Origin of the sequence: Anaeromicropila populeti (assembly GCF_900112775.1) — a bacterium.
Taxonomy (GTDB): domain Bacteria; phylum Bacillota; class Clostridia; order Lachnospirales; family Lachnospiraceae; genus Anaeromicropila_A; species Anaeromicropila_A populeti.
Window position 1 is genome coordinate 100,680 of the sequence record NZ_FOYZ01000008.1, and the last position, 57,671, is coordinate 158,350.

General features: G+C 36.1%; 64 protein-coding genes (2 of these 64 cut by a window edge). 6 read left to right on the plus strand and 58 right to left on the minus strand.

Going from position 1 to position 57,671, the window contains the following annotated elements:
- The 15 genes from BM305_RS11210 to BM305_RS11280 all read right to left on the minus strand — a co-directional run.
- Nucleotides 1-648, minus strand: partial view of an FAD-dependent oxidoreductase gene (locus BM305_RS11210; RefSeq protein WP_092560830.1) — the 5' portion only. It extends 582 nt beyond the left edge of the window; 648 of the gene's 1,230 nt are visible here — the first part of the coding sequence; it begins with the start codon at nucleotides 646-648; its stop codon lies beyond the left edge, outside the window.
- Between the two features lie 37 nt (nucleotides 649-685).
- The gene (locus BM305_RS11215; RefSeq protein WP_092560832.1) at nucleotides 686-946 is read right to left on the minus strand and encodes a EutN/CcmL family microcompartment protein; all 261 of its coding nucleotides are present in this window, start codon (nucleotides 944-946) and stop codon (nucleotides 686-688) included.
- Nucleotides 947-991: 45 nt separating this feature from the next.
- Entirely contained in the window at nucleotides 992-1,642 is a 651-nt protein-coding gene (locus BM305_RS11220) for a phosphate propanoyltransferase (RefSeq protein WP_092560834.1), read from the minus strand.
- A gap of 28 nt (nucleotides 1,643-1,670) precedes the next feature.
- Nucleotides 1,671-1,988: a BMC domain-containing protein gene (locus BM305_RS11225; protein WP_092560836.1), complete on the minus strand. Its 318-nt coding sequence runs from the start codon at nucleotides 1,986-1,988 to the stop codon at nucleotides 1,671-1,673.
- Nucleotides 1,989-2,012: 24 nt separating this feature from the next.
- Nucleotides 2,013-2,297, minus strand: coding sequence for a BMC domain-containing protein (locus BM305_RS11230; RefSeq protein ID WP_092560838.1), 285 nt, complete (start codon nucleotides 2,295-2,297; stop codon nucleotides 2,013-2,015).
- Between the two features lie 27 nt (nucleotides 2,298-2,324).
- Entirely contained in the window at nucleotides 2,325-2,627 is a 303-nt protein-coding gene (locus BM305_RS11235; RefSeq protein WP_092560840.1) for a BMC domain-containing protein, read from the minus strand.
- A 23-nt stretch (nucleotides 2,628-2,650) separates the two neighbouring features.
- On the minus strand, nucleotides 2,651-2,935 hold the full coding sequence (locus tag BM305_RS11240; protein ID WP_092560842.1) for a BMC domain-containing protein: 285 nt from the start codon (nucleotides 2,933-2,935) through the stop codon (nucleotides 2,651-2,653).
- Between the two features lie 12 nt (nucleotides 2,936-2,947).
- Entirely contained in the window at nucleotides 2,948-4,411 is a 1,464-nt protein-coding gene (locus tag BM305_RS11245; RefSeq protein WP_242940520.1) for an aldehyde dehydrogenase family protein, read from the minus strand.
- Nucleotides 4,411-5,196, minus strand: coding sequence for a class II aldolase/adducin family protein (locus BM305_RS11250; RefSeq protein ID WP_092560844.1), 786 nt, complete (start codon nucleotides 5,194-5,196; stop codon nucleotides 4,411-4,413). Before BM305_RS11250 ends, BM305_RS11245 begins: the two co-directional genes overlap by 1 nt.
- On the minus strand, nucleotides 5,178-6,047 hold the full coding sequence (locus BM305_RS11255) for a beta-keto acid cleavage family enzyme (RefSeq protein ID WP_092560846.1): 870 nt from the start codon (nucleotides 6,045-6,047) through the stop codon (nucleotides 5,178-5,180). The genes BM305_RS11250 and BM305_RS11255 overlap by 19 nt, the downstream gene beginning before the upstream one ends.
- 19 nt (nucleotides 6,048-6,066) lie before the next feature.
- Nucleotides 6,067-6,774, minus strand: a complete 708-nt coding sequence (locus tag BM305_RS11260) for a FadR/GntR family transcriptional regulator (protein WP_177214695.1) — start codon at nucleotides 6,772-6,774, stop codon at nucleotides 6,067-6,069.
- A gap of 95 nt (nucleotides 6,775-6,869) precedes the next feature.
- Nucleotides 6,870-8,147: a TRAP transporter large permease gene (locus BM305_RS11265; RefSeq protein WP_092560850.1), complete on the minus strand. Its 1,278-nt coding sequence runs from the start codon at nucleotides 8,145-8,147 to the stop codon at nucleotides 6,870-6,872.
- Complete coding sequence (locus BM305_RS11270; RefSeq protein ID WP_092560853.1) at nucleotides 8,144-8,638, minus strand: TRAP transporter small permease; 495 nt, start codon at nucleotides 8,636-8,638, stop codon at nucleotides 8,144-8,146. The genes BM305_RS11265 and BM305_RS11270 overlap by 4 nt, the downstream gene beginning before the upstream one ends.
- Before the next feature lie 79 nt (nucleotides 8,639-8,717).
- On the minus strand, nucleotides 8,718-9,764 hold the full coding sequence (locus tag BM305_RS11275) for a TRAP transporter substrate-binding protein (protein WP_092560855.1): 1,047 nt from the start codon (nucleotides 9,762-9,764) through the stop codon (nucleotides 8,718-8,720).
- 58 nt (nucleotides 9,765-9,822) lie between these two features.
- On the minus strand, nucleotides 9,823-10,500 hold the full coding sequence (locus tag BM305_RS11280; RefSeq protein WP_092560857.1) for an aspartate/glutamate racemase family protein: 678 nt from the start codon (nucleotides 10,498-10,500) through the stop codon (nucleotides 9,823-9,825).
- Nucleotides 10,501-10,802: 302 nt separating this feature from the next.
- Here BM305_RS11280 and BM305_RS11285 point away from each other — a divergent pair, with 302 nt between their 5' ends.
- The gene (locus BM305_RS11285) at nucleotides 10,803-11,096 is read left to right on the plus strand and encodes a hypothetical protein (protein WP_092560859.1); all 294 of its coding nucleotides are present in this window, start codon (nucleotides 10,803-10,805) and stop codon (nucleotides 11,094-11,096) included.
- A gap of 209 nt (nucleotides 11,097-11,305) precedes the next feature.
- Here BM305_RS11285 and BM305_RS11290 read toward each other — a convergent pair whose 3' ends face one another.
- The 26 genes from BM305_RS11290 to BM305_RS11410 all read right to left on the minus strand — a co-directional run bounded on the left by BM305_RS11290 (nucleotide 11,306) and on the right by BM305_RS11410 (nucleotide 38,769).
- Nucleotides 11,306-11,506 carry a hypothetical protein gene (locus tag BM305_RS11290; RefSeq protein WP_092560861.1) on the minus strand — a complete coding sequence of 67 codons (201 nt, stop codon included), beginning with the start codon at nucleotides 11,504-11,506 and terminating at the stop codon, nucleotides 11,306-11,308.
- A complete protein-coding gene (locus tag BM305_RS11295) occupies nucleotides 11,491-11,760 on the minus strand; it encodes an HNH endonuclease signature motif containing protein (RefSeq protein WP_092560863.1) in 270 nt (89 codons plus the stop codon). Before BM305_RS11295 ends, BM305_RS11290 begins: the two co-directional genes overlap by 16 nt.
- Nucleotides 11,744-12,763, minus strand: a complete 1,020-nt coding sequence (locus BM305_RS11300) for an AAA family ATPase (protein ID WP_092560865.1) — start codon at nucleotides 12,761-12,763, stop codon at nucleotides 11,744-11,746. The genes BM305_RS11295 and BM305_RS11300 overlap by 17 nt, the downstream gene beginning before the upstream one ends.
- A 295-nt stretch (nucleotides 12,764-13,058) precedes the next feature.
- Nucleotides 13,059-14,489, minus strand: a complete 1,431-nt coding sequence (locus BM305_RS11305; protein ID WP_092560867.1) for a four-carbon acid sugar kinase family protein — start codon at nucleotides 14,487-14,489, stop codon at nucleotides 13,059-13,061.
- 15 nt (nucleotides 14,490-14,504) lie between these two features.
- Nucleotides 14,505-14,858 carry a cupin domain-containing protein gene (locus BM305_RS11310; RefSeq protein ID WP_092560869.1) on the minus strand — a complete coding sequence of 118 codons (354 nt, stop codon included), beginning with the start codon at nucleotides 14,856-14,858 and terminating at the stop codon, nucleotides 14,505-14,507.
- Nucleotides 14,859-14,949: 91 nt separating this feature from the next.
- Nucleotides 14,950-15,861: a sensor histidine kinase gene (locus BM305_RS11315; RefSeq protein ID WP_092560871.1), complete on the minus strand. Its 912-nt coding sequence runs from the start codon at nucleotides 15,859-15,861 to the stop codon at nucleotides 14,950-14,952.
- Nucleotides 15,862-16,626, minus strand: a complete 765-nt coding sequence (locus BM305_RS11320) for an ABC transporter permease subunit (protein WP_092560873.1) — start codon at nucleotides 16,624-16,626, stop codon at nucleotides 15,862-15,864. It lies immediately after the preceding gene.
- 1 nt (nucleotide 16,627) lies between these two features.
- A complete protein-coding gene (locus tag BM305_RS11325; protein ID WP_092560875.1) occupies nucleotides 16,628-17,542 on the minus strand; it encodes an ABC transporter ATP-binding protein in 915 nt (304 codons plus the stop codon).
- 78 nt (nucleotides 17,543-17,620) lie between these two features.
- Complete coding sequence (locus tag BM305_RS11330) at nucleotides 17,621-18,328, minus strand: response regulator transcription factor (protein ID WP_092560877.1); 708 nt, start codon at nucleotides 18,326-18,328, stop codon at nucleotides 17,621-17,623.
- A 258-nt stretch (nucleotides 18,329-18,586) separates the two neighbouring features.
- A complete protein-coding gene (trpB, locus tag BM305_RS11335) occupies nucleotides 18,587-19,834 on the minus strand; it encodes a tryptophan synthase subunit beta (protein WP_092560879.1) in 1,248 nt (415 codons plus the stop codon).
- Nucleotides 19,835-19,838: 4 nt separating this feature from the next.
- A complete protein-coding gene (locus BM305_RS11340) occupies nucleotides 19,839-20,360 on the minus strand; it encodes a permease (RefSeq protein WP_092560881.1) in 522 nt (173 codons plus the stop codon).
- Between the two features lie 49 nt (nucleotides 20,361-20,409).
- Nucleotides 20,410-20,895, minus strand: a complete 486-nt coding sequence (locus tag BM305_RS11345) for a permease (RefSeq protein ID WP_092560882.1) — start codon at nucleotides 20,893-20,895, stop codon at nucleotides 20,410-20,412.
- A gap of 1 nt (nucleotide 20,896) precedes the next feature.
- Nucleotides 20,897-21,946, minus strand: coding sequence for a histidinol-phosphate transaminase (gene hisC, locus BM305_RS11350; RefSeq protein WP_092560884.1), 1,050 nt, complete (start codon nucleotides 21,944-21,946; stop codon nucleotides 20,897-20,899).
- Nucleotides 21,947-21,978: 32 nt separating this feature from the next.
- Nucleotides 21,979-22,800: an MBL fold metallo-hydrolase gene (locus BM305_RS11355; RefSeq protein ID WP_092560886.1), complete on the minus strand. Its 822-nt coding sequence runs from the start codon at nucleotides 22,798-22,800 to the stop codon at nucleotides 21,979-21,981.
- Nucleotides 22,801-22,813: 13 nt separating this feature from the next.
- Nucleotides 22,814-23,815 carry an ATP phosphoribosyltransferase regulatory subunit gene (locus tag BM305_RS11360; protein ID WP_092560888.1) on the minus strand — a complete coding sequence of 334 codons (1,002 nt, stop codon included), beginning with the start codon at nucleotides 23,813-23,815 and terminating at the stop codon, nucleotides 22,814-22,816.
- A 15-nt stretch (nucleotides 23,816-23,830) separates the two neighbouring features.
- Complete coding sequence (locus BM305_RS19125) at nucleotides 23,831-23,974, minus strand: cyclic lactone autoinducer peptide (protein ID WP_177214696.1); 144 nt, start codon at nucleotides 23,972-23,974, stop codon at nucleotides 23,831-23,833.
- Complete coding sequence (locus BM305_RS11365) at nucleotides 23,958-24,545, minus strand: accessory gene regulator B family protein (protein ID WP_092560890.1); 588 nt, start codon at nucleotides 24,543-24,545, stop codon at nucleotides 23,958-23,960. Before BM305_RS11365 ends, BM305_RS19125 begins: the two co-directional genes overlap by 17 nt.
- A 90-nt stretch (nucleotides 24,546-24,635) precedes the next feature.
- Nucleotides 24,636-25,934 (minus strand): sensor histidine kinase, encoded by a 1,299-nt coding sequence (locus BM305_RS11370; protein WP_092560892.1) that lies wholly within the window; start codon nucleotides 25,932-25,934, stop codon nucleotides 24,636-24,638.
- Between the two features lie 4 nt (nucleotides 25,935-25,938).
- A complete protein-coding gene (locus BM305_RS11375) occupies nucleotides 25,939-26,643 on the minus strand; it encodes a LytR/AlgR family response regulator transcription factor (RefSeq protein ID WP_092560894.1) in 705 nt (234 codons plus the stop codon).
- A gap of 158 nt (nucleotides 26,644-26,801) precedes the next feature.
- Nucleotides 26,802-27,971 carry a CobW family GTP-binding protein gene (locus BM305_RS11380; protein ID WP_092560896.1) on the minus strand — a complete coding sequence of 390 codons (1,170 nt, stop codon included), beginning with the start codon at nucleotides 27,969-27,971 and terminating at the stop codon, nucleotides 26,802-26,804.
- Nucleotides 27,972-28,145: 174 nt separating this feature from the next.
- Entirely contained in the window at nucleotides 28,146-30,035 is a 1,890-nt protein-coding gene (locus BM305_RS11385; protein ID WP_092560898.1) for an autotransporter outer membrane beta-barrel domain-containing protein, read from the minus strand.
- A gap of 184 nt (nucleotides 30,036-30,219) precedes the next feature.
- Nucleotides 30,220-34,629, minus strand: a complete 4,410-nt coding sequence (locus BM305_RS11390; RefSeq protein ID WP_092560900.1) for a coiled-coil domain-containing protein — start codon at nucleotides 34,627-34,629, stop codon at nucleotides 30,220-30,222.
- A complete protein-coding gene (locus BM305_RS11395; protein ID WP_092560902.1) occupies nucleotides 34,622-35,338 on the minus strand; it encodes a DUF6063 family protein in 717 nt (238 codons plus the stop codon). Before BM305_RS11395 ends, BM305_RS11390 begins: the two co-directional genes overlap by 8 nt.
- Before the next feature lie 30 nt (nucleotides 35,339-35,368).
- Nucleotides 35,369-36,970 carry a hypothetical protein gene (locus tag BM305_RS11400; RefSeq protein ID WP_092560904.1) on the minus strand — a complete coding sequence of 534 codons (1,602 nt, stop codon included), beginning with the start codon at nucleotides 36,968-36,970 and terminating at the stop codon, nucleotides 35,369-35,371.
- Between the two features lie 20 nt (nucleotides 36,971-36,990).
- Complete coding sequence (locus BM305_RS11405; protein WP_092560906.1) at nucleotides 36,991-38,001, minus strand: Wadjet anti-phage system protein JetD domain-containing protein; 1,011 nt, start codon at nucleotides 37,999-38,001, stop codon at nucleotides 36,991-36,993.
- Nucleotides 38,002-38,769, minus strand: coding sequence for a CPBP family intramembrane glutamic endopeptidase (locus BM305_RS11410; RefSeq protein WP_242940527.1), 768 nt, complete (start codon nucleotides 38,767-38,769; stop codon nucleotides 38,002-38,004).
- Between the two features lie 153 nt (nucleotides 38,770-38,922).
- Here BM305_RS11410 and BM305_RS11415 point away from each other — a divergent pair, with 153 nt between their 5' ends.
- The gene (locus BM305_RS11415) at nucleotides 38,923-40,347 is read left to right on the plus strand and encodes a Na+/H+ antiporter NhaC family protein (protein WP_092560910.1); all 1,425 of its coding nucleotides are present in this window, start codon (nucleotides 38,923-38,925) and stop codon (nucleotides 40,345-40,347) included.
- Nucleotides 40,348-40,377: 30 nt separating this feature from the next.
- On the opposite strand, the gene BM305_RS11420 is transcribed toward BM305_RS11415, so the two are convergent.
- The 5 genes from BM305_RS11420 to BM305_RS11435 all read right to left on the minus strand — a co-directional run bounded on the left by BM305_RS11420 (nucleotide 40,378) and on the right by BM305_RS11435 (nucleotide 42,711).
- On the minus strand, nucleotides 40,378-40,779 hold the full coding sequence (locus BM305_RS11420; RefSeq protein ID WP_092560912.1) for an arsenate reductase ArsC: 402 nt from the start codon (nucleotides 40,777-40,779) through the stop codon (nucleotides 40,378-40,380).
- On the minus strand, nucleotides 40,772-40,930 hold the full coding sequence (locus tag BM305_RS19130; protein ID WP_177214684.1) for a hypothetical protein: 159 nt from the start codon (nucleotides 40,928-40,930) through the stop codon (nucleotides 40,772-40,774). The genes BM305_RS11420 and BM305_RS19130 overlap by 8 nt, the downstream gene beginning before the upstream one ends.
- Before the next feature lie 11 nt (nucleotides 40,931-40,941).
- Entirely contained in the window at nucleotides 40,942-41,292 is a 351-nt protein-coding gene (locus BM305_RS11425; RefSeq protein ID WP_092560914.1) for a thioredoxin family protein, read from the minus strand.
- Nucleotides 41,293-41,310: 18 nt separating this feature from the next.
- The gene (locus tag BM305_RS11430) at nucleotides 41,311-42,324 is read right to left on the minus strand and encodes a permease (RefSeq protein WP_092560916.1); all 1,014 of its coding nucleotides are present in this window, start codon (nucleotides 42,322-42,324) and stop codon (nucleotides 41,311-41,313) included.
- Between the two features lie 75 nt (nucleotides 42,325-42,399).
- A complete protein-coding gene (locus BM305_RS11435; protein ID WP_092560918.1) occupies nucleotides 42,400-42,711 on the minus strand; it encodes an ArsR/SmtB family transcription factor in 312 nt (103 codons plus the stop codon).
- 155 nt (nucleotides 42,712-42,866) lie between these two features.
- Between BM305_RS11435 and BM305_RS11440 the strand changes: the two genes are divergently transcribed.
- A complete protein-coding gene (locus BM305_RS11440; protein WP_242940521.1) occupies nucleotides 42,867-43,208 on the plus strand; it encodes a four-helix bundle copper-binding protein in 342 nt (113 codons plus the stop codon).
- A 55-nt stretch (nucleotides 43,209-43,263) separates the two neighbouring features.
- On the opposite strand, the gene BM305_RS11445 is transcribed toward BM305_RS11440, so the two are convergent.
- The 4 genes from BM305_RS11445 to BM305_RS11460 are packed head-to-tail and all read right to left on the minus strand — an operon-like array spanning nucleotide 43,264 to nucleotide 46,459.
- Nucleotides 43,264-43,506, minus strand: a complete 243-nt coding sequence (locus BM305_RS11445) for a hypothetical protein (protein ID WP_092560920.1) — start codon at nucleotides 43,504-43,506, stop codon at nucleotides 43,264-43,266.
- A complete protein-coding gene (locus tag BM305_RS11450) occupies nucleotides 43,499-44,524 on the minus strand; it encodes an ATP-binding cassette domain-containing protein (protein ID WP_092560922.1) in 1,026 nt (341 codons plus the stop codon). Before BM305_RS11450 ends, BM305_RS11445 begins: the two co-directional genes overlap by 8 nt.
- A gap of 1 nt (nucleotide 44,525) precedes the next feature.
- Nucleotides 44,526-45,218 carry a GTP-binding protein gene (locus tag BM305_RS11455; protein ID WP_092560924.1) on the minus strand — a complete coding sequence of 231 codons (693 nt, stop codon included), beginning with the start codon at nucleotides 45,216-45,218 and terminating at the stop codon, nucleotides 44,526-44,528.
- A complete protein-coding gene (locus BM305_RS11460; RefSeq protein WP_092560926.1) occupies nucleotides 45,215-46,459 on the minus strand; it encodes an ABC transporter substrate-binding protein in 1,245 nt (414 codons plus the stop codon). The genes BM305_RS11455 and BM305_RS11460 overlap by 4 nt, the downstream gene beginning before the upstream one ends.
- 149 nt (nucleotides 46,460-46,608) lie before the next feature.
- Between BM305_RS11460 and BM305_RS11465 the strand changes: the two genes are divergently transcribed.
- On the plus strand, nucleotides 46,609-47,268 hold the full coding sequence (locus BM305_RS11465) for a Crp/Fnr family transcriptional regulator (RefSeq protein WP_092560928.1): 660 nt from the start codon (nucleotides 46,609-46,611) through the stop codon (nucleotides 47,266-47,268).
- A gap of 13 nt (nucleotides 47,269-47,281) precedes the next feature.
- Here BM305_RS11465 and BM305_RS11470 read toward each other — a convergent pair whose 3' ends face one another.
- From BM305_RS11470 to BM305_RS11480, 3 genes are all read right to left on the minus strand, one after another.
- Entirely contained in the window at nucleotides 47,282-47,983 is a 702-nt protein-coding gene (locus tag BM305_RS11470) for a DUF421 domain-containing protein (protein WP_092560930.1), read from the minus strand.
- A 10-nt stretch (nucleotides 47,984-47,993) separates the two neighbouring features.
- Nucleotides 47,994-48,368 carry a DUF4363 family protein gene (locus BM305_RS11475; RefSeq protein ID WP_177214697.1) on the minus strand — a complete coding sequence of 125 codons (375 nt, stop codon included), beginning with the start codon at nucleotides 48,366-48,368 and terminating at the stop codon, nucleotides 47,994-47,996.
- A gap of 103 nt (nucleotides 48,369-48,471) precedes the next feature.
- The gene (locus BM305_RS11480) at nucleotides 48,472-49,335 is read right to left on the minus strand and encodes an AraC family transcriptional regulator (RefSeq protein ID WP_177214698.1); all 864 of its coding nucleotides are present in this window, start codon (nucleotides 49,333-49,335) and stop codon (nucleotides 48,472-48,474) included.
- Nucleotides 49,336-49,458: 123 nt separating this feature from the next.
- Between BM305_RS11480 and BM305_RS11485 the strand changes: the two genes are divergently transcribed.
- Nucleotides 49,459-50,949 (plus strand): glycoside hydrolase family 43 protein, encoded by a 1,491-nt coding sequence (locus tag BM305_RS11485; RefSeq protein WP_092560936.1) that lies wholly within the window; start codon nucleotides 49,459-49,461, stop codon nucleotides 50,947-50,949.
- A 60-nt stretch (nucleotides 50,950-51,009) separates the two neighbouring features.
- On the opposite strand, the gene BM305_RS11490 is transcribed toward BM305_RS11485, so the two are convergent.
- The 4 genes from BM305_RS11490 to BM305_RS11505 form a co-directional block, all read right to left on the minus strand.
- Complete coding sequence (locus BM305_RS11490) at nucleotides 51,010-51,552, minus strand: beta-class carbonic anhydrase (RefSeq protein ID WP_092560938.1); 543 nt, start codon at nucleotides 51,550-51,552, stop codon at nucleotides 51,010-51,012.
- A gap of 11 nt (nucleotides 51,553-51,563) precedes the next feature.
- Complete coding sequence (gene purC / locus BM305_RS11495; RefSeq protein ID WP_092560940.1) at nucleotides 51,564-52,289, minus strand: phosphoribosylaminoimidazolesuccinocarboxamide synthase; 726 nt, start codon at nucleotides 52,287-52,289, stop codon at nucleotides 51,564-51,566.
- 466 nt (nucleotides 52,290-52,755) lie between these two features.
- Entirely contained in the window at nucleotides 52,756-55,197 is a 2,442-nt protein-coding gene (locus BM305_RS11500) for a nucleoside hydrolase-like domain-containing protein (protein WP_092560942.1), read from the minus strand.
- A gap of 251 nt (nucleotides 55,198-55,448) precedes the next feature.
- Entirely contained in the window at nucleotides 55,449-56,351 is a 903-nt protein-coding gene (locus tag BM305_RS11505; RefSeq protein ID WP_092560944.1) for a nucleoside hydrolase, read from the minus strand.
- 222 nt (nucleotides 56,352-56,573) lie between these two features.
- Between BM305_RS11505 and BM305_RS11510 the strand changes: the two genes are divergently transcribed.
- A complete protein-coding gene (locus tag BM305_RS11510) occupies nucleotides 56,574-57,605 on the plus strand; it encodes a LacI family DNA-binding transcriptional regulator (protein WP_092560946.1) in 1,032 nt (343 codons plus the stop codon).
- Between the two features lie 2 nt (nucleotides 57,606-57,607).
- On the opposite strand, the gene BM305_RS11515 is transcribed toward BM305_RS11510, so the two are convergent.
- A protein-coding gene (locus tag BM305_RS11515; protein ID WP_092560948.1) for a YibE/F family protein crosses the window boundary here: on the minus strand, nucleotides 57,608-57,671 show its 3' end. 1,100 nt of this gene lie beyond the right edge of the window; only the last 64 of its 1,164 coding nucleotides appear in the window; its start codon lies off the right edge, out of view; it ends in the stop codon at nucleotides 57,608-57,610.

A 57,671-nucleotide genomic window follows, 5' to 3' on the forward strand; every position in this document is an offset into this window, starting at 1 on the left:
AAAACGCTGAACCGTTTCTCCCATGGAAAAAAGCACGCCTTCCTCCATTAGTTCATTTTGTATTTTATCGCTAACCTCTGCATCAAAATCCGGAAGAAGTTTATTTTCTTTTTCAACAATCCGTACATTTCTCTTTAATTTCAAAAATGCTTTTGCCAGTTCAAGTCCCCCATAGCTGCCACCTAAAATACAGATATCTTTCACGTATGGTGTTTTTGTATATTCTTTCAGAAAAATCAAGTCTTCTACACTTTTAAATACCTGAACACCAACCTTATCTGCTCCTGGTACATTTGGAATAAGATTACGTGAGCCTGTTGCAATGATTAATTTATCATAACAATCTGTAAATGTACGGTCATTACTTAAATCATAAACAGTCAGCTGTTTGGCAGCAACGTCTATTTTAAGTACTTCATGATTTAAGTGAGCCTCAATACCTTCTTCCTTTAATTCACTTTCTTTTGAGCATACGGCTTCTTCTAAAACTTGTATACTCTCATTTAGATAATGTGGCAGTCCGCAATTTCCGCAAGTATAAAAACTTCCTTTTTCGTATATACATATCTTTACGGCAGGACTGCCTGCTGCTATTTTGTGTGCCGCTGACACTCCAGCTGCTATACTGCCTATGATAACTATTTTCATACTGATTGCCTCACATTTTCACAATTATTAACTGATGCTACTTTCCTAGAATTGGAGGAGAATCTACAATGCCAACAATAAATGCATCTATAGGTGCTTTCCTTTCAATTGCATGCTGTGTTGTTTCATCCGTTGTAACAAGTACCATTTCTCCAATTCCTGCTCCAATTGTATCACCCGCTACAAGCATCCGTTCCTCACCACCATACAGTGGTTGTACCATCAAAAGCTTATACCCAACAAGACTTTGCATTTTTCGGGTTGATACAACCGTTCCAACTACGGTTCCAAGAATCATTTTTCACTCCATTCCTGCACAGATTCCTGTACAATTAAAGTATGCCTATTTTAAAATAGTAACCAGCTGTCCCTGACTAAGCATAAATGCATTCCCATCATCGGTATCCACATGAAAATCCAAACGATACCTGTCGCTGACACGAATTACAACTCCATCCATAATCCCTGGCTTTTGACCTTCAACCTGTACCCTTACCCGCTGACCATCTTTTACTCCAAACCGTCTGGCATCCGCACTGGTCATATGAATATGGCGGTCTGCCACAATAACACCTTCATTTAGAACCAGTAATCCTTCTGGTCCACGAAGGGTAATCCCTGGCGTTCCCTCCACATCGCCTGACGAACGTAACACAGCTTCTATCCCTAGCATTCTTGCATCCGTTATGGACACCTCCACCTGGCTTTTGTTTCTTTCAGGACCAAGAATACGAACCTTTTTAATAGAGCCTTTGCGGCCAATCAGATCCAGTGTTTCTTCACAGGCAAATTGTCCTGGCTGGCTTAACTGTTTCCTTGGAGTCAGCTGATAATTTCTTCCAAAAAAATAATCTACATGCTCTCTGGTCAGATGAATATGACGGACTGATATTCCTGTTGGTACCACATTACTGCCTGCTTTTTTTATTTCCAGTAAAACAGCTTCCGTAACCATTTGAATCAGTTGTTCCTGCGTAATGTCATAATACACCATGATTTCCTCCGCTTATCAGTGCCTCCAATTAAATTTTTGGCATACACTCTCCCACACTTCCATGAGGCCGTGGTATGACATGTACACTTACTACCTGTCCAATTCGGGAGGCTGCTTCACTGCCTGCTTCTGTTGCTGCCTTTACAGCTCCTACATCCCCCTGTACAAATATGGTTACAAGACCTGCTCCGATTTTTTCCTGTCCCACCAATGAAACGTCGGCTGCCTTAAGCATAGCATCGGCTGCCTCATAACTGGCAGTTAAACCATAGGTTTCTACCATACCAAGTGCCTGCAATTTAATCGGTTTTGCTGGTTCTAGTTCTTTTTTTTCACTTGCTGCCATTTTCTTCACTCCTTTTGCTGGTTTTTATTTTCCCGCTGCTCCCTTTTTAGGCAAGATACCTACAATATCTGCATGGGGACGAGGTATTACATGTACACAAACCAGTTCTCCAATTCGGGATGCTGCTTCTGCGCCTGCCTCTGTTGCTGCCTTTACAGCTCCCACTTCCCCCGTTACAACTACCGTTGTAAGTCCTGCTCCAATGGTATCGGAACCAACAAACTCAACGTCTGCCGACTTCAGCATAGCATCTGTTGCTTCAATATTTCCTACTAATCCTTTTGTTTCAATGAATCCTATCGCTTTCATCCTGCTACCTCCATCTTTTGCCTGTTCCTAACCTAACTTTGGCATACACTCTCCCACACTTCCATGGGGACGTGGTATTACATGTACACTTACTACCTGTCCAATTCGGGAAGCTGCTTCACTTCCAGCCTCTGTAGCTGCCTTTACAGCTCCTACATCCCCTTCTACAAAAACCGTAACTAGCCCTGCTCCAATTCTTTCCTGTCCAACTAATGATACATCTGCTGCTTTAAGCATAGCGTCTGCTGCTTCATAACTAGCTGTTAACCCGTAGGTTTCCACCATTCCAAGTGCCTGTAATTTTCTGGATTCTATTTTAACATCTGACATATGTGATGTCTCCTTTCTTCTACTTACGCTGCTGGTCCTTTTGGCGGCATAATTTTTTCTAAATCTGGGTGGGGACGTGGTATCACATGAACTCCAACAAGCTCACCTACCCGTGATGCTGCTTCTGCTCCCGCCTCTGTTGCTGCCTTTACAGCTCCTACTTCACCTGTTACAACAACGCATACAAGCCCTGCTCCAATGGTCTGTGACCCTACAAATTCCACATCTGCTGCCTTCAGCATAGCATCTGTTGCCTCTATGTTTCCTACTAAACCGTTTGTTTCAATGAATCCAATTGCTTTCAGCATATTTTTTTCCTCCTAGATAATGCGCAGTCCGCCTTCTGCCAACATGCAACGTCGGCGGCGGCAAAAACTCTTTGCATTGGTAATCCCTTCTCCTGTTGGACCTGCAATTGTCATAGTACAGTGGCCTTCTCCACCAATTCCAACCCCAGCCTTGGTACAGCTGTTTTTCACATATATTGTGGTTTCAATTAATCTTGCAAAACGTGTCATATGATCCACATCTTTACTGAATATAGAAGAGGTATGTCTGTTTCCTTGTTCAGCTATTACCGCCTTTTCCATTGCTTCTTCAAATGTACTGCACCTTACAATAGGAAGAACAGGCATCATCTGCTCCACTAAGACAAATGGGTGATCGGCTGGTACTTCACATACAGCAAGGCGACAGCTATCTTCCACTTGAACACCTATCTGCGCTAAAATAAGTGCTGCATTCTTACCGACCCACTTTTTGTTCACCTCATAACCAGACTGGTTTTTATTTGGCTCCAGACAAATTTTAACAAGTGCTTCTACTTGGGAATTATTTAATAAATATGCACCCTGTTTTTGTATGTTGTGGATAAAACCCTCATAATTTGGGCTGACTACAAACACTTCTTTCTCTGCAAAACAAAGAATATTATTATCAAAGGACGCACCTTCATATATTTTTCTTGCAGCAAGCTCCACATCTGCCGTTTCATCTACAATAACAGGGGGATTTCCTGCACCGGCGCCAATACATTTTTTCCCGCTCCGAAGCAGCGCGTTTACCATTCCCATACCTCCTGTACCTGTCATAAGACGAACCTTTGGATTAGAGGTAAGCATATCAACCGTATCCATCGTAGGTTCACGAAGCATGGTAATCAAATTGGCTGGTCCTCCTGCATCTACAATTGCTTTATGCAGTGCTTGTAAACACTCAGCGCAAACCCTTTTTGCTCTAGGGTGAACATTAAATACAATGGAGTTACCGCCAGAAATCATACTAATTGTATTATGAATCATGGTTTCTGTTGGGTTCGTAGTAGGAGTAATCGATCCGATTACTCCAAAGGGCGCGTATTCTTCAATCATTAATCCTGCATCTCCACTGATTGCCTCTGTAGTAAGACATTCTGGTCCTGGTGTTTTATTAATAACCGCCAGATGTTTTTCCACCTTATCCTCATAACGCCCCATCTGTGTTTCTTCCACAATCAGATGGCTCCATTCTTCAACATGATCTCTTCCACACCTTCTGATTGCTTCTACAATTCTATGTCTGTCTTCCACCTTATAATTTGTTACCCAGTCCCTTTGTGCTTTCCATGCAGCCTCTACGGCTTCTTCTACACGTTCAAACACGCCATTGTCCCCTGTATATTTTGGACTCTTTATTGCTGGTATGTCAGGTGTTACATTTGTGGCTGGATTGATACCAGCAATTACTTTTCTTACAATTGCCTCGATCTCCTGTGAACTGATATCCATCGTATCCTGTCCTTTCACTATTTATTCATCTGCATCATTACTCTTTTCACAACTTCTTGCATTACCATATCCTTTACTGGCAATGGTATCTCGATATTCTGATTTTCAACTATAGGAACCTCTATACTTTTGCTTTGTGGATGTATTACCTGTGTAACACCTTTTAAATGATGTTCCACTGGTAAAACGTTATTTTCACAAGTTGGGAATACTCTATTCTCTAATTCAGATGCTACCTTGGCATAGTATTCTGCTGCTTCTACCCGGTAAAATGCCTCCATTACCGATGTTCCCCAAAACATACATCCATCATTTTGCAAAAGCACGCCATTGTCCGCTTTGCAAAGCAGCGCCACTTTTTGTGCTATGCTGTCCCCATTCATTTCCTGAATATTCTGCGCACTTCCCAGCGCTCTGACAGCAGGTGAAAATCCTGCTTTTTCTATACTTTTACCACAAATAGCCATGACATTTACCATAGGTGGATATGCATGGATTATCCCCTGTACTTTATCATTTTCTCCATATACCTTTAAATGAACTGGCAAGTCTTCAGGCAGCTGGCGCTGATTCGCTCCCATCATCTGCTTTCCATTTAAATCAATGCGAACCATCATATCTTGGGCAAGTCTGCATTTGTCAGCACCTGCCACCGTAATCCAGACTGCATTTGGGCCAACTCGTACACTTAGGCTTCCGTCTCCGCCAATTGCATACCCTTTTTCATTTAGCCGTTTGGAAGCTTCAATGATTGCTTTCTTTGCTTCAAAATCAGAAGAATATTTTACTCCTTGTATAACCATGTCTGCCTCCCTCCTGCTCTGGTTTTTTCATTCAGTGGCGGTATTTTTAACATAGCCCTGACTTCATCTGGTGTCATCGGCATCATGCCTTTTGATTTAATGATATCTGCTGCTTCTGAAATCAAAACTGCATTGTTATCTACCTTTACTCCAGGAGCAATTAAGTTTGAATCTTCAAATCCAATTCTAACACTTGCAGCTCCCATGTCCAGTGCTACCTTTACCATCTCCCAGTCCTGTCTGTGTGCTTGGGTATAGCCCCATAAGACATCACTTCTATTTGGGAAATTCTCATACACCCCATCAATCATATGCTTTAATGCTGGAACTGTTGCAGGCATCTCTCCACCATGACCAAACACAAGTGCAAAAAGAACTGGTCTTATAAAATGAAACTGGTCATCCAGTTCACGAACTGTATTAATCATACCTAATTCAAATACTTCAATCTCAGGTATTTTGTTGTTTTCCATTATTTTTTGCACACAATAGCGCACATCCTTAATCGGATTTTGATATACGGCATCTCCTAAATTCACAGAACCAACATTTAGGCTGGTTGCTTCTACATAAGGTGAATAGCATGGCTGGCAGCGTTCCTCAATGGTCAGGTTTGAAACACCCCCTGTAGATATTTCAATCACAATATCACAGCCTTCCCGGATATAAGCTATTGTTTCCTCTAACAAACTCATATCCGCTGTTAGTTTTCCATTTAAATCCCGCACATGAAGATGAACCATAGAAGCCCCCCGCTTATAGCACTCTATTACATCTTTTGCAATTGCCTTCGGGTTAATAAGAATATCCGTTGCCGCTACTGGTGCTACAGAAATCATAATCTTTCTCATTTTAGAATACTCCTATCTGTTATTTCCAGTACACATAGTGATCCAAAACTGTCTGCACAATTTTTTCCTTCTGACGATTTTCAACTACCTCAAGCATTTGCTTATGTAGATTGATAAAATTTTCCTTATCACCTTGTTTTAATACTTCACAAACAGTCTGCTTTCTGGAAGGTATTGTAAGTCTTGTTATATACTCTGTTATTGTTACAAGCTGCGGATTATGAGCCTTGGATGCAATTAATTCATGAAATTGCTTGTCTAAATCCATAATAGTATCAACAGATGGGTTTTCTTTATAGATTTCCTCTTCCATTTTAACTAAAATCTGCCTAAGCACAGGAAATTTTTCTCCTGGTTCCATTTCTTCAATAATTACATTCAATGTTCCAATATCAATCACAGAACGAAGCTCAACAAAATCCCTCCAGCTGTTTTTTTGTAGGATAATACTATAAAGCATTGGATCTAATAATTTTCTATTATAAGTTTCACTAACAAAAGTGCCATCTGCCCTTCTGATATATACAACACCATTTGCTTCTAATTTTTTAACTGCCTCTCTTACTGAGTTGCGCCCAGCACTAAACTGCTTGCACAACTCCATTTCTGTAGGGAGCTGATCACCTGGTTTTAATCTTCCTTCTATAATATCAGAGATAATGCCATCCATTACTCTGTCAACAACTGATTGCTTTGGTTTCATTTCCTTGTCCATATCTTCAGACATATTTATTTTCCCCCTTGTCCAATTTACTTTTATAGTATAATGCATCATTATACTATAAAAGTATTTATAATTATACCAGATTTAAATATCTGTGACTATCCCATCAGGGCAGTGGGAATCGTAATTAATTGAGGGAATGCAATCAGCAGAATGATGCATGCCAGCGTTGCTGCCAGGTATGGAATAAGCGTTGGAAACACCTCTCCGACTTTTACCTCCATTAAGTCACAGGCAACATAGATGCACATACCTACAGGAGGCGTTACAAGTCCTACTCCAATGACTACTGTAATTAATACACTCATTACAATTGGATTAATTCCTACACTCATTGCAATTGGAAACAGAATTGGCATAAAGAGCGTCAGTGTTGCAATAGATTCCATAAACATTGTTACAATAAAGAATAGTAATAAAATGATAATCAATATTACAGTAGGATTCGTGGAAATTCCCATCATCTTTGAAGCAATCCATTTATCAAAACCAGCTGTTGTAAGCATAATTGTATATAGTTTTGCTGTTCCAATTACTACGAAAATCTTCCCGCTTGTACGAACTGTCTCACAAATCGCAAATTTAATATCGCTGAACGTCAATTCACGATAAATAATACCTCCTGCTATCAGTCCATATACTACAGCAATAATACCAGCCTCTGTAGGACTTACAATTCCTGTTGTAATGGTTCCTACTATAATAATAGGCATTAATAGTGCTGGCCAGCTCTCTTTTAAACCAATTAGAACAGGTTTGATAGAAAAATGTCCTGGCTCCTTAGGAACTCCTTCTTTTTTTGCCAAAAAGTAAGAGATAATCATTTGTGCCACACCAAGCAAAATTCCCGGAATAATTCCTCCTAAAAACAACTTACCAGTAGAAATGCCACAGATTCCTGCTATTACTACCATCGGAATAGAAGGGGGAATTACAATACCAATTGTTGAGGAAATAGCGGTTACAGCTACTGTCAACTTTTTTGAGTATCCTTTTCTAACCATCTCTGGCATAAACATACCAGAAACTCCTGCTGTATCTGCTACCGCAGAACCTGAAATACCAGCAAAAATCATGGAAGAAAGCACGTTTACATGAGCTAGACCACCATATATATGACCAACAATGGAATAACAAAAATCCATAATTCTTTTGGAAATACCACCCTTACTCATAGTGAATCCAGCAAACGTATAAAGTGGAATGGCAAGTAATGTAAAACTATTCATTCCTTCAAACATACGTTGTGCAATCGTTACTGTATTTCCTCCATCTAAGAAATAAATGCCTCCAATTGCTGACAGACCTAACGCCATTGCAATTGGAACACCAAGGAAAAGCAGAACGAAGAATGAAATTAATAACCAAGCAATCATGCACTTTTCCCTCCTTCTGTTTTTTCTGTTATAATTATCAGCATATCTAGTAGTGCAGCCACCGCACATATGACACAGGCAACAGGCATCATCATATAAACCTGACCCATTTTAAAGCTTGGCATAGTTGATACCACCTGCTTTGCTCTTGTAGCTAATTGATATCCTGCATAGGCCGCAATACAGTAAAATGTAATAATTGCAATCCCATGTATTGCCTTTACTATTTTTTTAGCAATTGGAGATTTGGAAACAATAGCATCCATTACTTCAACACGTAAATGAGAACCTCTCACTGTAATTTGTGCACCAATAATTAACATTGCCCATACATTCAGATACTGACTGGATTCCATGTACCATTTAAAACCTCCAACTCCAGGTATATACCGTAATATAACATTGCATAACAGAATAATCATCATGGCTCCACACATGGCAGCCGATATAATTGTTGAGATCCGGTCAATCCAATCTCTAAGCTTGCGCATATCCTATACCCCTTTCTGCAAAACCTCTCCAGCTTATGATAGGGGAAAGGCGTTATGCTTTCCCCTTAGAAATGATGTCTTATTTCTCATACTCCGTTTTCCATTGTGCCAGTTTGTCCAACAAATCTCCATAAGTGTCTGCATTGTCTGTTAAAACAGAAGCGGTTGTTTCTGCAAAAGGAGTTAAATCTGGATTATTGATTTGCATGCCATTTTCCTCTAATTTGGAAACTAGTTCCTCTGTCTGCTGTTTATTTAACTCACGATCCTTCTCCGCAGATGCAGTAGCTGCTGCCTGCACAATTTCCTGTTCTGCTGTACTGAGCTTTTTCCATGAGCTTTCTGCAATGGTAAAGCACATTCCAGAATAAATATGATTTGTTACAGATAAATATTTTTGAACTTCAAACAAGTTGTTATTATAAATAACAGGAATCGGATTCTCCTGTGCATCGTAGGTACCTTGCTGTAAAGCCTGATATAATTCACTAAAGGATAATGGCTGTGGATTTGCACCAAGTGCTGACATAGTTGCCATGATAACAGGATTTTCTGGTGTACGGATCAGTAAACCTTTCATATCCTCTGGAGTTTCAACGGCACCCTTGCTGCTTGTTACACAACGAAAACCATTACAATAATGAGCTAATACACGCATATTTTGTTCAATCAAGCCACTTTCTGCTTCTGCCTCGATTTCACTATCCATAAATGCCCATGCTTCATCAAAATCGTTGAACTGGAATGGTAATGCCGAAATACCCATCTTTGGTTCATAAGTAGCAAAATTTGAAGCATCTGTAATAATAATATCAACAGTTCCAGAATCTAACGAAATAGAATTAATCAAGTCAGCATCTCCTCCTAGCTGTCCTGATGGATACAATTCAACTGTGACCTTTCCTCCTGTCTTTTCACTTACTTCATCTGCAAATGCTTTTGCTGCAATAGCACGAGGATCTTCTTCATTTGTAGAAAATCCCAGTTTTAATGTTACCTCTGGCATATCTACGGAAGCTTCTGATGCTGAAGGATTTTCCTTACTGCTTTCTTTGTTACTTCCACAAGCAAATAAACTCAAACTCATTACCGCTATTAATGCTACTGATATCATTTTTTTTCTCATGTCTACCTCTCCTTATGCGTTTTTTATACTTAACCATTCCCCATACAAATGGCAAGGTTCAAAATGAAATAGTTCCCTTTTTTATCAGTGCCTTTTTCAATTCTGCTGCACCAAATCGTGGACTAGATAAAACAACCTTATTGTACCTGTCAGCAATATATTCTTCACAATATGCCATACTTCCTTGTGCAAAAACAATTACATCAACCTTATCTGCAATCTCTCCTGCACTACGCTCCATACGTGCTTTAAATTCATCTTGATTTAATCCAAAAGCACCTTCCACCAGGCAGTCAGTCAGTTCTATTTTTTTACCACATTGACGGCTCATCCTCTTAATTGTATTTTTTGTCGGTTCCAGTGTCGTAGGCAATGTTGCCATAACACCGATACGCACGCCCTTTCTTACTGCTTCGCGGCACATTTCTTCATCCACCCGGACAATTGGAACTCCAATATAATCTGCTACATTCTGGACACTATCTGCTGCCTCTCCAACAGAAGAACAAAGATTCAGTATCGCATCACACCCTTCTACCACAGCATTCATAAACATGCTAATCAATTTTGCTGCCGCACTTTTAGTAACATATCCTGCTTCCCTTGTTTCTGACAAAACAGATGCGTCCTGCAAGCTGTACAATTCCACGTCCTCACCCAGCTGACTTTTCACTTCCCTTTCAACTAGTTCTATTAATTCTGGAGTTGTACTTGTATACACCAATCCTACCTTCATCCTTTTCACTCCTTATTCTGTGTACTTTATCTTGTTTTAAACGTCCCACATTTAACATCCCACCTTAAACATCCCATGTTCAACGTCCTATGTTTATTTTTGCACACTTTGCACAAATAGTAAATAGTAAAAATACATATAATTGTCTATTATTTTTTGTTAATAGTCCACAAAACGTAGGATGTTATACAATTTCTCTATTATTTTTTATGAAAATGATTTATACTAATACAATATTAACGACAATGTTAGAGTTTTGTCCATGAAACTTTAAGACCAGACACTTGAAAGGATGTTATGTTATGGCTGTAAGAAACTTTTGGAAAGAAGCTGCACGAAAATCATCAGGATATTATGAATCCCCAAAGGGAAAGATGCGGGAAGCCAGAAGAAAGGTAATCAGCGCCTGCCTCTGGCTTCTTGGTTCTGCCTTTGTCTTAATATTTTATGGAATTGCTATTAAAAATGGATCTATTGTCTTGGATCTATCCTCCATAGTTTTAGTTGTGATTGTAGGTGCTTTTTTTATTTATTCCATTGGACACTTTAAAAATATGATTCAAGAACTGAAAAATTTACCAAAAAGTAATAGATAGAAAGGGAGGCATCACAAAATAGATAAAATTTATCTATTTTGCGATGCCTCCAGAATGTGCACTCATGAGTAACGATTACTATTTAGTTCCTTATAAGTTTGGCGCATTTCTTAAAATTGGATTTGTATATGTATCAAAACACGCTTGCGAAGTGCCTTTAAAACCATCAATTAACGCCTTTCTTACAATAATTTCTCCGTCAAAAACCATCATCCAAACTGAAAAAAACCTATACAAGTCGCTGATATAACCATTTGCTTAAGCCACTTGTCATAGTTTCCAGTCTTCATATCATACCAGTCGTTTTTCGAATCAAGTGCCAAATTGTACGCTTCTAGCCTTTTCTCCCATCTCTTATCTTTTGTATTTCCTTTACTTCTACTTGGATTATTATCTAAAACCAAATCCATTTATCATGTTCTCCTTTTTTAACTTTTTCTTTTTTTCGAGCATTGCAGTATTTGCACCCAAAGAGCAAATTGTCCCAATCCGTCAGTGCTCCTCCACTATTTTTACTTTCTTTATGCTCAACCTCAGGAACGTGAATGATTGGAAATTCACAATATGAACAAAAGTAACCGATTGTACTTCCTAAAAAAGGTTCTGCATCATGATAATCTCCAATACTAGTATATGGAGATTTCCCTTTATTCACTGGTCTCATTATTATTCTCCATTTCGGCTAATTTTTCATAATACTTTTGCCTAATCAGTGCTAAGTAAGCTGGATTATCACTGTATTCAGCTGCTAAAATGTCAACCTTACTTTTTAATTCTTCTAATTTTTTTGGGTCAGTCGTTCGCTTTACAGCTGCAAAATAATCTTCTGCTGCCTTGTACATCCTTATTTTCTTTTCACTATATTGTGGTACCTGAACTCCCATAATATCCTCAGCTATATCCTCAATACTATTTCCAGCATATTCATCCTCAATGGTGTTTTCAAGAGATATTAATTCCCCTGGTTCTAATGATTGAATAATAAACGGGGAATGTGTAGCACATATAAATTGCACCTTGGGAAAAATGCCCTTTAAAATCCCTACAATCCGTCTTTGCCATGTTGGATGCAAGCTTAAGTCTATTTCATCAATTATTACTACACCTGGTGTTAATTCCAAAACATTCTCTTTAAGATATGGATTTAATATGCACATTCTTACCGCGATATCAAGTATAATTTTTATTACATTTCTATATCCATCGCTAAGGGATTCAAACTGCAAAACGGTTTTATCCTTCTTCATCAATGCAATATCCCCATCTTCTTCGCTTGCAATATTTCGAATTGTTTTTATATAATCAAACACTAATTGTGTTCCATGTTTCTTATCTAAACAGTTTTTATAACCATCCGTTCTATCTGGCAAAGATAAACTTCCAAAATTTCTATTTTCATTCCAAAGTCTAGATGATGACAAATATAAAACAACTGGAAAAACTAGTTCTTGATCTTCATTATTAGCCAGCTGAACAATGTCTTTCCATCTTTTTACATCTTTCTGCATAGGATTATTACTTCCAAATTTTGTCCTTCCTACTGCTTGTTCTACTACACACTTGAATTTGATGATACGTTTGTCCCATTGCATCTTCCATGCTACAGAACATGGATACTGTGGCACTGTATCAGATGTTAAATATATCTGCTTATTATCTATCCTCAATTATACTGGCTTTTGTTCACAAATATGATTCATACCGCAATCAAAATAGGGAGCTTTATTTAGCACCTCAACTTCATTTTATATGATTTAATATTATTTTATATTAATTGTCAACCCTGTTCATAAACTCCCTATTTTTATGTAACAGTTCTTCCTTATGGTTCAAGAGTCACAAAAAATTCACATCAAAAAAGGATGTTCTAAGCTTCAGCAGTACTTAAAACATCCAATATTTTTGCTAGTTACTGTACAAATCGTAACTTTCAATATTTCAACAAACGATACAAAACTATCTCTATACAAGCAAAGTTTCAACTACTTTGCGTAGTGTATCCACTTCTCCAACATTACCTGGGAAAATCACATATGGTGTACCAGGAAAAAGACTTTCCTCTCCCGTCTGCCATACTGGAATTCCAGGCTGTACTTGTCCTAATACCTTGGCACACCTTACCTTCAGTGCTTTCGTTCCAACATCACTGGACGTAATACCACCCTTTGCAACCACAAACGCTGGCGTCACTTTTAATCTTCCCACACAGCTTTGAACGGCATCACTAATACGCACAGAACGGAGCAGTGCTTCTTCTGGAGTATCCTCTTCAACTGTAAGAAGTGCTCTTTTGGTGAAAATACAAACTGATTTTCCTTGTGAAATCAACTCCTCTTCCCGTACCAGAATCCTTTCGACTTCCTTTTCCAATTCACCTGGTTCCAAAACCAGATCTGAATTCATCTCAATAAATTCTATCTTATCCAATTTTTTCAATTCCTCTAGCTGTGACGTAGTCTTTTTTGTATGACTGCCCACCACAATCACACCACCAGCCTGATTCCTTATTGTAACCATTTCCTCACGACATAATAAAGGTTTATCTGAAATATCCGCAATCGCCTTCACCAGCGCAGCTGCACAACGTATCATAAAATGACGCCCCTTTGCCATGGCGCGGTACAACGCAGTGCAAAATACTTTTACATCATAATTATCAATTGCATTTACAATAATTTTCTTAAAGTCCCTTACTTCAAGCAGCTGCTTTTCAATTCCATCGAAATCCATTGCCCGAAGACTCTCTAAAGAAATACAAATGCAATCTTCTACTTTGTATTCTCCCCCTGTCTTTTCTTCCACATATTCACAAAGATTATTTGAATGATATCCAAAAGTCTCGTCTTTTGCAAATTCAGTCTGCCCCGCTGGCACCAGTTCCTCTCCATATTTTACATAATGAACATTCCCTGCCGTAAAGCGGCCTCCTTCTTTAAAATAAGGGCACAAAATCTCTCCGTCTACCCCCCATCCCTTTCTTTGGGCAATCACATCACGTATCAACTGGGTTTCCAATGGGTAATGTCCCCTGAGAGTAGAGTCCCCACGGCTGACAATCATATACTCCTGCTGAAATTCACCTGCTGTCTCATCAATAGTTTCTGCAATCTCTATGTGTGCCTTAGTTGTCTGTTCTACCGTAAAACCTCTGGAGTTAGTCAAAATAAAGAACATTTTACTCTTCTCCATAAATCCCTTTCTGATACTTTCTTTGCTCCAGTCTGTGTATACAGAAATATCATGTATTGTTTGAACTCCTGTTGGATCATCATCTAAAACAATAATCTTTTTCTTACTTTTCTTTACCTCTTCTGCCAGTGCTGTATCCACAACCACAGGATTCACTTCAGGAAACTGTTTCAAAATATCAGCACAAATCTTTTTTTCGTTCATTTTCTGCCTCCATCATTATTCATAAAGTACCTGTGCAATCAGCACTAACGGCTCCTCTCCATGGCATGCAATCTGATGTGTATCCTGAGGATAGGCAACAATAATGTCTCCAGCACTTAACAGTTGTGCCTCCCCATTAATAATATGTGTTGCTTTACCCGAAATGATTACCATGCTTTCCATTTCATGTTCATGCTTATGTTTCCCAATACTGACTCCTGGCTGCAAAGTATGACGTACATATGCACGTCCCTTTCCCAGCATTTCCTCTGGTCCTTCCAAAAGTCTTTCCATCATCACAGTGCCTTCTCCGCCCATACAATGCTCAATAGGCGTTGGCACCAATTCTTTTGCTCTCCTATATAACATCCTACCTTTGACCTCCTAAATAGTCTACCTCTAGTGTCATCTTTAGTATACAACATCCTACGTTTAAATGCAAGATACCCCTACTTAAATTTTACTTCTTTCTTGGAAAACTAAACCTGATATATAAATTCTTTTTATCTCCCCATGCACTGACTTTTCCGTTCATCTGCTCTACATAAAGCTTGGCAATGGTAAGTCCAAGTCCACTGCTTCTTGTTCCTCCACGAGCCATATCTTTCTTATAAAACCGTTCAAATACCTGTGTAATATCAGAATCACTTAAATCACCCCTAGGTGATTGGTACGTCACACTAACCTGCTCAGTTTCACACTGCAATGCTACTTTCGCCTGTCCCTCACTATACTTAATCATATTTGAGGTCATATTGGATAGTACCCGTTCCAAGCAATTTGTATTTCCCCATATCCAAACACCTTCCTCCGTTTCTGGAAAATCAATGGTTAGTTCAATACCTTTTCGCTCAAATTCATCATAAAAGCTTAATAAATGCTCTCTCAAAGTCCTGAACATATCAACTCGCTGCATTTGTATCATTATATCTCTATTTTCCAGCCTTACGTAATCGTACAACTGTTCAATCAGCGAATTCAAATCCTCTGAACGACGTTTTACCACTTTAAGATTCTCAGCCTGCTCATCAGATAGTTTCTCTTCTTCCATCAAATCAATATAGCCCATAATTGAGGTAATGGGCGTTCTTAAATCATGTGATAAATTCGTAATCTCATTTCTGATAGAACTTATTTCTTTTTCATGCCTGTAATGTTCTTCAAAATATTCTTTTACATACAGATTGCATTCTTTTGCCAGCAGTTCCAAATCCTTGTCAGGGGAAAGCATCTGTACATGCTGCTCTCCCCTGATATTTTTTCTTGACACTTTAAAATCACTGGTAAGCTGGCGAATTGTTCTTTTTAACAACAATAACCGGAAAATATAAAAGACACAGACAATGCTTAACAGGATAATGATTATAATCATTTATTTTACTTCCTTCTTATTAAATTTCGCTACACCCAGCACTAAGAAAACTATAACCCAAATTAATCCAATTAACAAACTTTTTATAATTTCTATCGTTACATTTCCCTCACCAGTTACAAGGGGACTGTAAGAATTTATTATATTCACTGGGAAAATTACAGTCAGCTTTTTTATAAAATCAACCTTATGCCCTATCAGATTGCAAATATCAGGAATGATAAATAAAATACTAAAGGCTTTTAAATAAGCCATCATTTCACTTTCTGAAACTATTAAAAAACAATGTGCAATTGCAATACTGGCAAATAAGCAGGTAATGCTTCCAGCGCTTACCCTGATTAATATCCCCAGTTCCCCCTGATTAGAATGCGGTAACAGCATAAAGCTTACTACAGTAAATAACGTTACAAGCACAAAATAAAGCAACGTTGCTACTATTATCTGTGAAAAAAATCGTCCTAAAAAAATTGTGCTCCTTTTTATTCCAAATGCGACTGAATGTTTCATTGTATGCTGCTTGTCTTCACTATCGTGAACAAATCCTGTGAATACAACTGCAACTGCCAGAAAAAGTCCCATGTCCATATAAACATTACTCAATGCAAACCTTGTATTTCCATATGGGAACTGTGCCTCTACCTGATTAAAATAATTCAGTACTAATACTGCTGAAATCAGCAGGCCTGTACATGCAGCAACCAGAATTAATAAATTGCGGTTACGAACTGTACGATAAAATTCGCTCTTCATATAATTCATCATCCTAACAGCCCTCCACAATACTCATGTAGTAATTTTCCAAATTCACAACCTGCCTTACAATTCCAACAACACCTATTTTATTAGATACTGCTAATTCACATATTCGATTGCTCTCCTCTAATCCTTCATACAAATGAATATGTTGGTTTGGGTATACTTTAAAATTTTTATAATGCATTTCCTTCTCTAGTAAAATGCACATTGACTTTGGATCATCAACAATAATATCCAAATAAACACTACATTTTTCCGCTAGTTCAGCAGCTGTTATTTCTTCTAATAACTTTCCGTTGCTCAGAAATCCGTAAGTAGTTGCGATGTTAGCCATTTCGGCTAAAATATGACTTGCAATTAAAATTGTTGTATTTCGTCTTTTATTAATTTCCAGTAATGTCTGTCTGACTTCTATAATTCCTGCTGGATCAAGTCCGTTAATAGGTTCATCTAAAATTAAAAGTTCTGGTGTATGTAGCAATGCCAAGGCAATACCTAGTCTTTGTTTCATACCAAGGGAAAACTGCTTATATTTTTTCTTTCCTGTATTTTCAAGCCCTACCTCTTTCAACACTTCAGAAACTACTTCCTTACCAGGTATCCCAAATTGAATTCTAAAATACTCCAGATTCTCAGCAGCCGTCATATTTTTGTAGAACCCTGGTTCTTCAATTAAAACTCCCATCCTTCTTCTAGATGTTCGAATCATTACTTCATTTGTCTCACCAAATAACTTTATTGTCCCCTCTTGTAACTCAGTTTGACCAGCAATCAGACGCATCAGTGTTGTCTTACCAGCTCCATTATTTCCAACCAATCCATAGACTTCCCCACGTTTAATCTTAATTGAAACATGATCTAAGGCCTTTACACCATTATATACCTTCGTAATATTACTCATCTCTAAAACAATATCTTTCATTGTGCTTTTTCCTTTCTTTTGATAGGTTCATTATATCTTGGCACTTTTAATAAGTCCTAAAAAAAGTTTAAAGAAAGCTTAAAGATTCAATTTATACCCAATTCCCCACACAGTAGAAATATATTCATCTTGTGTAATCCTTCCCATCTTCTTCCGGATATTACTAATATGCACACTGACCGTATTATCTTCCCCATAATAACCATTCTCCCATACAGCTTCATATAAGGCATCCTTTGAAAATACCTTTTGGGGATTTTCCATCATGGTTCTTAAAATATCAAATTCGTGTGCTGTTAAATCCAACTTTTCTCCCCTTAGTTCTACGATTCTGGATTCCTGATATAAAAATAAATCACGATAAGTCAGTGGCATATTTGAATCCTCCCCCCAGTGTTTCCGATTCATATTCTCCTCTTGTAATAACCCGCCTCGTCGAATCTGCACCTTAACCCTGGCCAACAGTTCCCGTACTTCAAAGGGCTTAGTCATATAATCATCGGCTCCAAGTTCTAATACCTTCACTTTATCATCTATTGCCAGCTTTGCAGTTAATGCAATAATCGGAATATACTTGCCTTTTCGTATTCTTCCAATTAGTTCTTCGCCACTAATCCCTGGTATCATAAGATCACACAATACTAAATCAAATGATTTCAATGATAGCCTTAAATCCGCCTCCGTCCCAGAAAAGGCACACACTACCTCATATCCTTGCTTCTGTAATATTTTCTCAAGCAGTTTATTAATATCCAAATCATCTTCTACCACCAATATTTTACTCATAGCATTTCTCTCCACATACACATTTGTTCCATACAGTTAGCTTGGAAAACGAACAATCTGTACTAACATATATTATCACAGCTCTTGTCTTATATTATATCTCAATATATAACATCCTGTGAAGATATTTCGACTTTTCTTCCTTTCTACTGATTTAATTGTCAAAATTATTATTTATCGCAAAAATAGTCCCTTCATCGGGACTATTTTAATTGAATTTCATATTCTTTTATTTTGCGCTCCTAATAAGTATCTCTACTATTGTCCTAATTTATGTCTCTCTAACTCTTCTTCTAAGAAATTAAACCACTTTCCTTCATCAATTGCTTTTGAAGTAATAAAAATATCTTTATCACCACGACCAGATACATTTACAACAATGCTTTTTGACTGATCAAGTGTTGGAGCAATCTTAATAGCTTCTGCCAATGCATGAGAAGATTCCAATGCTGGAATAATGCCTTCGTGCTTTGCAAAAAATTTCACAGCCTCTATAACCTCTGTATCTTTTGCACTGGAAAAAGTAATTCTTCCTTTTTCCCCTAGATACGCCAGCTGTGGTCCAATTCCTGCATAGTCAAGCCCTGCACTAATAGAATGCGTTGGCAGTAATTCTCCGTTTTCCTGTAAAAATTTCGACTTATATCCTTGAATACAATTTACTGAGGACTGATCTGTTGTCATTCTGACTGCATGCTCTCCCACACTGCTGCCGGTACCACCCGCTTCTACTCCTATCAACTGAACACTTTCTTCCTCTAAAAATTCACTAAAAAATCCGATAGAATTTGAGCCGCCTCCTACACAGGCAATCATAACATCTGGTAATTCTTTTCCTATTTGTTTAAACTGACTTTTCACTTCTTTTCCAATTACAGACTGGAACTCTCTTACCATATCTGGGTATGGTGCTGGTCCTAATGCACTTCCAATCAGATAATATGTATCTTCTGTACGAGTAACCCATACACGAAATGCTTCATCCACCGCATCCGTTAGTGTTTTTGTTCCACAAGTAACAGGAACCACCTTTGCTCCAAACATCTCCATCCAGAAAACGTTGGGACGCTGTCTTTCTATATCCGTCTGCCCCATATAAATCTCACAATCCAGACCTAATCTTGCACAGATACATGCCGTTGCAACACCATGCTGTCCTGCACCAGTTTCTGCAATAATTCTTGTTCTTCCCATTTTTTTAGCTAGAAGTGCCTGTCCAATTGCATTATTGATTTTATGCGCTCCGGTGTTTGCCAGACATTCCAATTTCAAATAAATCTTAGCTCCGCCTAATGCCTCAGTTGCATTTTCAGCATAAAGCAATGGTGTTGGTCTTCCGATAAAACTTTTCTGAATAGACTCCAGTTCATTTAAAAATTCTTGATCCTTCATTGACTTTTTAAAGAAATCTTCAATTTCTTTTAATACGGGAATTAATGCTTCATCTACATATCTTCCCCCGTACTCGCCAAAATAGCCTGTCATGTTCTCAATATCCTGTTTCATTTGTTCATTCTCCTTTATTATCTACTACTTTTAACATTTTTTCACTTAATAGTGCCATAAAGAAAATTGATATTGCAGTAACAATCCATCTTACCGCAGTCAATTTAATTCCCAGCGCCTTAACTTCAAAAGGCAGTAAAGGAATTTTTAACGTAGCCCATACACTTAACATAATTACAACAACTCGAACCTGCATTCCTTTTTTTATCAACATATTCCCCAGAGAATATCCAGGATAAATAGGTCCGCTTACTAACATACCAAACATATAAGCAAACAGTACACTTTTTACACCTTTACTTTTTTCAATTGTATTTTTTATAACATCGGAATCCATGGCAACTTTTATGAATGCTAATAATGCAAACATTAGAAGCAGAATGGGTATTGTATCAATGCAGGTATCCTTAAATTTGACTGCTATTTTTTCACCCTTCTCTGGACTCACTATAAAAATAACAAGAAATGCTGCTACTGAAATAATGGGCAGCAAATTACTTTTTAATAAACTAATTATCTTTTTCATTTTACCTCAAATCCGCTGGTTTTTAGCAGTTTTTCCTCTCTGCTTCACCTTATATTTTTTTCATAATTATTCCACAGGCAATTCCTATAATTACTGTAAATACTACGGTAACTATAAATCTGACTAAAGTAAACCGAATTCCCAGCTCTTTTTTTTCTAATGGAAAAGCAATTAGTCCTACCATGGAAAAGGAAGAAATAAATGCTATAATAGCTGTTATACTGGCTCCACTTTCCAGCAGACTTGCACCTAAAACAAAAGCAACAATTGTAGGACCATCAAATATAGCACCAAAAAAAGCTGCTATAACAGGTGCTATTATTTGGTTATCTTCTCCCAAATACCTTGTAATAATATTTTGCGGTACACATACCTGTATGATGCTGGCAATCAAGATGATTGCCAACACATAAGGTGTAAAACTTAATGTTACATGTTTAAATCCCTTACCGACAATTTTCAATTTGTTTTTGTCTTTTACAAATACAATAATTGTAAAGAAAATTATCAATAATAAATAAATTAATTCTACCATATTAACTTCGCATCATTTCTATTATATTTTTTAGTGCTGCAAATAGTTTTTCATTTTCTTCACGAGTTCCTATTGTTATTCTTACATATTCTGGATATCCAAACATATCACATGGTCTTATAATAATACCATTATCTTTTAATTGTTCACACATTTTCAAGCAGTCTTTACCAAACTTTATAAAAATGAAATTTGCACTTGAAGGGATGTACGAAATATTAAGTTGATCCAACATGGAGTAATAGTACTCCCTCTCCGTATTTATTTCCTCATAAAACTGGTTTGTAAGCTCATCTAAATGCTCTAACACTTTTAGAGCTGCTGCTTGTGCAATCGAATTCACATTATATGGAGAACGCATTGCATCAAGCCCCTTTATGTGCGCTTCACAACCTACAGCATATCCAATTCTTAATCCAGCCAATGCAAAAAATTTAGAAAAAGTGCGTAATACAATAATATTAGAGTATTTCTCCAGTAAACTGGCAGCTGAAACAGTTTCCCTTGGTGCTACAAAATCAAAATAGGCTTCATCCACAACAATCATAATCTCTGGAGAAACATCCTTAACAAAATCCTCAATTTTTTCTATTGGCATAAAAGTACCGGTTGGGTTATTTGGATTACACAAAAATACAATTTTTGTTTTATCATCTATCTGGCTTTTCATAGTTTCCAAATCATGCTCAAAATTGATGCAATCAACCAGCTTACAAGAACCACCTGCAATTTCCGTTACATCTTTATACCTGAAAAAACTAGGATTTGCCATAATTGTATTATCACCAGGTTTTACATATTTCAGCGCAATATATAATATTAATTCGTCTGAACCAGAACCAAGTACAACATTTTCTGCCATTAATCCATGCCTGTTGGCAATGAGCTGCTTCAGATCACCATTACTTACCTTCGGATATCTGTTAACACTCTTTAAATCATTACAAATTTCTTCATAAATCTTTTCTGACAACCCATGTGAATTTTCATTTGTTGCCAGACAAACCATATCTTTTTGATTTACTCCTTTATAAGGTGATTTATATTCCATTTTATTAATTCCATCCTTTCTCTTACCTAGTACTAACAGATTAATTCATAACCAACATAATTATAAATAATTTCTGCCTCTTCGCCTAACATCTGCTGTAATATTGCAATTGCCTTCCAGCCTGTACAATGTCCTACTACATATTTTTTCACTCCAAACTTACGTAATTCTTCAAAAATCAGCCTTGTATCAGCTTCTGAAGCAAAGTTCAGGTGCATTCCCCCTACAAAAGTATGTATCTTCTCGATACCTGTTACTTTTTGAGCCTGCTGCAAAACATTAATTACTCCCCGGTGAGAACAACCCGACATTACCACTAAGCCATCGTCTGTTTCAAAAGCTAGATTTAATTCATCAAGAAAAAGATCCTCCATCACTGATCCATTTTCATCCCTTATGTACAAGCCCTTTTCCATTTGAGAGAACTGGTTTAAAAGCTCAACCCCAGCAATACACCACACTCCCTTTTCTATCTCAAAACTTTCTATGATATCCTGTCCCAGTGATTTAAACTTATCAAGCTTTCTGCTTATACCAATATCCATCTCTTTTTCACCAGAATACCGAAAACGTTCTAAGAAAGCATGGTTATCTATTAAAGTTCTTTGATGTAGTACGGTATCCAACTCACTTAATCCACCTGCATGATCCACATGTCCATGGCTTACAATAACATTCTGGCACTGATTCAAATCAATTCCCAAAAAATTTGCATTATCTTGAAAAACACTATCCTGCCCCAAATCATACAAATATTTATTGTCATTGTATTCAATATAATAGGATACTCCATGGGATGCTTTTAAGCCTAAGCAAGGTTCTAACCTATTTTCACACAAAGTAATAATTTTCATCTTTTACTCCTATTTAACTCATAATTTTATGTTCAATAATATACTCTGCCAGCCTTGTCACGCCAATACCAGCCCCGCTTTTATATACTTTCTTCCCGTCTGAATCGTTAAATGCATGAAGGTTTCCTCCACCTGCCACAGCATAATTATATTCAGGCAGTCTGGCATCAAACAACAAACTGTCACACGCATCCCAGCTCTTAGCGATAAAAGGTACAAATGTATATTTTCCTCTTCTTTCTTCACTTCTTAATTCATCTGCCACTTTACTTAAAAATTCGATTCCACTATGGGATTTTTTATTATTTGCTATAACATCCAGTTTTTCTAAGGTTATTGGCTCATACTTTTCAAGATCCAACAAATCCTTTACTTTTTCGCCAGTAGCCTTATTTCCGCCTTTTGCGACAAAATCATTATAAAACTTTTCGCCATCTTCACCACAACAGTCAATGATATAGTATATATCCCTTCTCTCATTCAAAGTGTAGTCATCAATCATTCCTTCCAAAATTCTCTTATCTGATATTCGAAACAGTGTATCTGGTAAATCAAGAGTTGCAAAACAATTAAATGCCGTAACCAAAGCTAATGTACTTGATTCAATTTCTGGTTTACCATATATTTCATATCCTGTCTGCCAGAAAGAAAATGTTTTTCCCTTTTGAATATCTTTTTCTGACTCATTTCTCATAAATTCCTGCGAATAGAAAATCTGTCCTGAATTATTTTCCAGTTTATTATTTCTTTTTAGAAAATCATAAACTCGAAATGTGCTTTCAGGAGATATAATGATTCCTTCATTTTTTCCGTTCAGTGTAAATTCAATGCAATTTTCCATGAACCTTTCACCTAATCTGTCCACATGTTCTTCATAAATTGATTTTTTTGATACCATTCCTCCATAGAAATAATTGAACCCCTGTGTTAATAAAGATTCTTCAATCCTATTCCTTACCTTCAAAAATATTTGAGCATCATTACCATACCATTCCTTTACGCCTGCTATTAACAAATTGTACTCTCCTCTCTAATCTTTTTGATATGTAGTTGAGGTTTTCAAACATTTTGGAATCTCAGGTTCATAGAAAAGAAATCTTGTAAAACCTGCACATGGAGTAGTTACTGCCAAATAGTATACAATTGCAGCAAAAAAATTAATTGCTTTTTTCATTCATTTTCCTTCTTTCCATGTTTCCAACTATGAGTGCTGCTGCTGTCACCATGATTGCCATAACCATGAATGAACTCCAATACCCAAGATTAAAACTATATAAAAGAACAATGATCAAACTATAGAAGATGCCTATCTGTTTTGTCAGCTTTTTATATTTTGGAATTTCAAATACTTTCAATTGTCGATTTTGATTTGATACAGGTGCATAAATCCAGATTACTAATAATGAAATTAAAAAGCATGGTGCCAATAATTCGCTTTTACTATAATATAAATATTCACCTAAAAAGATACCTGCCACACTACTGAATACTGTTACAATACAACAACCCCAGAATTTTTTTGCATGATACCCTCCTGCACATCTTCTGAAAGGAATAAAGCATGCAAAATAGCAGGACATCTGTAAAACATGTTTAGTAGCAAAAGCAATTATGTAAACAATGCTTAAAGTAAACATGGTAGACAAAATAATTTGAATTCCGTATACATAAATTTCCCTATCTTCTTTGTTATGTCCATTGTCAATTATTATATCTGCTATTTTCTCAGATATTTTCTTCAGCATAATGAATTTCCTCCAAAGAGAACTATACTTGATTTATAAATTATTTTGTCCAAAATGTAATTTTTAAGTTTAATAATGTAATTTTTTCATTTATATTCTTGCTATTGGTATTTTTGCCAAAAATGAAAATATTCCTTTTTCATAGCCAAAAGTACATATTCCGTTCATTTTTTCAACCACAGCTTCTATACTTTTTATTCCAATTCCATGATTTCCAATTTTTATTAATGGTCCATGTCTTTTGCTTATTTTTTTTGGCTCCAAACTACTATTGGTGATGGAAATCAACACATCCTTATCTTTTTTATATATTTCCACTTTTACACATCCATAGGTATTCTTTATTTTCAAATACCTTTCACACGCTTCGACGGCATTAGCAAGAATATTTCCAAAAAGGGTACCCAAATATACGGGATTTAATGCTTCTAGATTCACTTCTTCTGCTGCTACATAAAATGCAATATTCTTTTTTCTTGCTATTGCCTGATATTCACTTAAAACAGAATCAATAATAGCATTTCTTGTGTAAACGTCTATATTGTATTCGTCCATACCTTTATTAACTATTTTTAAATACTCTTTCAGTTTATTTATTTCACCTGTTTCTAACAGGGATGTAATGATATGTAAATGCTTTTCACAATCGTGCTTAATGACCGCGGCCATTTTATATTCCTGTTCTGTTCTATTCTGAAAGCTAACTTGCTGCTTAAGTGCATATAATTTCTTTTTTGTTTCTTCATAATCCAGAATATTCTTATAAAAATAAATAACATAAACATTTAGAAAAAGTATACTAAACAATAAAATATAAAACAGCACTTCTCTTCCTGAAGAAAGTTTAAGTGAAACAGAATAATCCAGCATAAAGGTAAGAAATAAAATGGTAAAGGCTGAAACTGCATAAAAAAGAAGCATATTTTTCCCTGATAATTCTTCTATTCCTTTTTTTGTTTTGTATGTGAAATAAATGACTAAAACAGTCAGTATTAATTTTGACAGAATAGACAATATACTATTAACTAAATTCACATTATATAATCTGTCAAATTCAATATTGAAGGCAGTAACTGCAACAAAATATACTATCATATCAATTACCGATAACATGCTATTATACAGCAGAATTATTACTATTTTTATTTTCATAGTCGATTTATATGCCAAACAACTTACCATCATTTCATACATTATGACTGCAATAAAAGCTGCCGGCACCACATGAATAACCTGACTGAAGATTAGGGCAATGGCACTGTCAATACAAATTAGTATGGGATAAAGATAAAATTCTTTTCTCCTTTTGCCTGCAAAAACAGCCAGAAGAAAATATAGCAGCCAGCTTTCCAATATTGTGGAAAGCGTACCTAATGTCTGATAAAACATATTTTCACCTTTCCATCCATAACAATGCTTTTTCTACATTTTTTCTATATCGTTCACTAATAGGTATTCTTCCATATTCATTTCTCAAAATAATATGATTCTGTTCAACCATATGTACATAATCCGTATGCACAATAAAACTTTGATGACAACGAATAAATTTATGTTCATCCAGCTCTTTGGATAAAAGATATATTCTTCCGTAAAACTTTTTTATATTGTCCCTTAAATGCACCTCTATAATTCTTTTATTACTTTCAAAGTAGAGAATATCCCTGCAAAAAATTCTTACAATTCTTTTTTGAATATTACATTCAAAAAAGATATCCTTATCATTTAACTCTAATTTTGCTGCATCTAGAGCTTCCAGCATCCCATCCCGCAATTGTTTTTTTAAAACATAACGAAATGCTTTTACCTTATAAGCCTCATATACCATACTACTATAATTTGTAATAAAAATTATAATACATTCTTTATTAAACGAACGCAGCTTTTGAGCAGTTTCAAGGCCATCCATATCTTTCATCTGAACATCCAGCAATAAAATATCTACTTGATTTTCCGATACAATGCAATAATTTAACAAACTATCCCCACTGGTAAATAACAGTTTCTTTATTTCGTTTTTTTTTGCCCATCCGTCCAGGATATGTTCAATCATTTCTAATTCAATTGTATTATCATCACAGATTGCAATAGTTAGCATTATTGACCTCCTATGAATTTTTAATCAATTATTTTTACTATTTTACAGTTCAACTCACCTCTTTTCTTTTTATTCTATATTTTACCATAACACTTTTTGATATTCCACCCCATTTGTAAAAAACCAGTTAATTTTATAATGTTTTTATTGTAAAAAACTTATGAAAAAAAACTACCAAGACATTGATTTACCAATTCTGTGATCTCATCCTTTGAGTATCCTTTTCCAATAAAAACAATCTGATTCATCCTGTCCCCGTAGAGTTCGTCCCAGTCCTCTAATACATCTGGGTAGTTTGCAAATACTTCTTCCTTCTCTTCTTCTGGAAGAGCTGCTACCCAATTAGAAATTTCAGTAACCGATGCATTTCTGCCCGCCTGTTCAAATAGGTGAGTATGGATATCATCATCTTCAAACCAAATGTATCCTTTGGCCCGTATCAGCGTTTCTGGATAATTTTCCTCCAGAAGCTTCATAAATTTATCATAAACGAATGGCCTTCTCTCTGTATAAACAAAGGAGGAGATCCCATATTCTTCATGTACTTCATGGTCCTCTAAACCATGATGATTTTTTTCAAACAAAGTTTTATTAATAAGAGAAGAATCTCTAATTTTATTATAATCATATGGATTATGTGAAATAATTTCTTCAAACTCAACTTTCGCATATTCTGTTTCCAAAATTTTTGCCTCTGGCTGAAGTGATTGTATAATTTCCTTAACCTTAGCTAACTGCTCTTTTGATAATAAATCACATTTATTAAGTAAAATCATGCTGCAAAATTCAATCTGATCAATAATTAAATTTATGATATCTGGATCATTTTCCTCTTCCTCCAATGCCTGTTTATCTGTCTCAGATTCTACGCATTCACTTAATTCCTCCAGAAATTCTGAATATATCCTGTCTGCATCCACAACGGTGATTACTGTATCTAAATATACGTTTGGATTCTCACTGGTTTCTTCGTAAGCCAGAAATGCATCCGCAATAGAAACTGGATCGCTGATACCCGATGCCTCTACCAAAATAGCATCAATATTTTTCATTGACAATTCAACAATTTGATCCATAAACTGTTCCCGCAGGGTACAACAAATACACCCATTTTCCAGACTGATTAACTCCATATCTGGATATCGAGAAAGCGACTGATTTTGAAGAAGTCCTGCATCAATATTGATTGTTCCCATATCATTAACTACAATAGCAACTTTCTTTTCTGACTGCATTTTCAGAAGCTCATTCATGAATGTTGTTTTTCCAGAGCCAAGATATCCTGTCACTATTGTGACTGGAATTTTATTTTTTTGTTTATTATTCATATTAATTTTTCTCCCTTTACTTTAGAATACTGGCTTATCATCCGCCATCTATAACTGCAAATGATTTGCAGTTAATTATATTTCATGTATTTTTTTATGTCAACATGCAAATAAAACTGGAATTCTCTAAAACTGAGAATTCCAGCCATTTAATGTTCTTATATGCTGCTCACATTATATAAGTTCTTCTGGTTTTTCCACTGCATAGTTTTCGTAGTCAGAAACAGTATTTGCTCCAGTTAAATCTACAGAATCAGAATAGGTACCAACTGTAATGGTAATATCACTTGTTCCATCTACATATACAGTTCCATCTTCACCAACAATACGAACCGTTTTTCCTGATTCATCTACAATGGTTCCTTCACTGTATAAATTGCTTACTTCACTATCTTTTGTTACAATCCATTTTGAATCCTGGCTGATGTAAAGATTTGCATATCCGATGCCACCAGCACCAGCATATGTTTCATCATTAACAAATGCTCCAGTAAGGGTACTTCCTGATGTCATATAAAAATCCAGATTACTAACCGAATCCCAAATTACATCTCCAGTCATATCCTGACTGATTCCAGTAAAGACACAATCAGAGCCATTGCTGCCGCTACTTCCCCATCCTCTTGCGTTGGTATTGCCTGTGCATTGCAGGAAAAATTCATTTGTGTCAGAATAATTCATATCTACATCTTCCAATGTTATAGTACATTCTGTGTTAGTAGTATAGAATACACCTCCACTTTTACTTGTAATAGAGCCACCTTTCATTTGAAACGTTGAATTTCCCACTTCGGAATCACCTGACATACTTTGATATAGAATTACAGTCCAGTTACAATCATTTTGCTCATTCGTTGGCATATTTCCAGTCAAATCTGAATTATAGAGCCTTAATGAATTTAACCCTTCAATACATACTGCTTCAGATCCAGTTGCTGTAAGCTGTGCATCATTGATAGCAATATCGGCAGTGCAATATACGGCTGGAGATCCAACTCCATTTGAGGTATAACTTCCTCCATCAATTACCATCGTACCACTTCCTCGGTCACTGCGGACTGCTGCTGCTGATTCTCCATTGGTTTCAACATTCAAATCCCATGCATACAGTGTACCACCGCCTGCCACATGAATACCGCCTGAGGTATTTGCTGTTGTATTTATCGTTGCATCATCAACATAAACTATTCCATCTCCATAAGAAAAGATACCTGCACCACCTGCTGCATCTGTAGTAAATGTGCCACCATTTACATATGCTGTACCGTCAGTAACTAGTAAGCCGGCACCTACACCATAAAAGCTGGAATTATCGCCTCCCGTACTATCTTCTGAAGTTCTGTCCAAAGTAATATTGTTTAAAACAAGCTTTGCCCCATCTTGTACCAATATTGCATTTTCATCTGTTCCTGTCGAAGTAAAAGTATCTCCATCCACAGTGGTATCTTCTGTATAAGTTTTCACTGCATCATAGCTGTCCACACCAGAAGACTGGTTATTCATTCCCGGCTGTCCCATACTTGACGAAGATGCAGCATTTAACACTGTTACTTTTGATACTTCTCCACTGGCATCAAATTCTACACTTAGAATATCGTCTGCCTGAATATCTGCTAATGTTCCCTGGGTTTCCGTATCTCCTTCCAGATAAATAACAGATTCATCTGATATTGTCAACGTGTATGTCTCGTCGCCTGCTGTAAAAATAGATTCTGGCATATTGCCGCCTCCTGATGGTGGCTCTCCTGGCATGACTTCTTCTGTTGCGGCTTCTTCTGTTGCTGTCTCGCCTGATGGTGCCTCACCTGATGGTGTTTCCCCTGATGGCGGCTCACCCATAGCATCCATAAAGCTGCTGATGGTTCCTAATGTTAGTATAATTTCACTTCCGCTCAAACTGGATACCTGGCCATAAATGATTTCTGATGAATATTGTGAGTCTGTTTGAACAACAGACTCTGTTGCAGCCGTTCCTTCCGATGTGGACTGGTTACCATTACAACTGGTAATCATTAAGCTTAAAGCAAGACCGGTACCTAATATAATATATTTTTTTGATTTCATAATATCATCCTCCAAATTTTCTGTACTATTAAGTTGATATTAGTATACAGAAAGTTTGTTATGATACTATGTTTAAACAGTGAAAAAACTATGTCCTCACCATTACGTTTCGTGAATTAATATAACCTCTACTAGGATAGTAGATTATTACGTTACGTCAGAGTCAATACTTATTTTATCTTTTTTAGAAAAGCAGCTCCAGCTGTTCCGCATCCTCTACTTCTACCCTGGCAGGCACCAGCACCTTTACTTCCTCTTCTCCCTTAATCTGTCTGCTTTTTAAATATTCTTTTCCATTCTTTATATTGGATGGATTTAGAACCAAGGCATATATATTATCAAAACGGTTATAAATGGATTCTCCGCCCAACCCAGACAAACAAATCAGCTGTGTATTATTTTTTCTCGCTAAATCCATAATTGGCTTCAATAAGTGAGAAGCATTGGTTTGAGCAAATGGATTATCCATAATTAAAACCTTTCCTTCTTCCCGCTCCATAAATAAATCCGTACTGTCTCTTCTCATAAAGGATAACAAACTGGATAAAATAACGAAAGCTGATAAAAAGCCCTCACCTCCTGAATTTTTTGCCACCTGCTCCCATGTAATCGGATATTCCTTTTGCTCCTCAATTTTATAAAGCTTAATTTGAACATTGGATGTTCCTACTACATAATCATATAAATACCTTGTTGTAATCTGATTTCCTATCATCTCTTCAATATTTTTATTTTCTTCTAACAGCTCTACACAGACTCTGGTCAACTGATTTAAAAAGTCATCTAGCTTTACCCTGTATACAGGTTCCTGCTCCTCCCAAATAGGAACCTTAACAGCCAGCATCTTTAAGTCTCGTCCCCTAACATGAATTCTGGAATTTCGGTCAATTTTTTGCAGACTGTCATGAACCTCTTTCAAATAGTCAAAGAGAAGTTCCATCAAGTAAGTCTTTTCTTTCTCAATCAAAGCAATATCCACGTCCAATTTTTCTGTCAGTGCCTGAAAAGAGCCTGTAATAATGCCATGCTGTTCCAATAAAAGTACTGGCTGCAAGCGCAAATCATACAACCGTTCCAAAGGCTTGTGAAAAAATTCATCTAAAAACTTCTCTTTCATTAACAATTGGTTGATTTCATCGTTAACATCCTGTTGCAGCCTTGTATACTTGTCATTGTTAGCTCTGTAATCCCTCAACAGCCTGCCGCGAAATTCATTCCATTCCTGCTTATTGAAATCTTTTAGATTTTCTTCAAACACAATTTTCTCTTTCGGCTGAAAATCAAAGTCCTTTAAAACAGCATCATTTTCCTGCAAATAATTTATTTTATCCTGTATGGATTTCAACATAGAGAGGCTTTCTTTCTTCTCCCTCTCCATTTTAATAATATCCCCTTGAAAATTGCGTTCCACAATTTCATTCCTTGGAAGCAATTCTCTCTCTCCTGTCAGACGTTCTAAATTTCGCATCTCATTCTCAATAGAATTATCCAACACCGCTGTTTTCTTATCTAAATCATTGTATGTTGTATTCAGAATAGACTTCTTATCCTCCAGTTTGTCAATAACCCTGTCTATTTCCTCCATTAAATAAGAATCATACCGCAGTTCCTTATATTCGCTTTCCTCAACGTTATTTTTGGAAGAAACCTTAAGTAGTTCCTTTTCTGCTTCTTGAAAACGCTTATCTGCTGATGTCACTTCCTCCTCTAACCGCAGCTGCTCCCTGCCGAAATTTTGGGAAATAGCAATATACTTTGCCTCTATATCCTCTATATCCTTTTCTAAAAGAGTACCTGTTTTAAAGTTCTGGTACAAGTTCAGCTTTTCCTGCAATATCTCCTGCTTTCGGCCAGCCTCCATTTTATTTTGCTCGACCTCTCTCCAGTCTCCATTTAATTTTTCCTGTTTCAGTCTGACAGACTCACTGTCTTCCTTTAATACACCAATTTCATTTTCCAGTTTCACAAGATCCTTCCTATGCTGTAAGTAGGCTTTATATTTCGCAAGCAAAGCTTCTAAATCCACCTTCATCCGATCAGACTGCATCATCATTTGGTTTATTTCCTTTGCCTCTGACTCCAGCTCCTTTATCCGTTTGGCAGAATTATCCTTAGCTTCCCTGCACTTTGCAATATCAACATTGCATTTCTCCAACATTTCCTGAAACTGACCTACCTTGCGGTTACAGTTTTTATATTTTTCCTCTGTAATAGTCTGGTATTTTACAGTATTCTGCTTATCCCGATAAAAAGAAATTTCTTCTCTTCTTCTTTCAATTCGCCCCTTCAGATTATTTAAATGTTCTTCTTTCTCTTTCAATATTTTGACCAGTTCTGCTTCATCCAGCAAATGCTTATTAAACAAAACATAAAAGTGAATTTTCTCAGAGGACAAAATGCCCCCTCCTGTCCTTTTCAATTCAGACGGTGTCTCAATTTTATCCCTTTCTATAATAGGAACAGGTGAGGTAGTAAAAATTTCAAGATTCTTATCCTTTAGCTTCCCAAGTTCCCCTCTAGTCATTATCACACTATACGGAAGAAAGGGATTATCCTCTACCAATTTTTGATTTTCTTCCACTGTCTTCCCATTATTTTTCATCCAGTTCATTCCTGTAACCGGAAAAATCCCTTCCTTTTCAAACACATTTTCTAATTCCTTAGGCAGTTCCAGTATTTTTCCGGATTTCAAATGGCTGTATTCCTTTTCACAAGAATCCATCTCCTGTTCCTGCACCCGTTTCACCTGCTCCAATTCGTTAATTTTAGCAGTAAAATGTTCCAATATTACATCAGTCTGAAAAATCTCCTTCGCCTCTAGACTGATATACTGCAACATACTTGCCCGCTCTTTTAACTGGGCTTCAAATTCCTCACTCACTTCCTGCTGCCGGTTGTAGTTCTGTTCCAGCTTTCCTTTGTTCTCACGCAAATCATCCATTGTCCTGTCAAGACTATGACTTTTTTCCTCTAACTCAACCTGCTTCGTTTTAGCAGCAGTTAAAGTCTTGGACTGCTCCTGCATCTGCTTTTTGCACACTTCAAGAGCTTCTTCCAGAAAACCCTCCTCATAATAGCCTACAATATTTCTTCGATAAGACGTGCCATATCTTTCATTAAACTCCTTCTCACTGTCGTCATACTGCTTTATCATGGCATTTTCTCCACCACGACGGTTTTCTAAGGCTGCTAACAATTTGGTCTGCTGTGCCAGAATCCCAGCAAGCCTCTCCTTCTCCTCCTCGATTTCTTGCAGTCTTTTTTCAATTTCCTTACTCGCTTTCCCCTGCTCTATTGTTTCCTTTTCATAAAAACAACGCAGATTATACCCCAGATTATCTCTTTCTGGAGCCAAATCCTCATCCTTCTTCCTGGCAATTTCTAACTCATTCTCATACCGCTGCAATTCCCTTGAACGATTTCGATAAGTTTCAAATAACCTGGCACATTGGCATACACTTGATCTATGCCTGCTCTCGTCTAGCTCTTTCTTATTTCTATCTAGCTCCCTGCTTACTCGTTCCATTTCAAACAGGATGCCTTCCCTCTTATCTTTCATTTCATATATTTCAAAGGACTTTTCCTCATATTTCACTTTGTTCATTGCCTTTACCAGCGTTTCTATCTGTTCATTGATTTGATTTTCCTCATACCGTCCTTCCTCTAACAATTCCGTAATAACAGCTGCCACATTTGCAATTCTATTCTCAAATGCTTCCCGATCCTCAATATTTTTCTTTAATAAATGAACCTTCTCTACAAGAATATCTGTTTCCTTTTGAAATGTAACAATTGTCTCCCTAATCTGATAACTTGACTTGTTCTTTTTATACTGCTCGATATACTGCTTTACAAGCTTTCCAAATTCCTTCATCCGGTTATTTTCTTTATTCAGATAATCCTCTACCGCAGGAAGAAACCATTTTTCCGTTAATCCCTTTTCGTCCTTTGCCTCTTTAAATAGTTCAGAAAGTCCTGACTCCTTTATATTTACTTTCTTAATAATGGACTCCCATTCCTTATAATAAATCTGATATTCAGACAATCTTTCAAAATAAGCCCGGCTTCTTGTTCTGTTACTCATTTCAAAATAATCAAATTGCCTTGGCATATCCTGCTTCCGCTGTTCAAAAAGCTGGCGGCACACAGAAAATCCTTTCAGCTTCTTTTCCTTTCCCGAACATTCCACAATAGGGATATTTTGTATATCAAACTCGTTTTGGTTTTTATACTCAGAAATAAATCGAATCATTTCCAATTCTTCTTTTTCCCCATCTTCTTTTGGAGCCTGGTTTTTACGAACCATCATTCCCGTCAATACATATCCTGCTTTCCCATCCAGTTCCCATTCTACCAGAATGAAAGTAGGACGGTTAGTATTGAAATAACTAGAAAACGGCCGCTCAGTTGTATTCTGCCTGCTGTTATGCACAAATAAGGAGGTCACCATCTGCACAAAAACAGATTTACCACCACCATTTTTCAATGAAAATAACGTACTTCTGCTTCCCAGCTGAAATATTTCATCATCGATTCGTATGGTATCATTATTATAATTTACATTAATCATACGAATTGCATTTATCCTACTCATCAATTTCCCTCCCCAATACCTTTAGCACCCGATTATAGTGATTCTTGTTTAATAAGTTCCAGTCCATAAACTGGTTCAGTTTCTCGGTTGTCTGTATCATATCATCCTTTTCAATATACTCAATCAATCCCTGCTTCTGTAAAAATACTAAGATATTGTACAAAAAGCCTTCTTTTGTAGTTTTTGCCTTTGAACCGCCCTCTGCACTGCGTAGTGCTTCAAACGCTTCCAGCATATTAGTAAATGCAACTCCTGTTTTTTCCTGTTCCTCCACTTCCATCTGTTCCGCGCCTTCTTTCAGACGATCCGAAATGCAGTTCTGCAATTCCCCCACCCTCATAAATCTTCTTGCCAGACTGCTGCTTCCCTGTCCATCATAAAACTCAACTAAAATAGTTAAAATAACAAACTGAGACAGATAATAGTCCTTATCCGTTGCTCCAGACTTACAAAGCATGTCCTTTAAATCCTTTTTGGAAAAACCAAGCACATAATTATCTTCCTCTGGAATAAGATAAACCGTATTTCCATATCGTTCTACCCTGCTCATAGCGGCCTCTCCCTGACTCTTTACAAGTGTCATAATTTTATCCTCATTCATATAAGCATAATATAACTCTTTATTGGTTTCTTCACTAATCTGCCTGTTTTTCAGCAACTCATAAAAAATCTTCTGACTTATTTGTATTTCTTCCAATTCATATCCCATACGAATCCTCCTGTCTGCACCATCTATGTTCTATTCTATACGCAGGCAGACATTGGAACACTTAATTCGTTTCCTGCCTCCTGACTCACTCATTACATTATCAAACACGATTTGTTCCTCGTCCTCCAGACGATAAATCAATATGTTCTTTATCTGGCTCAATTCTGGATTTTCGTCCAATAGCTCTATGACACAGGTGCTTAGTTGAAACTCCAAAACCTCCTCTGCCAGATTTTCCTTTCTTTCCTTTCTCCATACGTCTAAAGAAATTTCCTTACTTTGTATCAGTTCAATCATTACCTCTTTAAAAATTTCCACAGAAGGAAGCAGGAACTCTCTTTCTTCCTCATTTATTTCTTCCTTTATTTTCTTTAATGTCGTTCCACCAGCTTTAGCCGCATACCACAACAGAATCCAAAGGCATTTTTTATATTTTTTTAATCTTTCCAGCTTTTCCTGTAACTGTGCCTCCTGCCAGTCCTCTTCTTCTATGGAGATAAAATCCTCATCCTCATTTTTCTTTTTATAAATTGGCTTTTGCAGCTCCAGCGCCTTGTTAAGATTGTACGTTTTTTCCCAGTCCTTTTGAAAAAGCGGACGCAGAAATAAATCCATTCGTTCCAACAAAGAAACATCCTTTAATACCCGATCGTATACCTCTTCCCTCATATGAAATCTTCTGATAAGTGCCATCTGTGACAAACTTTCTAATTCCTTTGTGTATAAATCCTTTAAATCAAAATGAGTCCCTAGTATTTTCTGATGCTCGTCCAATGCACGTTCTAAGTAGCCTTCAATAATCTTTAGGTTATTTAAATTTTTTTCCTCTTCTTTTCCCAACTTATTAATATTAATATCCTTTTCTTCCAGTTCCCGAATCCGTTCCTTAATATGGTTCTGATAGCCTGCGAATTTCTTTTTTGTCCCCTTTATCACATCCAGGTTTTCCTCTAATACCGTTCTGTAATCCTCCACTGAATAGGATAGAGCATTTTGTCTGATTCTGCGCATTGTTTCTTGAATTTTTTGTAACTGTATTCTTAACAAGTCAAATATTCTCTTAATATCGTCTACTGCCTGGTCATAGGTAGCTTTTTCAAGATGCAGTTTAAAAATCATTTCATGGACAGTCAGTCGCAAATTACTGTCTATTTCCAACGTGGATAGCATTAAATTATACCCTTCGTCTGTAAGATAATAGGTTGTTCTTTTTACATCTCCCTCTTCATATGCAATCCGGTTTCCAACAAAGCTGATATAAATATCACGATACCCTGATGCTTCATAATCGTACCCTTTAAAATACATTGCCTTCCCTTCGTTGCACAAAATAGAATTTACAACAAAATTACCCAGTTCCTTGCATTGTTCATAGGAAATCGCTTTTTGAAACCACTGTGAATTCACTTGATCAATAAAATCAGCAATATCATCCATTGTACAGATTTCTTCCTTTAAAGATTGTTCCATGATATAGAGAAGAATGGTAAAAATCAAATTAGTTTGTTCATAAAACTCATTAAAATCATACTGTTTCCAGATAAGCTTTCCAATACTAGTCTTGAAGAGCTGTGCATATGCTCCTATTTTTTCCATACGCTTAGAAAAATTTTTTAAATACTCAAATGTCATATGTTCCTACCTTTTCCAATCTATTGTTGTGTAAAATCCTGCAAATTCAATATTTCCTGCGGGATATACTGACCGTTTTGTAATATCGACACCATTTTTTCTTGTATTGCAGCCTGAAAATACTTTAAAAATTCCTTGCCAATATTCCGATTCTGTCCTTCCTTTGTATTGGGCAGCCTCTTATTTTCTGCCTTCTTCAGCATTTGTTCATATGCTGTTACAAAAGGAATTATCTTATATTTTCCCATTACAGCCTTGCATAACGTTTCATAAATAAGAATACCTTCATAATCCAAATCCCCAAAATAGTACATGCTGTTCTCTTTATTCTGTAAATAATTTTCTACATTCAAATCATAATACTGGAATGCTTTGCATACTTTTTTTCCAGCTCCATATATCAGTGTTCCCACCTTAAGTCCCAGAATATCTGTACTCCCCCTTAGTAAGCTCTGCCTCATACTATAAAAAGTGTCTTTGTTTTCAATAATCAGGATATTCTGTGGGCAGGATTTATAATGTGCATAATAAGCAAGAGGTTCTGCCGTCTCATAAATCTTTAAGCCCTCTATTGACATGCCTAGATTTTTAAGAATCCGTTCACCCCCACCTTTTTGTAAAAATTTCTCCCTGCCCCATATCTCAAAGCTCCGTTCGTTTATGGAAACCTGTTCTATCTCAGTTTCCTTACAGTGGTTCATATAATGATTAAGCATCTGAATATCTTCTCTGTCTGCTATGTACTTTTCTAGATTTTTTCTATAGTAGTCGATTTGTAACCTTGGATTTAACTGATACTGGAGTTCTTCCTCATAAATACGGTAATCCTTTTCCTCATAGATTACTTTATAGGCATTATATAATGCTGGTGTCTTTCCATTTAAATTGGAGTTTTTTATTGGTTTCAGCCTATTTTCTGCCAACAGTTCCTTTATCAGCTCAACCAGTTCTTTATAGCTTTGAACCTCAAATAGTTCTTCTATTTTATCTAATGTAATTTTTTTTAATCCCAACTCGCTCAACCGATTCATTTATATTAACCTGTCTCTCCTTTTTCTTATATATAAAAAAATCCCCCACAATACCACAATAACCAGTGATAGCCAAATCAACAGTTCGAGTCTGGCAGATAGATTGGTATCGTCTGAAATTTTACTATTAAAATCCCACAAAGCATGTACCAGAATCTGTGGTAAAATAAAACTTGTCTCATAACGGACAATTGCCATAGTCAAACCGAATCCCACAGCAAAAATTATCTGTATAATTGTACTTCCTATATCGACGCCTTTCAAAAGATTAAGCATATGAAGGCAGCCAAAAATCACAGAAGATGTAATAATCGATGAAGCTTTTCCCAAGTGCTTTAATTCCTGTAATAGTACTCCCCGGCAGGACATTTCTTCTGAAAATCCAATTAGTAATGAAATTACAGCTATCATTACTATTTCAACCAGTTGATCTGTCTTAAGCCGCTGGGAAACCATCGGCATAAATGAAACTATTATAATTGGCAGCATAAACAGAATGCTTTTTCGGTTTACTTTTGTAAGTACACCCACATTTCCCCATAATTTTTTCCATGAAATAAATGCAATAACCGTAATTGCCTGCAATGCTTCTTCTATCAGTTTTGCAGGATAAAAAGATAGCTCTGGGCATACCAGATGAATCACTGACTTATAAAATCCTGTCATTACAAGTATTCCAAGCAGTAAATATACTGTTTTATACTTTTTAATCATTGGTCTATCACTACTCTCCTTAAAATTAGAAAATCTTTTTGCATAGTATACCATATCTTCCACAAAATGTCCTGCTAATTATTGTATATCTCATTGAATTTTACATTTTTTGCTCTATAAATAATATCTTTTTAATAATCCCAATATAGACAGAATATTTTTCTATCTTTAGAATTATAATAGCCCTTATAGAAATGAGGTGATAGTTTGACTTCTGGTGCTATTTCATTATGTATTCCCCTACTTGTTATACTACTAGCAGCATATACTAAAAAAATTATTCCTTCTCTTATAATAGGAATTCTTACTGGTGGAATTTTTCTAAGTAAAGGAAATGTTATTAATGGTACAATATTAGCCATTGAACATTTGGTAAATGCTTCAGCAAGTGAAGAAAGCTTGTACATTATTATGTTTTTGTATGTTTTTGGAGCATTCGGCGAAATAATGAAAGTCTCTGGAGGAATTAAGGGCTTTTCAAAAATGGCTGATAGATATGTTAAAACAGAAAAAGGTGCACTTACCGCTATTTGGGCTGTTTCAATATTTACTTTTATTGATTGCTGTTTTCATGCTATCTCATCAGGAACAATTGGAAAAGCATTAAACGATAAGGTTAACGGCAACAAATATAAGCTGGCTCATGTTGTAAATGTTACATCCTGCCTTTTAATTATTTTAATTCCCTTCGGCACAACATATGTTGGTTATATTGTTGGTGTCATTGCTTCATCTATCAGTAGAGTTGACCTTACAGAATCAGCCTATGGAATATATATAAAAAGTATTCCCTTTAACTTTTACCCAATTGTTATGCTAATAATGAGTATCAGCATGATAGTTTTTAACTTTGGTTTCACCAAAAATGTATCAACTACAAATAAAAAAATTCAAGAAGAAACTATGCATCATGGACATGAAGCACACGAACAATGTGAATTTGAGGAAAAGGCTCCTCCACGCCCATTTAATCTTATTCTGCCACTTATTTTACTAATAGGCCTTACCTTCTTCCTTTTTTGGTATACAGGTAAAGATTACGATTCTAGTTTTTTCAGTGCCATTATGAACGCTGAGTTTGAAAAATCTATTCTCGTCTCAGGTTTCATAACCGTTGTATTGACTTCCGTATATTACGTTTTCCAAAAAATACCAATGAGGGAAATTGAAAGTCACTTTCTATCTGGTGGGAACGAAATGGTTCCACCTATAATAGTACTGGTGTTAAGCTGGGGACTTTCTTCTATTGTAAAAGACTTGGGATTTATTGTTTTTATTACAAATGTTGTTGGCAATAACATTCCAACCATCCTAATTCCAGCTGCAATCTTCTTAATAGGATGTGCTGCATCTTATTTTATGGGCTCTGCCTGGGGAACCTGGGCTTTAGTCATGCCAATTGCCGTTCCTCTAGCTGTTAGTACACAGTTAAGTGTACCTTTAATTGTAGGAGCTGTTTTGGCTGGTGGTTCACTCGGTGACAATGCATCACCTCTTGGCGAAACTGCCGTACTCTCAGCCACCATATCTGAGATTCCCATTATGGATCATGTCAAATCACAGCTTCCTTACAGTCTGACTGGTGTAGGAATTTCAACAGTTTTCTTCATACTAACTGCAATTTTTGCCTAGACAAAATTGCGTTAGTATGATTATTCAACATTATTTTTTCATGATATCATTCTTTAATTTTTTAACTTTATCTTCAATGATTCGAATCACTCTTATAAATTCATCATCACTTTTTCCAGTAGGATCTTCAAGTCCCCAATCTTCTCGATGTTTGCATGGTAAGAATGGACAATTCACATTGCACCCCATTGTTACCACAACATCAACTGCTGGAATACTCTCAAGCAGCTTTGACTTCTGTGTTTTCTCCATATCAATTCCATACATTTGTTTCATCAGGCGCACTGCATCCTGATTAATTTGAGACTTCACTTCTGTTCCAGCAGAATAACTTTCAAAGACATCAGAAGCAAAGTGTTTTCCCAATGCTTCGGCAATTTGGCTGCGGCAGGAGTTATGAACGCATATAAATGCTACTTTGGATTTACTCATTGAAAAACCATCCTTTCGTTCTATTTGCAATTTTTACAAGAGTTAACATAACAGGAACTTCTACCAGAACACCTGCTGCCATACAAATTACAACCCAGATAGTAAGATATTTTTCAAAGTAGCCTATTCCCTGTTTGTTCTCATTCTCCATATAACTCCTCCTTACCCTCGGACTTTTTGCAGTATTTTAATCACTTCTTCTGTCTTTAAAACCTTTCCATATGCTACTACTTTTCCATCCACAACAAGAGCAGGCGTTGACATAACTCCATATGCCGCGATTTTTGAAAAATCTGTTACATGTTCAATCGTGTCTTCCATCCCTAGTTTTACAAGTGCTTCTTTTGTTGCTGCTTCTAACTGGTTACATTTTGCGCATCCTGAACCAAGGACTTTTATTGACGCCTCTTCCTTCTTATCTGTTTTGCCTGCATCTATGGTATCTGAATCACAATTACCACCACAGCAGCACCCACTTTCTTCTTTTTTCTTTCCAAAATTAAATAATGCCATAATAAAACCTCCTATTTTTTATATAAATAAATATTGAAAAACATTAAAAAGGTAACCTACAATAATTATGCCAACCGTACAAATAACTATAAACATGCCTAAAAGCTTTGGCTTTACAGCCTTACGAAGCATTATCATGGATGGCAGGCTGAGTGTTGTTACTGCCATCATAAATGACAGAACGGTTCCCAACTGAGCACCTTTATAAAGTAGTGCTTCTGCTACTGGTATGGTACCAAAAATATCTGCATACATAGGAACCCCCAGTAAGACAGCAAGTACAACGCCAAATGGATTCTTACTTCCAAGAACGGTCTCAATCCAGCTTTCTGGAATCCAATTATGAATAATGGCACCAATTCCCACACCAATCAGTATATACGGAAGTACTTTTTTAAAGGTAGACACTACTTGGTCTTTTGCATAGATAATTCGATCCTTTTTTGTTAAATCAGGTGATTCAATATCCACACTGCCAGCTGATCGTATAAATTCCTCCACATGCTGTTCCATATGCATTTTTTCGATTAAGGTGCCGCCAATAACAGCAACAATGAGACCAACAATGACATAAACAATCGCTACCTTTATTCCAAAAATACTCATCAACAGAACAAGTGAGCCTAGATCCACCATAGGGGACGATATTAAAAACGAAAAGGTCACTCCAAGCGGCAGCCCTGCGCTAGTGAAACCGATGAACAGCGGAATGGAGGAACAGGAGCAAAACGGTGTAACTGTGCCAAGAAGTGCTGCCATAATATTAGCAGAAGTCCCGTGAAAACGTCCCATTATTTTCTTGCTTCGTTCAGGTGGAAAATAACTCTGAATATAGGAAATAAGAAAAATAAGGAAACACAATAATATTGTTATTTTGATTACATCATAAATAAAAAACTGTATACTTCCTTCAACATGCCCTGACGTATCAAGCCCTATGGAAGAAAGCATATTTCCGATAAGTGCATTAAGCCATTTCATACCAAGAACCTGATCTTGAAAAAACAGCCAAATATTTTTAAGAGTCTGCATAAAAATCTCCTTTCTAATTCATAAATCTAAATTTGTCGATATATAGTTCTATTTAAAAGCCATCTCGCTGATGGCTTAAGTACAGCTAGTCATCACAGCCGTACAATTAGTTTCGGTAATTTTGTCAAGCAGTTCTTTGGCATATGAACTACCTTCTGGACTTATCGAATAGTGTATCCATTTTCCATCTTTTCTTGCAATTACAACTCCCGAGTCACATAGAATCTTCATATGGTGAGATAATGTGGATTGACTAATATTCAAATCTTCTAACAATCTGCAAGCACATTTTTCACCAGACTGAAGTAATTCCAAAATCATAAGACGATTTTCATCGCAGAATGCTTTAAATACCTTTGCATTCTTTTCGTATTCATTATCTAGCACTTGCTCACCTCAAATCTATTTTTATCGATATATATATTATATGCTATAGTTCAAAAAACGTCAATCTATTTTTAATAAGAAAAATTGCATAACTATAAATTTATTTGACATAATAAATTATGTATCTAAAATTCAGAAATGAAGGAGTATTTATTATGTTAACTATGGCTACTCAAAAGAACCAAACATGTATTGATGCTTGTTCACGTTGTACCCAGGCTTGCTACGAATGCTTTCATGCTTGTTTAAATGAACCAGATTTAAATGCAAGAAAAAATTGTGTTAGTATGCTTATTGAATGTGCAATGATGTGCCAGATGTCAGTTTCTATGATGTCTATGAATGGACAGTTCTCACAGGAACATTGTTCTCTTTGTGCTAAGATTTGTGATACTTGTGCCGAGGAATGCAGCATGTTTAAAGATAATCATTGCCAACAATGTGCTGATGAATGTCGTGCATGCGCTGATGAATGTAGAAACATGTCACAAATGTAATTAAAAGGATAGACTGTGTACTATTATTTTTTATCAGTACACAGCCTTATCCCTCTTATTTATAATTAATACCCGCTGCCATAACATTAATTGGATCAAAAGCGTGACAAGGGGTAACCCCATAAACCATTCCACAGTTCTCACAGCGATCCTCAAATGTTACCATTTCAAATGTTTTGCCGCATTCACAGGTAATGAATAACGGTATTGGCATTGTCTGGTTTGAAAATCCCATCATGCGTAACTTTTCTACTATCTGCTTCCCATCTTGAAAACTTCCTGAACAACCTTCATGCATTGTAAAAATCTCCTTTCACGGTATTGCCGCCACGTAAATCAGCCCTTAAATTTTGTATGATACTATCCATTTTTTCAAGCTCTGACAATACATCCTTTTCATTTTCTGACGTTTCAATTATTTTTGATATTCCACCATTTTTAATAACGATTCTTTTTTTAGCCATAAGAGCCAGTGTAGGATCATGTGTTGCAATCAGCACAATTTTTTCTTCTCCAACTAATAACTTAAGCGCTTTCTTCCTGTCTATACCAGCATTTTCAATTTCATCAATCAAGACAATGGGCGATGTACTTAGAATTGCTGTGTCTGCAATCATTAATGCCCGCGACTGCCCTCCGCTCAAAGAGGTTACAGGCGTCTCGAGATTAAATTTTTCTCCAGCAAGATAATTCGCTGCTTCTACAATTCTTGCTACAACCTCTGCTTCCCTTTCAACCATACGGCTTTTTGCATGCAGTTCAATAAATTCACCTACTGTCAAATCAATTACAAAGTTCATATTTTGTGAAAGCTGTGCAACAAGCTTATTGCTGCTGGAAAAACGCCATTTTTTATCTGGAACCTCACCGTTAATCAATATGCCTCGTTTCGTTGGGGTATCTCTTTGTGCTGTCCACTCAATATCAGCCAGCAGTCTGGATTTTCCTGAACCTGTAGGCCCAACAATGGCTATAATATCACTTTTCTCAATTTTTAGTTCTCCAAAGGTTTCTTCATTTCCAGATTTATCTTGTCCAGCCAGAATCGTTAGTGAATCTACTCCCTGTTCCTTCTCCTCCCCTAAAAACTCCAACATTTGATTCATGTAAAGTATCAATTCCTCATCAAGTTTTGAAAGATCCATTGCCCATTCTTCTAGTTCATAATCTTCAAACTGCTTTTTATATTCCATCAGTGTCTTTTTTCCAGATCCGCTTATATCCAGCTTGTTATTTTCAAAATACGTTAATACAAAGGGATATTTTGAAAGGATTTCGTCTATCTTCATCTGCATTAATATTTCTCTAGTTACCATATTAATCCTCCATATTTATTTTTCTTACATTACCCATCTGATACTGCTCTCCAATTCTTTTTTCTCCAAGACAATAGGAACATAGAGCAGATGGCATTGCAAACCGAAGTTCCATTCCTTTTACTGAATCAATCTGATTCTCACAATCTTCAATAATCGTCCCTAACTCATATGCGCCTTGTCCCGTCAGTCCATTGACATGCATTACAATTGCTTTTGCATTCACAGAGCTTACTCTAGAAGAAAAAACCTCTCTCTCTGCTTGTGACACAATGTCACCTTTGGTAATAACAACAATATCAGCTGCCTTAAGCATAGGTCCGATTTTCTTAGGAGTATTCATGCCACTTAAATTATCAATCACACAAACTGCCTGGATATTTTTGATATAGGGAGAACATCTATTACAAAGTCCAGCACTTTCTGTAATCAAGATATCCAGTTTATTCTTTACTCCCCACTGTACAACTTCTTCAATATTACTGACAAAAAAATGGTCTGGACATAATGCACCAGATAATCCTTTTTTTACTGGTACTCCTGCTTTTTCGTATAAAACATCATCATCAGTATAAAGACAGTCAAATTTAATTACCCCCACCTTCAGACCTCGTTGTTTGATTGCCTGTATCGTTTTCAAGATAACAGATGTCTTGCCTGAAGAAGGTGGGCCTGAAAAAGTCACTAAATTCATCGTAATTCCTCCTCTGCACTTTTCTGAAACAATGCTTCTAATTTTCCAATTAACTCTCCCATATCCTGTTGGTTAATATAATCCCATCCAAGCCACATATACTGATTCTTTGGGTCAATTTGATTATCCACCTCAGGATGAACACTTGGAAACAATCCTTGATGTGATAGTATTTCACCAACCTGTTTTGAAGAAAAGAAATCAATAAACGGTAAAAGAACTTGTCTGGATTGCACTTTTGATAACATAAAAATAGGCGAGATGATTGCTCCATCCTTTGGCCACACTGCCTTCATCGGCCCCCCGTTTTTTGTCATCCTTGTAAAAAAGTATGGCATAATTGTAACCACTGGTTTATTTACTTTTCTTGTATGTGACTTAACCATTTCCGAAGGATGCATACTTTGCAAAAGACTTCTTCCAAGCTTCTTTATTCCTTCCTCTCCATATTGTTTATGAATATTCAGTAAAATAGCATTAAAAAGATCAAAATCTCCAATCGGAAGTGAAACTGCATTTTCATACTCTGGTTTAAGTAAATCTTCCCAGCTTTCTGGCATACTCCGTCCATTCAATTCATCCTGGTTAATCAAAAACACCGCAGGTACTACACCTAACATAGAGTATTGTCCCTTTGGATCTCTCAATTGTATTCTTTCATTTTCAAAATCCTGGTTATAGCTTTCAAAACCAGATAAGTCTTTGAATACTCCTTGAGACTTAAATTTTCCAATCAGTTGTTTATCAAAAAACAAATCAAAGCCTGCTGAAATAAATAAGTCTGCTAACACATCTGGGGACTTAGATTTCTTGACTTGTTCCTTGATCCAGTCGACTCCCATAGATGCAGCTTGTAACTGATAATCTAGTTCTTCTTTTACCTTTGGTTCTTGCTCTGTAAGCCACTTTTCAAATCCTTCTAATAAGGGAATCCGAATTGGACAGGGAAGAACCCCCTGAATGGAAACCGTTGCTTTATGATTTCTATTTTTTTGTACTAACGTTGTATCTGTATCATTTTGATTTCCCTCAATTAATTCTACAAGCCGCTCTTCAAAAGTGACCTCATTTACTTGTTTCATTTTAAGTGCCTGTCTCAGCGTAATTGTTTTGCCCATAGTCTCACGCATCGATTTATTTCTCATATTTTCAAACCCTGCATTAGCTAGAACTGCTATCGCCTCAGGATATTTTTCTGTGATATCATATATTGTATCATTCATTTCAAAATACGGATTCATAGTATTCCTCCATTCCTATTTGTCTATAATTAGTATTGACTTGTTAAACAGAGTTTACTATGATATAGATAAATTGTCTGTTGTTTTTACAACAGAATAATAAAATTATACATTATTTCAGAGGGGTTACCAGAAAGGAACGGGAAAAGATGACAGAGTATATCGAAGTTTTAAAAGAAATGGAGCTATTCCAAGGAATTAGTAATTCACAAATCCCTACATTATTAAGCTGTCTTTCTATAGGAGTGAGAAGTTATAAAAAAGGAGAAACCATTTTTCACAACCATGAAAAACTACATCACATTGGCATCATGCTTTCTGGAGATGCCCAAGTCATTCAAGATGATTTTTTTGGCAACCGGAATATTATGGCTAATCTGGAAGCAGGAAATCTATTTGGGGAATCCTTTGCTTTTTCCCTAATTCCCATTACCACAATCAATGTACTTGCCACATCAGATTGCAGAATACTGTTTATAGATTCTCAAAAGCTGTCAGCTCCTTGTAGGACTGGCTGTGATTTTCATCTTCTGTTAATACGGAATATGCTGCATATAGTATCTATGAAAAATATCTTGCTGACTGAAAAAATTGAACTTTTATCAAGACGCAGTTTACGAGAAAAGCTACTTTCTTATCTTTCCACCGCATCTGCAAAAATGGGTAACACTTCATTTACAATTCCGTTTAATCGGCAGGAACTGGCTGACTATCTCTGCGTTGACCGCAGTGCGCTTTCTGCCGAACTGTCCAAACTTAAAAAGGAAGGAATACTGAATTATCGCAAAAATTATTTTGAATTGCTTTGAAAACTTTATTCATTCAAAAAATAGGGGGTACTTCTTGTTCTCCTTCCTGTTTATCTATATATTTACTAATTGATAATTGGCCTTGGCTATCAAGTTCGGCTATCGATATATTTTCTATTCCCGCGCCAGATTTTTTTACTCTATCATCAAGCCACTGAATGCCAAGATTCGCATATTTCAAATTTTTATACTGAATTTCTCCATCAATAATTAGAGGTAATGCCAACCCTTCATATTTTGCATTCAATTTTAAATCTTTTAATGTTACTGGTCTCTGCTGTGATTTTTGAATTACAGAGATTTGACCATTGGGTTCAACTATTGCATATTCTACATCAGCTATCTTGAAATAATTCTTTAATCTAAGCTGTGAAATAAGAAACGATATATTCATGTTGTTTTTTCTCATTTCTTCTTTATCAATCTTTCCATGTACAATCACTACGCTTGGTTTTTGGTCTACATTATAGAATTTTTTACTTAATGACACCTTTCCTAAAAATACTGTGCATAATGCTAATACTAATACTCCTTCTGTTGCTTTTGACGGAATTTTATACACCAATGGCTCGACTCCAATAGTAGTCATAACCAAGATTCCAGCTAAATCATACGTTGTTATTTGAGCAATTGATTTTTTTCCAACAATTCTCAGTCCCAACCATACAACTAGAAACATAAAAATACACCTTATACTGTAAACAATTATTGTCATAAAATCCCTCCTACGGTTCAGGTACCAATTTTTTAAAGTTAGTCCAATCTCCACTAATCTTTGTTAGACTAATCAATGCATCGGCCTGACTTTTTATTTCTATTGCACTCTTCAGTTCTTTTACCGCAGTATTCATTTCAGAAAAATCCTGATCAGCATTGTTTATTTCAATCAGATATTTCCCTTTTGACCAAATTTTATTGAAATCATCATACGTTTTTTCAGCAGCTGTCCAATCCTTTTGCTGAATAGCATTATTTAAAGTACTTAACATACCTTCAATGCGATTATCTCTGTCAAAAACGTAATTTTGTAAAAAAAAGAATAGAGCAAGTAAAACTAAAATAAAAGCAGACAGTGATAACGTTAAAGATTTATTACTCAAAATATACGACTCCTTTCATCCAAAAAATGATTCTTTTCATATCTCAAGTAATACTTTTAACAATTAATCAAAAATTATGCACAATCAACCATTTACATCTATATTAATGTTTCCGTTTCCTAAATTCTCCTGGAGTCATATTATAATAACTTTTAAATCTTCTTGAAAAATAATTGTTATCTGGAAATCCACTCTCTTCCGCTATTTTTGAAATTAGATCTGTAGTATTGGTTAATAACACCGCAGCATGTTCAAGCCTCAATTGTATTACATATTGCATTGGCGTAATATGATACGTGTCACGAAAAATTCGCACAAAATGTCTTTTGGAAAGACACGCTTTATCTGCAATTTCTTCCAGGCTGATTTCATTTTGATAGTTTTTTTCAATGTATGAAACAGCACTGGCCATCCAAATTACCTTGTCTTGTTCTTGTGGCTCAGGTATTTTATATGTTCTTGCTAAAAAAACGACTAACTCCATAAAATAGGCTGTTATTAACTCTTTCCATCCTGGTACACGTTCCTTATATTCTTGCATAAGGCTTTCTGTCAACTGGAACACTTTATCAATTCCTTGTTTGGAAAGTCGAAATCTGCTACGAAACTCTGATTCTTTTGTCATATATGGTTCTAAATAAAAAAGCGCATGAAAACCTTCCGTTTCCTTTAATCTAGAGCTGCTATGAAAGAAAAATTCTTGACGGAACATAATATTACATGGCTTAAATTTTTTTGCATTTCTAAATTCATGTTCTACATTATTTCCAACAACAAATACATCCCCCTGAGAAACTGGATACATTTCTGTCCCAACAATATGATCAGCACTACCATCCATTACAATAACAAGTTCCGTAAAATCCTTATGGACATGTTTGAAAAAATCCCCTGAATGATAACCATACTGAATAAAAAACGGAAAACTTTTATCTTTTTGAAAAAACTCAATTTTCATTTCAATCATTTCTATCACAAGTCCCTTTTATGCTATAAAACGACCATATAATCATACCAACAGCTCCTTTATCATTGGTATAATTATAAATGATTTTACTCACAAATGCTATTATTATCTTATGGAGGTACTATGCAAATTCAAAATCCAATTGTACGAGGATTTTATCCAGATCCAAGTGTCTGTTTTGCCAATGGAAAATACTACATGGCATGCAGCTCTTTTCATTATTTCCCTGGTGTTCCTCTTTTTGAAAGTAATGATTTGATAAATTGGAAGCAAATTGGTCATTGCCTGACCAAAAAAAGCCAGATTCACTTAACTCAAATCAACAGCTCTGGTGGCGTATTCGCACCTACAATCCGATATTACAAGGGACGTTTCTACATGACTACCACCAATGACACCACACATCAAAACTTCTATGTGTGGACCGATGATATTTACGGTGAATGGTCTGAACCTATTTTTGTAAATCAAGGCGGAATTGATCCTTCCTTTTATTTTGAAGAAGATTATTGCTACTTTATGAGCAATGGTGCTGATGATGAAGGGGTACCTGGAATCGTCCAGTGTAAAATTGACATTACTACAGGTGAAAAATTATCCCAAAGCAAGACTATCTGGCAAGGTTCAGGGGGGAGATATTTGGAAAGTCCCCATCTTTATAAAATGAACGGCTACTATTATTTGATGGCAGCAGAGGGAGGTACAGAATATGGACATATGGTAACTTACGCCAGAGGTAGTCATCCTTTTGGCCCATTTGAAGGATATGCAAAAAATCCAGTCCTTACTAACCGAAATCTGGGCGGTTTTACAATTCAAGGTGTAGGACATGGCGATTTAATACAGGCTCCTGATCAATCATTTTGGATCATTCACTTGGGTTTTCGTCAAACAGGACAATATTCAACTTTTCATCATTTAGGAAGAGAGGTCTTTCTCTCTCCTGTTATTTTTCATGAAGATGGGTGGTTTACTGCTGGCATAGACGGAACCACACCTGAATATTTAGATATTCCTTATCTTACCCAGCCTCAAACACTACCTTTCTCTACTATTATTGATATCTCAGCTGCTAACTTAGAGTGGTGTTATTTAAGACATCCCTGTATAGAGAATTATCATTTTTTAAATGATATCATAACTCTACATGGAACAAATACGTCATTGAATGATGTAGATTCTCCAACATTTATTGGAATTAGACAAAAAGATTTTATAGCAGAAATTACTTGTAATGTATCTGTGAACAAAGGAGAAGCAGGTCTAACAGTGTTTATGGATGAAAACCATCACTATGATATTGCAATAGAAAAAGTATCCGATCAATATCAGGTCATACTCAGGCTCTGTGTGGGAAATATCAGACACATCGAAAAAACCTGTTTAATTAATACGACAGACACTGTTTCTTTAAAAATTAATGCATCGAGTCAGGAGTATATTTTTTCTGTTCAAAGTTCCGATGACACTATTTATCTTGGTAAAGGATTTACACGTTATTTATCCTCTGAAGTAGCTGGGGGCTTTACAGGAGTTATCATTGGGCTTTATGCACAAGATAAGGATGGACGAAATACAGCACAGTTTTCTGACTTTAAGTTTCAATATATGTAAATTACCAGAGTGGTCATTAAAGACCACTCATCCTCTATGCACTAACAATTTTAATAATTTTTATGTTATTTTTTTCAATTCACCTGTCAAAGTATCCATTAAAAACCCATACACCATAACCTGTTCTGGAACTAGTGGATGATTTTTTACTAATTCTACTGACCTTTGTATGGATCGTTCTTGTTCTACAAAGCCTTCTAGCCAGCTTTCTAAATCAATACTCTGCTTTTTTAGCTCTTCAAATTTTTTTTGTGGTATTCCATTCCTTTTCATCTTTTCTATTATTCTCTTACCTTGCGTAATCCTGGCTCCACAATCTGTATGTCCAATGACTAATATAGTATCAATCTCAAATTCATAGATTCCTATCAACAGACCTCTCATTGCACTTCCAAAAGGATTTGTAATGATTCCACCTGCATTTTTAATTATTTTTGCATCTCCGTTTCTTATGCCCAATGCAGATGGCAGCAGTTCTGTCAGCCTTGTATCCATACACGTAACAATTGCTATTTTTTTATCTGGAAATTTACTGGTACTATATTTTTCATATTCTTTATTTTTTACATAAAGATTATTATATTTTAAGATTTCATTTATCATAGACTGTTCTCTTAAATGGTTTTTCCCATTAGGCGTTTCAAAATTTCATTATAAGCATCTTCCTCACCACCCATGTTCCTTCTAAATCTATCTTTGTCTAATTTCTCTCCTGTTACAGAATCCCAAAACCGGCAGGTATCCGGCGAAATTTCATCCGCAAGTACAATTATTCCGTCTGATGTTTTTCCAAATTCCAACTTAAAATCAATCAGTTCAATATTTAAATCTTTCAAATAATTTGTCATAAATTTATTAACCATAAAGGAGTATTCTGCCAATGTATCTACTTCTTCTTTGGTTGCCCACCCCATTGCTGTAATATGATACTCATTTACCATTGGATCTCCCAGTTCATCATCTTTATAGCAAAATTCCAGCACTGTTTTATTCATTTTCGTACCTTCTGGTTTACCTACTCTTTTAGATAAAGAACCTGCAATAATATTTCTTACTATAACTTCTAAAGGTATAATCGTCACATTCTTTACAATGGTTTCTCTCTCTGATATCTCTTCTACAAAATGAGTGGGAACTCCTTCTTTTTCAAGAAGCTGCATCATGTGATTGGTTACAAGATTATTAATAATGCCTTTGTTATGAATGGTTCCTTTCTTTTCTCCATTAAACGCAGTAGCATCATCTTTATAGTCTACAATAAGCAGCTCAGGGTTTGATGTTGCATACACTTTTTTAGCCTTTCCTTCATAAAGTTGATTTCCTTTTACTAAATTTTTCATTACATATCCTCCTAATTATTTTTTTACCAATTTTCATTTTGCAGCTTTTTATCTTTTTCTATAACATCTTTTTTCATCTTTTTTTTGTAAGCAAAAGCTACTGTTACAACATGTTAATCACTGACACTACCCATAATTATTGCTACCTTTTTACTCATCACATAATCTCCTATATTTATATTGATAAATTATTGTTTAAAAAAAAGCCAATATCCTTTTTGTTTGGATATTGGCTTACTTACAACTTAGAATCACATTCTACTTTGTGTTGTCTTCCATAATTAAACTGTTCTATCGTTCTCTATCAAATTCGATGATAAAAACCCTTTTTATACTAACATAAAAGTGATTGCTGATTCTGGCTACATCTGTAACATTCGTCATCAATGTCTCCCTATCTCCTCTTTCACTTTCAAAATACTTTCATGTGCAATGATAGCATGAAAAATAGAATGTGTCAACATGATTAGCGAACGTTAATAATTACACGACGATAAGCGTATAAATTTGGAGAGCCATTATCATGTAATTCCAATATCACATGAATCGTCTTACCACTAGCACCTGACGGAATTGTGACTGTAGCAGTAGAGGCAGAAGCATTTGATATTGTAACAGTTCCTTGATAAGAACTTGGATTATTATAATAAAACCAATTATATGTCAGTGCATTTCCATCAGGATCACTAGATCCGTTGGCACTTAGTGTAATTTTAGAACCTGCTGTAGCTGACATTTGTAGTACATTCTTAGTATTGTCATTGTTTACAACAGCAATTGGATGGTGATTAGCACTAGAATATGAATTCTTGATACTCCAATCCATACGTGCTGCAAAGTCATTATTAATGGCAGTTTTCCAGCGGCTAATAGCTGCACCACCATCTGCATCACTATACATATAGTACGTATCATACTGGGACTCATTATAACTCTTGCCTCCTGACATACCTCTGATGCCAGACTTCTTAATGAAACGTCCACCCCAACCACCTTGCTCAACCATATCTAAATCATGAAGACCATTTGGTATAGTGTATAAGAAAGCAGGTGTATCACCTTCAATTGCATATTTTGGATCTGGATATACAGATCCAAGTGGACCGTGGTTCTGAATATTTGAATCAACCCAAGAGCTTGTTGGTTGCCAGTTGTAAACACCTGTACAGCGTATGTATAGAAGATTAGGGAAGTTTTTCGTCATCCAAGCTCCTGCATCATCTTGACCAAGGATATCATATACACGCAACTTACTGACGAATTCATTTACCTGTGCTTGTGAACGCGTATTCTTTACTTTCCACAGAGCCTGAGCGACCGTGTTTCCACCGCCCCACAGTTGAACCCAAACTGGACGAGAATCAGACTTATCCACTGCTGCAATGATTAGTTCTGAACCAGCACTATCTTTGCCACTACCAACACCAGCCATACCAAATGAGGTTTGACCTAGTTTGGATACGGACTTAAGGTATGCAAGGGTAGGATAACCACTGGCATGTTTCTGAAGATTAGAAACTACTTGTCCATAAGCATTCAGAATCGGATTGAGCAAATTGTTGGTATTTGTTAAACTTTGAGTAGGCTTCCAACAACTGGTACCCGAAATAATTCCTTCGATATCAAATTCATTAGCAGTAACCATAAGACGAACTAAAGATTCCTGATCGTCCACATCAGCACCCAAATCAGTCGTGATAATAACTCTAGGCTTAGTTCCTGACGAAGAAGTAGGCGTAGGAGTTACAGAAGGAGTTGGACTTGGTGTTGCAGATGGAGTCGGTGTTGTAGACCCATCACCAGTTACCGAAATATCATCAATATAATAATTAGTTCCGCTACTTGGTCCTTCAAAATATATGCTCAGTTCCGTCAATGTTCCAGTTACATCTAATGTATAATTACCAGATAACTGAATCCAGGAGCTATTACTTGCTGTTTTAGTAGAAATACTGCTATAAGATGTTCCATTCCTGTCTACCTTTTTCATAGTCATTTTAACAGTGCTACTTGTTGCATTGTCTAGTTTTACCCAGCCAGAACAAGTATATGTAACTCCATTTTGAACATTGGAAGTCAATTTCTGCATCGGTCCGTTCCACGTACTGGTTCTGCCTGTATGCAACAAGCTGTAGGTACCAGAATGTTTCTGAGTGGTTGAAGCAGTAAGTGTACCTGCACCATTAACAACCCATCCAGTAGTATTTCCTGTTTCAATTCCTGAATTAGTAATTATACTACCCACAGATGAAGTCGTTGGTGTTGGTGTTATAACTGGCGTTGGCGTCGTTACTGGCGTTGGCGTCGCTGTTGAACCATTACTGAATATGGCAAGACCTGCACACTGTGGGTCACCACTAATTCGTGCAAAATCCATAGTCAGGCTTCCGTCACTTACTGTCACATTATAAGGTCCATATTTGACCCAACTATTTTTTGTCATCTTTCCAACAGCTGTGGCAACAGTAGTTCCCTCTAGTTTAATGTCCACAGAACGTGCATTAGAAGAATAGTTTTCAGTTAGCCAGAAATATACTTTATAGCTACCATTAGCTATCGTTTGATTCATAGTAAAACTACTACTACTCTGATAGATAACACTGTTCAGCATGGTGTTCGTGCTTGTATCAACTGAAGGTGACCATGTGATACTATTTTTAAAGGTTTTGATTGCTGTAGTTGAAAACCCACTACTCAAAGCGGCACTGTAAGAAATCCATGCATTACCATCAATAGTCACAGCATCACCATTTAGATTAATCCCCTTTACAAAGACATCTGTAGCTCGCACACTGACAGATGGTACTGTGAACATCGTTACTAATATTGCAAATGTGCATATTATTGCCCACAATCTGCGCTTCGTTATGTACATTTTAACTTGATTTTTCTTACTTTTCGATTCCATCCTTCTCTCTCCTTATAATTGCATTATTTGTTGACTTGCTTTAAATTTACTTTACTTCCATTATCTCACTCCTCTTTTCTATTAAAATTATTAGATGTTGTAGCAAGCATCACCTCCCTACTCTTATTCATAATTTTATGAAACGGGTAAACGGGTAGATGTTAAAACCATCTGACAAGTTATCTTTTAGCATTCGTCCAGAATATTGAGAATTAAAAATCCATAAGTGCAAAAAGTAGTACAGTTTAAAGTTACATTTCCATATCTTCAGTTTCATATAGTAATTGTAGCTTGCATATAAAATCTTCAATAACAAACCTAGAGTTTATTGACGTATATACCCGTATCATAGGTCTTCCTTCTTCAAACCGGTACGTTGTATCATCATTAAAAATTGGAGCTTCACGATATACATAGCCACCACAGTTAGGTTCCAGTGCAACACCTATAGCTGGATTATCTCCTAATGACCAACTTTCTCCAGCTGTCCACCCAGCACATTCTGATGCATTATAGCTTAGCATGTTATCCAACAGATGCTTTCCAATTTTTCCACAAGGATATATTTTCTTTTGTATCTCTGCAAGTCCAATATGCATTGAACCATAAACATTATTAGGAATCTGCCAAAACTCTACTCCACTTGAAACTACTAAATTGATAGCCTCGATATCATTTCCAGCATTAAACTCTCGATGTCCAGATACACAATGATCTAGATTTTGACCACCTATCCATACAACTGTCATTTTAGAAATAATTTCAGGACATTTCTTAATAGCAGATGCAATATTGGTAATTGCTCCTATACATAAAACATATAATGGTTTCTCATCTTCTCGCATTGCTTCTTCAATTAAAAAGCTAGCTGCAGGAGAAATCTCTTTATCCGCAACTTGGGAAAGTGTTCCCTCCTCACCCATAAAAACAGGTATCGAAATAGACATCGCATCCAAAATTGTTATAATTTCATCATAGCTTCTTTTAGTTGTAGAAGGTTCTCCAAATTGCTCAGCAAATATAGCTTTTACATCAAATTTTTTACTCATAACTCCATGTGCTATAGCAAATGGATCATCTGCCTCACATGCTGCATCTGTATCAATAATTACTCTTAATCTCTTATATTCTGGAACTGTATAATTCAATGTCATATTTTACCTCCAACTGTAATTTTTTTAAGTAGAAGCTGTTACCGTTTTATTATAACTTAATGTAATACGCAACTTTCTTCTAATACTAAATCTATCTTCATAATACGTAATTAAATACTTAATTACAATTGATTATTAAGTTTTTTCTTCTCTTGTATTGACTAAATTTACTTAATTATTTATGATGAAATATAGTAGATAAAACATGAAAGGATATAGAATATGGCAACTACTGCAAAAGAAATAGCCAGAGTATTACAGTTATCAGAAGCTGCTGTATCTATGGCATTAAATAACAAACCTGGCGTTAGTACTGAGACACGAAAAATGATAATAGAAACTGCTCAGAATATGGGGTATGATTTTACACGCATTTCAAAAACATCTGAAAATCACTCCATAAAAGGAAATATTGCTTTTATAATTTATAAAAAATATGGAGCTGTTGTAGATGACACTCCGTTTTTTAATCAACTTACCGAAAGCATTAAACAAACCTGTCAAAAACTGCGTTATAAGCTTCATATTAATTATCTCTATGGAGACTTAGAGTCGCAAACAGATAGCCTTTCTATTTATGACGGCATTCTTCTCTTAGCAACAGAAATGAAAAAAGAGGACTTTGGTTCTTTCTCAAAACTAAAAACACCAATTGTTGTATTAGATACCTACTTACAATCGCTAGATTATGACTGCGTACTGATTAATAATTTTCAGGGTGCCTACCAAGCTGCTATGTATCTTGTGGAACAAACTAGAACACAACCTGGCTATCTTCACTCTTCTTATTCCATTGGAAACTTCGACGAGCGAGCAGACGGTTTTTTCAAAGCAATTCGTGACTGTGGTATGTCACTATCCAACTCTCAAATTCTTGCTTTGACACCTTCTTTAAGCGGAGCATATCACGATATGCTCATACAGTTAAATCAGGGCGTTATCCCTTTCTGCGGCTATTTTGCAGATAATGATTATATTGCTGCTGGTGCAATGAAAGCACTTCACGAAATGGGCTATCAAATTCCTGAAGATGTGTCTGTAGTCGGCTTTGACAACCTTCCATTTTCTAATGTCTTAGTCCCCTCCCTTACCACAATTAATGTTCCAAAGCAATACATGGGAGAAGTTTCGGTAGAACGGTTAGTACAGAATATATCCTCACCTAAAAAACCACCTATAAAAATACAAATTTCAACTAGTTTGATAAAAAGAAAATCTGTAGCAAATAACACTCGGAACTCTATAGTACAATAGATTCAGCCGTAATTGCTAGTTTTTCTATCTTTCCGTTTCACAACATAAGCACTTATGACCGCTGTC

Bases quoted from the DNA above. Each gene is read 5' to 3' on its own strand.
- BM305_RS11215 (WP_092560832.1), bottom strand. From the start codon at position 946: ATGATTCTTGGAACCGTAGTTGGAACGGTTGTATCAACCCGAAAAATG.
- BM305_RS11220 (WP_092560834.1), bottom strand. From the start codon at position 1,642: ATGGTGTATTATGACATTACGCAGGAACAACTGATTCAAATGGTTACG.
- BM305_RS11225 (WP_092560836.1), bottom strand. From the start codon at position 1,988: ATGGCAGCAAGTGAAAAAAAAGAACTAGAACCAGCAAAACCGATTAAA.
- BM305_RS11230 (WP_092560838.1), bottom strand. From the start codon at position 2,297: ATGAAAGCGATAGGATTCATTGAAACAAAAGGATTAGTAGGAAATATT.
- BM305_RS11235 (WP_092560840.1), bottom strand. From the start codon at position 2,627: ATGTCAGATGTTAAAATAGAATCCAGAAAATTACAGGCACTTGGAATG.
- BM305_RS11240 (WP_092560842.1), bottom strand. From the start codon at position 2,935: ATGCTGAAAGCAATTGGATTCATTGAAACAAACGGTTTAGTAGGAAAC.
- BM305_RS11250 (WP_092560844.1), bottom strand. From the start codon at position 5,196: ATGGTTATACAAGGAGTAAAATATTCTTCTGATTTTGAAGCAAAGAAA.
- BM305_RS11255 (WP_092560846.1), bottom strand. From the start codon at position 6,047: ATGAGAAAGATTATGATTTCTGTAGCACCAGTAGCGGCAACGGATATT.
- BM305_RS11260 (WP_177214695.1), bottom strand. From the start codon at position 6,774: ATGTCTGAAGATATGGACAAGGAAATGAAACCAAAGCAATCAGTTGTT.
- BM305_RS11265 (WP_092560850.1), bottom strand. From the start codon at position 8,147: ATGATTGCTTGGTTATTAATTTCATTCTTCGTTCTGCTTTTCCTTGGT.
- BM305_RS11270 (WP_092560853.1), bottom strand. From the start codon at position 8,638: ATGCGCAAGCTTAGAGATTGGATTGACCGGATCTCAACAATTATATCG.
- BM305_RS11275 (WP_092560855.1), bottom strand. From the start codon at position 9,764: ATGAGAAAAAAAATGATATCAGTAGCATTAATAGCGGTAATGAGTTTG.
- BM305_RS11280 (WP_092560857.1), bottom strand. From the start codon at position 10,500: ATGAAGGTAGGATTGGTGTATACAAGTACAACTCCAGAATTAATAGAA.
- BM305_RS11285 (WP_092560859.1), top strand. From the start codon at position 10,803: ATGGCTGTAAGAAACTTTTGGAAAGAAGCTGCACGAAAATCATCAGGA.
- BM305_RS11290 (WP_092560861.1), bottom strand. From the start codon at position 11,506: ATGGATTTGGTTTTAGATAATAATCCAAGTAGAAGTAAAGGAAATACA.
- BM305_RS11295 (WP_092560863.1), bottom strand. From the start codon at position 11,760: ATGAGACCAGTGAATAAAGGGAAATCTCCATATACTAGTATTGGAGAT.
- BM305_RS11305 (WP_092560867.1), bottom strand. From the start codon at position 14,489: ATGAACGAAAAAAAGATTTGTGCTGATATTTTGAAACAGTTTCCTGAA.
- BM305_RS11310 (WP_092560869.1), bottom strand. From the start codon at position 14,858: ATGTTATATAGGAGAGCAAAAGAATTGGTGCCAACGCCTATTGAGCAT.
- BM305_RS11315 (WP_092560871.1), bottom strand. From the start codon at position 15,861: ATGATTATAATCATTATCCTGTTAAGCATTGTCTGTGTCTTTTATATT.
- BM305_RS11320 (WP_092560873.1), bottom strand. From the start codon at position 16,626: ATGATGAATTATATGAAGAGCGAATTTTATCGTACAGTTCGTAACCGC.
- BM305_RS11325 (WP_092560875.1), bottom strand. From the start codon at position 17,542: ATGAAAGATATTGTTTTAGAGATGAGTAATATTACGAAGGTATATAAT.
- BM305_RS11330 (WP_092560877.1), bottom strand. From the start codon at position 18,328: ATGAGTAAAATATTGGTGGTAGAAGATGATTTGGATATTAATAAACTG.
- trpB (WP_092560879.1), bottom strand. From the start codon at position 19,834: ATGAAACAGGATATTGAGAACATGACAGGCTATTTTGGCGAGTACGGG.
- BM305_RS11340 (WP_092560881.1), bottom strand. From the start codon at position 20,360: ATGAAAAAGATAATTAGTTTATTAAAAAGTAATTTGCTGCCCATTATT.
- BM305_RS11345 (WP_092560882.1), bottom strand. From the start codon at position 20,895: ATGGTAGAATTAATTTATTTATTATTGATAATTTTCTTTACAATTATT.
- hisC (WP_092560884.1), bottom strand. From the start codon at position 21,946: ATGGAATATAAATCACCTTATAAAGGAGTAAATCAAAAAGATATGGTT.
- BM305_RS11355 (WP_092560886.1), bottom strand. From the start codon at position 22,800: ATGAAAATTATTACTTTGTGTGAAAATAGGTTAGAACCTTGCTTAGGC.
- BM305_RS19125 (WP_177214696.1), bottom strand. From the start codon at position 23,974: ATGAAAAAAGCAATTAATTTTTTTGCTGCAATTGTATACTATTTGGCA.
- BM305_RS11365 (WP_092560890.1), bottom strand. From the start codon at position 24,545: ATGCTGAAGAAAATATCTGAGAAAATAGCAGATATAATAATTGACAAT.
- BM305_RS11370 (WP_092560892.1), bottom strand. From the start codon at position 25,934: ATGTTTTATCAGACATTAGGTACGCTTTCCACAATATTGGAAAGCTGG.
- BM305_RS11375 (WP_092560894.1), bottom strand. From the start codon at position 26,643: ATGCTAACTATTGCAATCTGTGATGATAATACAATTGAATTAGAAATG.
- BM305_RS11380 (WP_092560896.1), bottom strand. From the start codon at position 27,971: ATGAATAATAAACAAAAAAATAAAATTCCAGTCACAATAGTGACAGGA.
- BM305_RS11385 (WP_092560898.1), bottom strand. From the start codon at position 30,035: ATGAAATCAAAAAAATATATTATATTAGGTACCGGTCTTGCTTTAAGC.
- BM305_RS11390 (WP_092560900.1), bottom strand. From the start codon at position 34,629: ATGAGTAGGATAAATGCAATTCGTATGATTAATGTAAATTATAATAAT.
- BM305_RS11395 (WP_092560902.1), bottom strand. From the start codon at position 35,338: ATGGGATATGAATTGGAAGAAATACAAATAAGTCAGAAGATTTTTTAT.
- BM305_RS11400 (WP_092560904.1), bottom strand. From the start codon at position 36,970: ATGACATTTGAGTATTTAAAAAATTTTTCTAAGCGTATGGAAAAAATA.
- BM305_RS11405 (WP_092560906.1), bottom strand. From the start codon at position 38,001: ATGAATCGGTTGAGCGAGTTGGGATTAAAAAAAATTACATTAGATAAA.
- BM305_RS11410 (WP_242940527.1), bottom strand. From the start codon at position 38,769: ATGGTATACTATGCAAAAAGATTTTCTAATTTTAAGGAGAGTAGTGAT.
- BM305_RS11420 (WP_092560912.1), bottom strand. From the start codon at position 40,779: ATGAGTAAATCCAAAGTAGCATTTATATGCGTTCATAACTCCTGCCGC.
- BM305_RS19130 (WP_177214684.1), bottom strand. From the start codon at position 40,930: ATGGAGAATGAGAACAAACAGGGAATAGGCTACTTTGAAAAATATCTT.
- BM305_RS11425 (WP_092560914.1), bottom strand. From the start codon at position 41,292: ATGGCATTATTTAATTTTGGAAAGAAAAAAGAAGAAAGTGGGTGCTGC.
- BM305_RS11430 (WP_092560916.1), bottom strand. From the start codon at position 42,324: ATGCAGACTCTTAAAAATATTTGGCTGTTTTTTCAAGATCAGGTTCTT.
- BM305_RS11440 (WP_242940521.1), top strand. From the start codon at position 42,867: ATGTTAACTATGGCTACTCAAAAGAACCAAACATGTATTGATGCTTGT.
- BM305_RS11445 (WP_092560920.1), bottom strand. From the start codon at position 43,506: ATGCATGAAGGTTGTTCAGGAAGTTTTCAAGATGGGAAGCAGATAGTA.
- BM305_RS11450 (WP_092560922.1), bottom strand. From the start codon at position 44,524: ATGGTAACTAGAGAAATATTAATGCAGATGAAGATAGACGAAATCCTT.
- BM305_RS11455 (WP_092560924.1), bottom strand. From the start codon at position 45,218: ATGAATTTAGTGACTTTTTCAGGCCCACCTTCTTCAGGCAAGACATCT.
- BM305_RS11460 (WP_092560926.1), bottom strand. From the start codon at position 46,459: ATGAATCCGTATTTTGAAATGAATGATACAATATATGATATCACAGAA.
- BM305_RS11465 (WP_092560928.1), top strand. From the start codon at position 46,609: ATGACAGAGTATATCGAAGTTTTAAAAGAAATGGAGCTATTCCAAGGA.
- BM305_RS11470 (WP_092560930.1), bottom strand. From the start codon at position 47,983: ATGACAATAATTGTTTACAGTATAAGGTGTATTTTTATGTTTCTAGTT.
- BM305_RS11480 (WP_177214698.1), bottom strand. From the start codon at position 49,335: ATGATTGAAATGAAAATTGAGTTTTTTCAAAAAGATAAAAGTTTTCCG.
- BM305_RS11485 (WP_092560936.1), top strand. From the start codon at position 49,459: ATGCAAATTCAAAATCCAATTGTACGAGGATTTTATCCAGATCCAAGT.
- BM305_RS11490 (WP_092560938.1), bottom strand. From the start codon at position 51,552: ATGATAAATGAAATCTTAAAATATAATAATCTTTATGTAAAAAATAAA.
- purC (WP_092560940.1), bottom strand. From the start codon at position 52,289: ATGAAAAATTTAGTAAAAGGAAATCAACTTTATGAAGGAAAGGCTAAA.
- BM305_RS11500 (WP_092560942.1), bottom strand. From the start codon at position 55,197: ATGGAATCGAAAAGTAAGAAAAATCAAGTTAAAATGTACATAACGAAG.
- BM305_RS11505 (WP_092560944.1), bottom strand. From the start codon at position 56,351: ATGACATTGAATTATACAGTTCCAGAATATAAGAGATTAAGAGTAATT.
- BM305_RS11510 (WP_092560946.1), top strand. From the start codon at position 56,574: ATGGCAACTACTGCAAAAGAAATAGCCAGAGTATTACAGTTATCAGAA.